This window comes from Gilliamella bombicola, assembly GCF_900094945.1.
In the GTDB taxonomy this organism is placed as follows: domain Bacteria; phylum Pseudomonadota; class Gammaproteobacteria; order Enterobacterales; family Orbaceae; genus Gilliamella; species Gilliamella bombicola.
Genome location: NZ_FMAQ01000011.1, coordinates 1 through 57,671 on the forward strand (window position 1 = coordinate 1; position 57,671 = coordinate 57,671).

At 35.5% G+C, this 57,671-nt stretch carries 57 protein-coding genes (1 of these 57 running past the window's edge); 21 read left to right on the top strand and 36 right to left on the bottom strand.

Going from position 1 to position 57,671, the window contains the following annotated elements; translation table 11 throughout:
* On the top strand, positions 1 to 374 hold a 374-nt coding region (locus GA0061081_RS11105; protein WP_167349337.1), incomplete at its 5' end, for a hypothetical protein.
* A 187-nt stretch (positions 375 to 561) separates the two neighbouring features.
* Here GA0061081_RS11105 and rluB read toward each other — a convergent pair.
* The 3 genes from rluB to rnm all read right to left on the bottom strand — a co-directional run bounded on the left by rluB (position 562) and on the right by rnm (position 3,240).
* Positions 562 to 1,563 carry a 23S rRNA pseudouridine(2605) synthase RluB gene (gene rluB, locus GA0061081_RS08530; protein ID WP_091349771.1) on the bottom strand — a complete coding sequence of 334 codons (1,002 nt, stop codon included), beginning with the start codon at positions 1,561 to 1,563 and terminating at the stop codon, positions 562 to 564.
* 81 nt (positions 1,564 to 1,644) lie between these two features.
* On the bottom strand, positions 1,645 to 2,265 hold the full coding sequence (locus tag GA0061081_RS08535) for an L-threonylcarbamoyladenylate synthase (protein WP_091349774.1): 621 nt from the start codon (positions 2,263 to 2,265) through the stop codon (positions 1,645 to 1,647).
* Between the two features lie 90 nt (positions 2,266 to 2,355).
* Positions 2,356 to 3,240: an RNase RNM gene (rnm, locus tag GA0061081_RS08540; protein WP_091349778.1), complete on the bottom strand. Its 885-nt coding sequence runs from the start codon at positions 3,238 to 3,240 to the stop codon at positions 2,356 to 2,358.
* 19 nt (positions 3,241 to 3,259) lie between these two features.
* Here rnm and rraB point away from each other — a divergent pair, with 19 nt between their 5' ends.
* Positions 3,260 to 3,655 (top strand): ribonuclease E inhibitor RraB, encoded by a 396-nt coding sequence (gene rraB / locus GA0061081_RS08545; RefSeq protein ID WP_091349781.1) that lies wholly within the window; start codon positions 3,260 to 3,262, stop codon positions 3,653 to 3,655.
* A 216-nt stretch (positions 3,656 to 3,871) separates the two neighbouring features.
* Here the strand turns inward: rraB and kdsA are convergent, their stop codons facing one another.
* Genes kdsA through prfA form a run of 3 tightly spaced genes read right to left on the bottom strand, consistent with a single transcriptional unit; the run spans position 3,872 to position 6,661 of the window.
* Positions 3,872 to 4,726, bottom strand: coding sequence for a 3-deoxy-8-phosphooctulonate synthase (gene kdsA, locus GA0061081_RS08550; protein WP_091349785.1), 855 nt, complete (start codon positions 4,724 to 4,726; stop codon positions 3,872 to 3,874).
* 16 nt (positions 4,727 to 4,742) lie between these two features.
* Complete coding sequence (gene prmC / locus GA0061081_RS08555) at positions 4,743 to 5,579, bottom strand: peptide chain release factor N(5)-glutamine methyltransferase (protein WP_091349787.1); 837 nt, start codon at positions 5,577 to 5,579, stop codon at positions 4,743 to 4,745.
* A complete protein-coding gene (prfA, locus tag GA0061081_RS08560) occupies positions 5,576 to 6,661 on the bottom strand; it encodes a peptide chain release factor 1 (RefSeq protein ID WP_091349790.1) in 1,086 nt (361 codons plus the stop codon). Before prfA ends, prmC begins: the two co-directional genes overlap by 4 nt.
* A 308-nt stretch (positions 6,662 to 6,969) precedes the next feature.
* Here prfA and manA point away from each other — a divergent pair, with 308 nt between their 5' ends.
* Both manA and GA0061081_RS08570 read left to right on the top strand, forming a co-directional pair.
* Positions 6,970 to 8,157, top strand: a complete 1,188-nt coding sequence (gene manA / locus GA0061081_RS08565) for a mannose-6-phosphate isomerase, class I (RefSeq protein ID WP_091349793.1) — start codon at positions 6,970 to 6,972, stop codon at positions 8,155 to 8,157.
* Between the two features lie 91 nt (positions 8,158 to 8,248).
* A complete protein-coding gene (locus tag GA0061081_RS08570; RefSeq protein ID WP_202983818.1) occupies positions 8,249 to 8,995 on the top strand; it encodes a GntR family transcriptional regulator in 747 nt (248 codons plus the stop codon).
* Positions 8,996 to 9,089: 94 nt separating this feature from the next.
* Here GA0061081_RS08570 and deoC read toward each other — a convergent pair whose 3' ends face one another.
* Positions 9,090 to 9,800 carry a deoxyribose-phosphate aldolase gene (gene deoC, locus GA0061081_RS08575; protein ID WP_091349796.1) on the bottom strand — a complete coding sequence of 237 codons (711 nt, stop codon included), beginning with the start codon at positions 9,798 to 9,800 and terminating at the stop codon, positions 9,090 to 9,092.
* 185 nt (positions 9,801 to 9,985) lie between these two features.
* Between deoC and GA0061081_RS08580 the strand changes: the two genes are divergently transcribed.
* The 4 genes from GA0061081_RS08580 to GA0061081_RS08595 are packed head-to-tail and all read left to right on the top strand — an operon-like array spanning position 9,986 to position 12,621.
* Positions 9,986 to 10,405 (top strand): PTS sugar transporter subunit IIA, encoded by a 420-nt coding sequence (locus GA0061081_RS08580; protein ID WP_091349799.1) that lies wholly within the window; start codon positions 9,986 to 9,988, stop codon positions 10,403 to 10,405.
* 27 nt (positions 10,406 to 10,432) lie between these two features.
* Complete coding sequence (locus GA0061081_RS08585; RefSeq protein ID WP_091349803.1) at positions 10,433 to 10,924, top strand: PTS sugar transporter subunit IIB; 492 nt, start codon at positions 10,433 to 10,435, stop codon at positions 10,922 to 10,924.
* A 24-nt stretch (positions 10,925 to 10,948) separates the two neighbouring features.
* Positions 10,949 to 11,779, top strand: a complete 831-nt coding sequence (locus tag GA0061081_RS08590; protein WP_091349806.1) for a PTS mannose/fructose/sorbose/N-acetylgalactosamine transporter subunit IIC — start codon at positions 10,949 to 10,951, stop codon at positions 11,777 to 11,779.
* A 14-nt stretch (positions 11,780 to 11,793) separates the two neighbouring features.
* Entirely contained in the window at positions 11,794 to 12,621 is an 828-nt protein-coding gene (locus tag GA0061081_RS08595) for a PTS system mannose/fructose/sorbose family transporter subunit IID (RefSeq protein WP_091349810.1), read from the top strand.
* 113 nt (positions 12,622 to 12,734) lie between these two features.
* Here GA0061081_RS08595 and lpdA read toward each other — a convergent pair whose 3' ends face one another.
* From lpdA to aceE, 3 genes are read right to left on the bottom strand one after another with little or no spacing between them, the layout of a single operon-like run.
* Positions 12,735 to 14,159 carry a dihydrolipoyl dehydrogenase gene (gene lpdA, locus GA0061081_RS08600; protein ID WP_091349814.1) on the bottom strand — a complete coding sequence of 475 codons (1,425 nt, stop codon included), beginning with the start codon at positions 14,157 to 14,159 and terminating at the stop codon, positions 12,735 to 12,737.
* Positions 14,160 to 14,175: 16 nt separating this feature from the next.
* Complete coding sequence (gene aceF, locus GA0061081_RS08605; protein ID WP_091349817.1) at positions 14,176 to 15,762, bottom strand: pyruvate dehydrogenase complex dihydrolipoyllysine-residue acetyltransferase; 1,587 nt, start codon at positions 15,760 to 15,762, stop codon at positions 14,176 to 14,178.
* Positions 15,763 to 15,774: 12 nt separating this feature from the next.
* Positions 15,775 to 18,441 (bottom strand): pyruvate dehydrogenase (acetyl-transferring), homodimeric type, encoded by a 2,667-nt coding sequence (gene aceE, locus GA0061081_RS08610; protein WP_091349820.1) that lies wholly within the window; start codon positions 18,439 to 18,441, stop codon positions 15,775 to 15,777.
* A gap of 366 nt (positions 18,442 to 18,807) precedes the next feature.
* Here aceE and lipB point away from each other — a divergent pair, with 366 nt between their 5' ends.
* Both lipB and lipA read left to right on the top strand, forming a co-directional pair.
* Complete coding sequence (gene lipB / locus GA0061081_RS08615; RefSeq protein ID WP_091349824.1) at positions 18,808 to 19,428, top strand: lipoyl(octanoyl) transferase LipB; 621 nt, start codon at positions 18,808 to 18,810, stop codon at positions 19,426 to 19,428.
* Positions 19,429 to 19,438: 10 nt separating this feature from the next.
* Positions 19,439 to 20,398 (top strand): lipoyl synthase, encoded by a 960-nt coding sequence (lipA, locus tag GA0061081_RS08620; protein ID WP_091349827.1) that lies wholly within the window; start codon positions 19,439 to 19,441, stop codon positions 20,396 to 20,398.
* Positions 20,399 to 20,442: 44 nt separating this feature from the next.
* On the opposite strand, the gene GA0061081_RS08625 is transcribed toward lipA, so the two are convergent.
* Positions 20,443 to 22,215 (bottom strand): DUF3413 domain-containing protein, encoded by a 1,773-nt coding sequence (locus GA0061081_RS08625; protein WP_091349831.1) that lies wholly within the window; start codon positions 22,213 to 22,215, stop codon positions 20,443 to 20,445.
* 189 nt (positions 22,216 to 22,404) lie between these two features.
* Between GA0061081_RS08625 and GA0061081_RS08630 the strand changes: the two genes are divergently transcribed.
* From GA0061081_RS08630 to GA0061081_RS08640, 3 genes are all read left to right on the top strand, one after another.
* On the top strand, positions 22,405 to 24,177 hold the full coding sequence (locus GA0061081_RS08630) for an AAA family ATPase (RefSeq protein WP_091349834.1): 1,773 nt from the start codon (positions 22,405 to 22,407) through the stop codon (positions 24,175 to 24,177).
* A gap of 116 nt (positions 24,178 to 24,293) precedes the next feature.
* On the top strand, positions 24,294 to 24,815 hold the full coding sequence (gene fabA / locus GA0061081_RS08635) for a bifunctional 3-hydroxydecanoyl-ACP dehydratase/trans-2-decenoyl-ACP isomerase (RefSeq protein ID WP_091349837.1): 522 nt from the start codon (positions 24,294 to 24,296) through the stop codon (positions 24,813 to 24,815).
* 198 nt (positions 24,816 to 25,013) lie between these two features.
* Positions 25,014 to 25,496 (top strand): thermonuclease family protein, encoded by a 483-nt coding sequence (locus GA0061081_RS08640; protein WP_091349839.1) that lies wholly within the window; start codon positions 25,014 to 25,016, stop codon positions 25,494 to 25,496.
* 17 nt (positions 25,497 to 25,513) lie between these two features.
* On the opposite strand, the gene GA0061081_RS08645 is transcribed toward GA0061081_RS08640, so the two are convergent.
* From GA0061081_RS08645 to GA0061081_RS08660, 4 genes are all read right to left on the bottom strand, one after another.
* The gene (locus GA0061081_RS08645; protein ID WP_091349842.1) at positions 25,514 to 25,792 is read right to left on the bottom strand and encodes a DUF5339 domain-containing protein; all 279 of its coding nucleotides are present in this window, start codon (positions 25,790 to 25,792) and stop codon (positions 25,514 to 25,516) included.
* Between the two features lie 171 nt (positions 25,793 to 25,963).
* Positions 25,964 to 26,173 carry a transcription antiterminator/RNA stability regulator CspE gene (cspE, locus tag GA0061081_RS08650; protein ID WP_091349846.1) on the bottom strand — a complete coding sequence of 70 codons (210 nt, stop codon included), beginning with the start codon at positions 26,171 to 26,173 and terminating at the stop codon, positions 25,964 to 25,966.
* Between the two features lie 306 nt (positions 26,174 to 26,479).
* On the bottom strand, positions 26,480 to 27,289 hold the full coding sequence (proC, locus tag GA0061081_RS08655) for a pyrroline-5-carboxylate reductase (RefSeq protein ID WP_091349849.1): 810 nt from the start codon (positions 27,287 to 27,289) through the stop codon (positions 26,480 to 26,482).
* Between the two features lie 126 nt (positions 27,290 to 27,415).
* A complete protein-coding gene (locus GA0061081_RS08660) occupies positions 27,416 to 28,357 on the bottom strand; it encodes a type IV pilus twitching motility protein PilT (protein WP_091349853.1) in 942 nt (313 codons plus the stop codon).
* A gap of 36 nt (positions 28,358 to 28,393) precedes the next feature.
* Here GA0061081_RS08660 and GA0061081_RS08665 point away from each other — a divergent pair, with 36 nt between their 5' ends.
* A complete protein-coding gene (locus tag GA0061081_RS08665; RefSeq protein WP_091349857.1) occupies positions 28,394 to 29,095 on the top strand; it encodes a YggS family pyridoxal phosphate-dependent enzyme in 702 nt (233 codons plus the stop codon).
* 36 nt (positions 29,096 to 29,131) lie between these two features.
* Positions 29,132 to 29,689, top strand: coding sequence for a YggT family protein (locus GA0061081_RS08670; protein WP_091349860.1), 558 nt, complete (start codon positions 29,132 to 29,134; stop codon positions 29,687 to 29,689).
* Between the two features lie 259 nt (positions 29,690 to 29,948).
* Here GA0061081_RS08670 and GA0061081_RS08675 read toward each other — a convergent pair whose 3' ends face one another.
* The 4 genes from GA0061081_RS08675 to corA all read right to left on the bottom strand — a co-directional run bounded on the left by GA0061081_RS08675 (position 29,949) and on the right by corA (position 32,724).
* Positions 29,949 to 30,371, bottom strand: coding sequence for a YcgN family cysteine cluster protein (locus GA0061081_RS08675; RefSeq protein ID WP_091349864.1), 423 nt, complete (start codon positions 30,369 to 30,371; stop codon positions 29,949 to 29,951).
* Entirely contained in the window at positions 30,368 to 30,616 is a 249-nt protein-coding gene (locus GA0061081_RS08680; RefSeq protein WP_091349868.1) for a YcgL domain-containing protein, read from the bottom strand. The genes GA0061081_RS08675 and GA0061081_RS08680 overlap by 4 nt, the downstream gene beginning before the upstream one ends.
* 25 nt (positions 30,617 to 30,641) lie before the next feature.
* Entirely contained in the window at positions 30,642 to 31,601 is a 960-nt protein-coding gene (gene glk / locus GA0061081_RS08685) for a glucokinase (protein ID WP_091349871.1), read from the bottom strand.
* 181 nt (positions 31,602 to 31,782) lie between these two features.
* Positions 31,783 to 32,724: a magnesium/cobalt transporter CorA gene (gene corA, locus GA0061081_RS08690; protein ID WP_091349874.1), complete on the bottom strand. Its 942-nt coding sequence runs from the start codon at positions 32,722 to 32,724 to the stop codon at positions 31,783 to 31,785.
* Positions 32,725 to 32,943: 219 nt separating this feature from the next.
* Between corA and GA0061081_RS08695 the strand changes: the two genes are divergently transcribed.
* Together GA0061081_RS08695 and GA0061081_RS08700 are read left to right on the top strand one after the other, a co-directional pair.
* Positions 32,944 to 33,462 (top strand): single-stranded DNA-binding protein, encoded by a 519-nt coding sequence (locus GA0061081_RS08695; RefSeq protein ID WP_091349876.1) that lies wholly within the window; start codon positions 32,944 to 32,946, stop codon positions 33,460 to 33,462.
* Positions 33,463 to 33,573: 111 nt separating this feature from the next.
* The gene (locus tag GA0061081_RS08700) at positions 33,574 to 34,236 is read left to right on the top strand and encodes a MarC family NAAT transporter (protein WP_091349879.1); all 663 of its coding nucleotides are present in this window, start codon (positions 33,574 to 33,576) and stop codon (positions 34,234 to 34,236) included.
* A gap of 21 nt (positions 34,237 to 34,257) precedes the next feature.
* Here GA0061081_RS08700 and GA0061081_RS08705 read toward each other — a convergent pair whose 3' ends face one another.
* The 12 genes from GA0061081_RS08705 to prfC form a co-directional block, all read right to left on the bottom strand.
* Positions 34,258 to 34,950 carry a DUF2461 domain-containing protein gene (locus GA0061081_RS08705; RefSeq protein ID WP_091349883.1) on the bottom strand — a complete coding sequence of 231 codons (693 nt, stop codon included), beginning with the start codon at positions 34,948 to 34,950 and terminating at the stop codon, positions 34,258 to 34,260.
* Between the two features lie 3 nt (positions 34,951 to 34,953).
* The gene (gene kdsB, locus GA0061081_RS08710) at positions 34,954 to 35,718 is read right to left on the bottom strand and encodes a 3-deoxy-manno-octulosonate cytidylyltransferase (protein WP_091349887.1); all 765 of its coding nucleotides are present in this window, start codon (positions 35,716 to 35,718) and stop codon (positions 34,954 to 34,956) included.
* A 17-nt stretch (positions 35,719 to 35,735) separates the two neighbouring features.
* Positions 35,736 to 35,921 carry a Trm112 family protein gene (locus GA0061081_RS08715; protein WP_091349890.1) on the bottom strand — a complete coding sequence of 62 codons (186 nt, stop codon included), beginning with the start codon at positions 35,919 to 35,921 and terminating at the stop codon, positions 35,736 to 35,738.
* Between the two features lie 3 nt (positions 35,922 to 35,924).
* The gene (lpxK, locus tag GA0061081_RS08720; RefSeq protein WP_091349894.1) at positions 35,925 to 36,932 is read right to left on the bottom strand and encodes a tetraacyldisaccharide 4'-kinase; all 1,008 of its coding nucleotides are present in this window, start codon (positions 36,930 to 36,932) and stop codon (positions 35,925 to 35,927) included.
* Between the two features lie 101 nt (positions 36,933 to 37,033).
* Positions 37,034 to 39,343: a DNA internalization-related competence protein ComEC/Rec2 gene (locus GA0061081_RS08725; protein WP_091349898.1), complete on the bottom strand. Its 2,310-nt coding sequence runs from the start codon at positions 39,341 to 39,343 to the stop codon at positions 37,034 to 37,036.
* 296 nt (positions 39,344 to 39,639) lie between these two features.
* Positions 39,640 to 39,930 carry an integration host factor subunit beta gene (gene ihfB, locus GA0061081_RS08730; protein ID WP_091349902.1) on the bottom strand — a complete coding sequence of 97 codons (291 nt, stop codon included), beginning with the start codon at positions 39,928 to 39,930 and terminating at the stop codon, positions 39,640 to 39,642.
* A gap of 98 nt (positions 39,931 to 40,028) precedes the next feature.
* Complete coding sequence (rpsA, locus tag GA0061081_RS08735; RefSeq protein ID WP_091349995.1) at positions 40,029 to 41,711, bottom strand: 30S ribosomal protein S1; 1,683 nt, start codon at positions 41,709 to 41,711, stop codon at positions 40,029 to 40,031.
* Positions 41,712 to 41,827: 116 nt separating this feature from the next.
* Positions 41,828 to 42,508 carry a (d)CMP kinase gene (gene cmk, locus GA0061081_RS08740; protein ID WP_091349905.1) on the bottom strand — a complete coding sequence of 227 codons (681 nt, stop codon included), beginning with the start codon at positions 42,506 to 42,508 and terminating at the stop codon, positions 41,828 to 41,830.
* A gap of 1 nt (position 42,509) precedes the next feature.
* Positions 42,510 to 43,793, bottom strand: a complete 1,284-nt coding sequence (gene aroA, locus GA0061081_RS08745; protein ID WP_091349908.1) for a 3-phosphoshikimate 1-carboxyvinyltransferase — start codon at positions 43,791 to 43,793, stop codon at positions 42,510 to 42,512.
* Positions 43,794 to 43,811: 18 nt separating this feature from the next.
* On the bottom strand, positions 43,812 to 44,684 hold the full coding sequence (locus tag GA0061081_RS08750) for a helix-turn-helix domain-containing protein (protein ID WP_091349911.1): 873 nt from the start codon (positions 44,682 to 44,684) through the stop codon (positions 43,812 to 43,814).
* Between the two features lie 113 nt (positions 44,685 to 44,797).
* Positions 44,798 to 47,629, bottom strand: a complete 2,832-nt coding sequence (gene ptrA / locus GA0061081_RS08755; RefSeq protein WP_167349338.1) for a pitrilysin — start codon at positions 47,627 to 47,629, stop codon at positions 44,798 to 44,800.
* 176 nt (positions 47,630 to 47,805) lie between these two features.
* Positions 47,806 to 49,398, bottom strand: a complete 1,593-nt coding sequence (gene prfC / locus GA0061081_RS08760; protein WP_091349918.1) for a peptide chain release factor 3 — start codon at positions 49,396 to 49,398, stop codon at positions 47,806 to 47,808.
* A gap of 211 nt (positions 49,399 to 49,609) precedes the next feature.
* Here prfC and ilvY point away from each other — a divergent pair, with 211 nt between their 5' ends.
* Both ilvY and GA0061081_RS08770 read left to right on the top strand, forming a co-directional pair.
* Positions 49,610 to 50,512 (top strand): HTH-type transcriptional activator IlvY, encoded by a 903-nt coding sequence (gene ilvY / locus GA0061081_RS08765; protein ID WP_091349921.1) that lies wholly within the window; start codon positions 49,610 to 49,612, stop codon positions 50,510 to 50,512.
* A 106-nt stretch (positions 50,513 to 50,618) separates the two neighbouring features.
* The gene (locus GA0061081_RS08770) at positions 50,619 to 52,859 is read left to right on the top strand and encodes a 3-hydroxybutyrate oligomer hydrolase family protein (RefSeq protein ID WP_167349339.1); all 2,241 of its coding nucleotides are present in this window, start codon (positions 50,619 to 50,621) and stop codon (positions 52,857 to 52,859) included.
* A 22-nt stretch (positions 52,860 to 52,881) separates the two neighbouring features.
* Here GA0061081_RS08770 and GA0061081_RS08775 read toward each other — a convergent pair whose 3' ends face one another.
* The 3 genes from GA0061081_RS08775 to fsa all read right to left on the bottom strand — a co-directional run bounded on the left by GA0061081_RS08775 (position 52,882) and on the right by fsa (position 55,101).
* Positions 52,882 to 53,463 (bottom strand): acyl carrier protein phosphodiesterase, encoded by a 582-nt coding sequence (locus GA0061081_RS08775; RefSeq protein ID WP_091349927.1) that lies wholly within the window; start codon positions 53,461 to 53,463, stop codon positions 52,882 to 52,884.
* A gap of 17 nt (positions 53,464 to 53,480) precedes the next feature.
* Positions 53,481 to 54,287 (bottom strand): siderophore-interacting protein, encoded by an 807-nt coding sequence (locus GA0061081_RS08780; protein ID WP_167349340.1) that lies wholly within the window; start codon positions 54,285 to 54,287, stop codon positions 53,481 to 53,483.
* Between the two features lie 151 nt (positions 54,288 to 54,438).
* Positions 54,439 to 55,101, bottom strand: coding sequence for a fructose-6-phosphate aldolase (gene fsa / locus GA0061081_RS08785; RefSeq protein ID WP_091349931.1), 663 nt, complete (start codon positions 55,099 to 55,101; stop codon positions 54,439 to 54,441).
* A 276-nt stretch (positions 55,102 to 55,377) separates the two neighbouring features.
* Here fsa and GA0061081_RS08790 point away from each other — a divergent pair, with 276 nt between their 5' ends.
* Positions 55,378 to 56,244: a helix-turn-helix transcriptional regulator gene (locus GA0061081_RS08790; RefSeq protein WP_091349934.1), complete on the top strand. Its 867-nt coding sequence runs from the start codon at positions 55,378 to 55,380 to the stop codon at positions 56,242 to 56,244.
* A gap of 17 nt (positions 56,245 to 56,261) precedes the next feature.
* Here GA0061081_RS08790 and GA0061081_RS11010 read toward each other — a convergent pair whose 3' ends face one another.
* Complete coding sequence (locus tag GA0061081_RS11010; protein WP_141683356.1) at positions 56,262 to 56,489, bottom strand: hypothetical protein; 228 nt, start codon at positions 56,487 to 56,489, stop codon at positions 56,262 to 56,264.
* 7 nt (positions 56,490 to 56,496) lie between these two features.
* Between GA0061081_RS11010 and GA0061081_RS08795 the strand changes: the two genes are divergently transcribed.
* Positions 56,497 to 56,751 carry a DUF4865 family protein gene (locus GA0061081_RS08795; protein ID WP_091349935.1) on the top strand — a complete coding sequence of 85 codons (255 nt, stop codon included), beginning with the start codon at positions 56,497 to 56,499 and terminating at the stop codon, positions 56,749 to 56,751.
* A 127-nt stretch (positions 56,752 to 56,878) separates the two neighbouring features.
* Here GA0061081_RS08795 and proP read toward each other — a convergent pair whose 3' ends face one another.
* Positions 56,879 to 57,671, bottom strand: the 3' portion of a protein-coding gene (gene proP, locus GA0061081_RS08800) for a glycine betaine/L-proline transporter ProP (RefSeq protein ID WP_091349938.1). 713 nt of this gene lie beyond the right edge of the window; the window shows 793 of its 1,506 coding nt (coding positions 714–1,506); its start codon lies off the right edge, out of view; the stop codon is at positions 56,879 to 56,881.

Consider the following 57,671-nt stretch of genomic DNA (forward strand, 5'->3'; position numbering starts at 1 on the left):
TAGCTGCATGTAACGCCAAAAGTGGGCATTATCATGTAAGCCACTCAAATGAAATAAGTAATGCGCCGTTTGACAGTGGTACTGGGTATACTAGATATACACGTGAAATAGGTTCATTATTTAGTGAATGGAGTGATGTAGTTCAAAGTGCTTATCCCGGATCTTTTGGGCCAGATCTTGAGAAGCAAAAAGGAGTAGCTATGAGAAGGTATTATGTATGGGATATAAATGAAAAAAAATATTGTGATGTACACGCTCACAATAGTAAATACCATTGCCGTAGTGAACATGAAGAGAAAAATGCCGTATGTGCCTCTACTCCTAAACAAAAAAATATTAGCTACGTTCTTATCCGTCGTCCACGTATGAATTAAAGGTGACAGTTAATTCTGTCACCAAATTCAATAATAAACTAACCGATCACTCTTTTCCTGTTTTGAGTGAATTGTTCCTTTTCCAAAAACAGATCAGAAAACATATTGATTTTATTTAAGTTTTTAATTGGTGTTTTGGCTGTTCTTCCCCCTTAAATAAAGTGTATTATTTAAGGGTATATAGAGTTTATTTTTTTGTTGTCCCTTGACGTGGTGAGCGCGATATTTTTGATAAATTGGTTAATTTAGCTCGTTTGGGTTTGATAATTCGTCTATCTGAAGCAGAATGAGTGGTAAAGCTCTTGACTTCTTGTGGTAGACCGACAAGTTCTCGTAAATAATTTACTGAATTAATGCCTAATTCCATCCATGTTCCACGCGATAATCCTTTAGGTAAAGTGATATTACCGTAGCGGATTCGTAATAATCGGCTAACTTGCACTTCTACCGCTTCCCACATACGACGAACCTCTCGATTACGGCCTTCGGTTATCACAACATTAAACCATTGATTAATTCCATCGCCACCTTGTACTTTTATCGATTTAAATGATGCTGGACCATCCTCTAACTGTACACCTTTACGTAACTGAAATATCTGCTGATCGGTAATTTTACCGAATACACGCACGGCATATTCGCGTTCAATTTCGTGGCGTGGGTGCATTAGGCGATTTGCAAGTTCACCATCTGTGGTAAACAATAATAAACCTGATGTATTGATATCAAGCCGCCCAATATTAATCCAGCGTGCATTTTTTAAACGGGGTAAACGTTCAAAAACAGTTGCTCGTCCTTGAGGATCATTGCGCGAACAAATTTCACCTTCAGGTTTATAATAAGCAAGCACTCGGCAAACTTCTTTTTCTTTGCTTCTAAGTGGAACTAAATGACCATTGATGCGAACTTTAGGACTGGCATTAACGTCAACCCGATCACCTAATATGGCAATCTTACCATCGACACTGATTTTACCAGCTATAATCATCGCTTCAATTTCGCGACGTGAACCATGTCCTAAATTAGCTAATACTTTTTGTAACTTTTCTGTGTTGTCATGTGCCGATGTTTTACGTTTTGCTGTTGATGCAATTGGCTTTTTCGGTTTTTCATTGGCTTTGTTTTCTTTAGCCTTAAGGTTACTGTTTTTTTTGGAAAATTGTGGTAATGCAGATCTGCTATTTTTCATATTATCCTCGCTGTTACCTTCTCAGGTATCATTTTTTCTATTCACTTTATTGTCTGAATGTTGACAATAAAAAACGGTCATTTATTCGAATGGTTTAGTATCTCCACTTCCTTGACGAATAATTTCTGGATAGCTATTAGTTAAATCAATCACAGTAGTGGGTTGTTCACCAATATAGCCTCCATGCACAATCGCATCAAGCTGGTGTCCTATTCTATCTTCTATTTCGTCGGGATCGGATTGCGCTTGGTCATCATTAGGTAAAATTAACGTCGCGGTCATTAATGGTTGCCCTAATAATTCAAGTAGGGCTAAATCAATTTTATTATCTGGTACACGTAATCCAATGGTTTTACGTTTTTCGTTCATTAATCGACGTGGAACCTCTTTACTCGATTGTAAAATAAAGACATATTTGCCCGGTGTATTATTTTTTAATAATCGAAAAGTCGTATTATCAACAAAAGCATAGCAAGATAGCTCAGAAAGATCACGGCACATTAATGTAAAATTGTGATGTTTATCCAACTGACGAATTTGGCAGATGCGATCAACACCATGTTTGTTATCCAGTAAGCACCCTAATGAATAGCCTGAATCGGTCGGAAAAGCGATAACACCGCCATCATTTAATATTTTAACAACTTGATCTAATAATCGGGTTTGAGGATTATCTGGGTGAATATAAAAAATTTGGCTCATAATTTATTCTATATCAATTTTTAGTGTTTAGTTCAATGCCATCAATATTTAGGCAAAACGTCAATATAAAGTCATTTAGTCTTAATTTATTTAGCGTTTCCAATTATGCCAAATTGGCGTAACACTACCTGGCAATGGCATTGTTTTGCCTAAATCCAAATAATTAACTAAATCATGAAAATCCGAACCTTGCGATGCTAACATGTCAAATTCATTGGCTAATTTAGCTAGTTGATGTAAATCATCTTGCGTTTGCCTGCTTTGCGAAACCTCAATTGCATCACCACCACAGTCTTTGAATTCACTCAGTAACAATTTCAATTTAGTTAAGGTTAGATCATAACGACTTGGATGCGCAAGCACCGCTTGCCCTCCTGCCATGTGAATGTTATTAACCGCATCAGCGATACTACACCATGTTGGAGGCACATAAGCATATCCCCCTTTACCTAGGTATTTTTTAAATGCGCGTTTGATGTCCTTAACATAACCTTTAGCAACTAAAAATCTTGCAAAATGAGCTCGCGAAACAATGTCTCCTTTCGCAAATTGTTGCGCTTGTTGATAAGCATTTTCAATACTAACCTTTGCCAATTTTTGGCTTATTGCCAACGCTCGATTAATTCGTCCTTGCTCTTGTGATGATAATAGTGTCAATAATTGAGGATGCTCAATATCAATATTGAGTCCCACAATATGGATTTCGTTATTTTTCCAAGCCGTTGATATTTCAACACCACAAACTAATTTAACAGGCAAATTTTCATTAGCAATTGTTTGTTGAGCTTCAGGTAAGCCTTTAACGGTGTCATGATCGGTAATAGCCAAAATATCGATTTGGCTATCCACCGCTCTTTTGACAAGATCGCTTGGCGTTAAAACACCATCTGATGCCGTAGTATGAGAATGTAAATCAACGATCACTTTTTTCTCGAAAATTATTTTGAAACGTGTAATATACCACACAATTTGCATGACCACTAAAAGGTATATTATGAAAGATCAAATTATTCTTGCTCAGCAAGATACTAACGCTATTATTCAAGAATTGTTAGAAGATGGTAGCGATCCTCATGCGCTTTATATTATTGAACATCATGTTTCATCGCAAGATTTTGATAAACTAGAAAAAATAGCAGTAGAAGCTTATAAGTTAGGCTATGAAGCAACCGATCCTGATGAAGATGTTGATGATGCTGGTAACGTTGTTATCGGTTTTGATATCATTGCCGAAAGTCCGCTTAATGCTGAATTAATCAATGCGCAAATTGCCGAAATCCTCACCCTTACTGTCCAATTTGGCGTCAATTATGATGGTTGGGGCACTTATTTTGAAGATGGAAGCGATGACGATTTTGATGAAGTTGAGCTAATGGAAACACTTCATTAAATATTATTAATTCTCTTTCTGATGCATTATTCTTATCAGGTAAAAAAATAAAAATATTTTATTTTTAACCTAAAGTTATTTCAGTTCTTCTATACAATTAGCATTTTCTAGTTTGCTGATATAACAAATAAAAAAGAGAAATGATTCACATTTCTCTTTTTTATTAATATATTTATTTACCATCAAATCAAATAACTTTTAAGAAAACATTTAAAGTTAATTTTCTGTATCAATCTCATCAAAACTTTTTACTAACTCATCAATAGCTTTCATCTGTTTTAAGAAAGGCTCTAGTTTATTAAGTGGTAACGCGGATGGTCCATCACATTTTGCATGACTCGGATCCGGGTGTGATTCTAAAAATAGTCCAGCAATACCAACAGCCATACCAGAACGAGCCAGTTCAGTTACTTGACCACGACGCCCGCCAGATGCTGCTCCCATTGGATCACGACATTGCAGCGCATGAGTAACATCAAAAATAACTGGTGAGCCTTTGCTTGCTTTTTTCATAATGTTAAAACCAAGCATATCAACCACCAAGTTGTCATAACCAAAACAACTACCGCGATCACAAAGGATAACTTGGTTATTACCAGCTTCTTCAAATTTCTCAACAATGTTACCCATTTGCCCAGGACTGACAAATTGTGGTTTTTTGACATTAATAACTGCACCTGTTTTCGCCATTGCAACAACTAGATCAGTTTGCCTTGCTAAAAAAGCCGGTAATTGAATCACATCAACCACATCAGCAACCGGTTGACATTGCGCTTCAGTATGGACATCAGTAATAATTTTAATGTCAAACTGCTGTTTAAGCTCTTGGAAGATTTTAAGCCCTTCTTCTAAACCTGGTCCACGATAAGAATGTATTGAAGAGCGATTCGCTTTATCAAAAGACGCTTTAAAAATATAAGGAATATTCAGCTTATCAGTGACAGTGACATAATGCTCACAGATTTTCATTGCTAAATCACGAGATTCAAGTACATTCATACCACCAAATAGTACAAAGGGTAGATCATTGGCAACAGTAATGTCACCAACGTTTACTTTTTTTTGCTGCATAATAAAATTTTCCTAGTTAAGGTTTAAACCAGCGACCCAGTGTAACTCTATCATTACCACTATAGTCGGTGAAGGTTTCTACTAATTGAAATCCGTGTTGTTTAAAAATGGTTTGCACTACCTCGCCTTGTTTCCAACCATGTTCTATCAGTAACCAACCATATTGGTTTAAATGCTTAGTTGCACCTTGTACAATAAGTTTGATATCAGCTAAACCATCATCTTCAGAAACGAGTGCGCTTCTAGGTTCATAACGCACATCACCTTGTGATAAGTGAATATCTGTTGGTTCAATGTAAGGAGGATTACTAACAATCATTGAAAACTTGCGGTTTTTTATTGGTTTATACCAATCTCCTTGTAAAAAATAAACATTATTTACTCCAATTTGAGCTGCATTTTGCTGAGCTAAAATTAATGCATCTTTATTCTTTTCAATTGCAGTAAATAAACAGTCTTGACGCTCAGTTGCCATAGCGATAACTATCGCACCGGTCCCCGTACCAAGATCCAATACTTCACAGGGCACTTTAGGTAGATACTCTAAACCTAATTCGACTAATTTTTCGGTATCAGGTCTAGGGATTAACGTAGCGTTAGAAACATTAAACTTTAAAGACCAAAATTCTTTTTCGCCAGTAATATAAGCGATAGGTTCACCGTTTTGCCGGCGTTTTAAACATTCAGATAAAACAATCAACTCATCATCCGTAAGCAATGTTTCGCTAAATGCCATTAAAAAGGTTCGCGTTCTTTGCGTAACAAAACTCAGTAAAATCTCGGCATCACGCTTTGGGCTTTCACTATCTGTTAACGTTTGAGATGCGCACTTAAGCCATTGTAAGTAAGTCATTCATCTTGTTCCGATAAAGCGGCTAGTTGATCTGCTTGATATTCTTGTACAATTGGATCGATTAGCATCTCTAACTTCCCTGCCATCACTTCGTCTAAACGATAAAGCGTTAGGTTAATTCGATGATCAGTAACTCGACCTTGTGGATAGTTATATGTTCTAATTCTATCTGAACGATCACCCGATCCTAATAAATTACGTCTTGTTGAAGCTTCTTCTTGTTGACGTTTGCGCAACTCCGCATCTTGAATACGTGCAGCCAATACCGACATCGCTTTGGCTCTATTTTTATGTTGTGAGCGCTCATCTTGACACTCAACCACAATACCAGTCGGTAGATGGGTAATACGAATGGCAGAATCGGTAGTATTAACATGCTGACCACCGGCACCAGATGAACGATAAGTATCAATTTTTAAATCAGCAGGATTAATTTCGGGCATTTCAGCCTCAGGCACTTCGGGTAAAACAGCAACAGTACAGGCTGAAGTATGAATACGACCTTGCGATTCTGTTTCTGGAACACGTTGAACACGATGCCCACCCGATTCAAACTTCAAATGACCATAAACACCATCGCCACTGACTAACATAATCACTTCTTTATAGCCACCATGCTCACCATCACTTGCGCTCATAATTTCAACTCGCCAATTGCGTGATTCAGCATAGCGTGTATACATTCGGGCTAAGTCACCAGCAAATATAGCTGCTTCATCGCCACCTGTTCCCGCTCTCACTTCGACAAAACAGTTATATTCGTCATTAGGATCTTTAGGAAGTAATAGCACTTGTAATTGCTTTTCTTGCTCTTCAATTCGGCTTAATGCTTCGTTTAATTCCTCTTGCGCCATTTCGCTCATTTCAGGATCGGATAGCATTACTTTAGCTGTCTCAATATCCGCTTGAGTTTGCTTCCAATCGGTAAAACACTTAACAACACCAGTTAACTGTGAATACTCTTTAGACAGTGTACGAAAGCGATTTTGATCGGCGATAACCGAAGCATCAGACAATAATGCTTGAACCTCTTCATAACGCTCTTGCAGCGCTTCTAACTTACTGATAATTGAAGATTTCATAAAAATATATTTTTATAGAGATTAGTTGAATTTGCTAGGCATTATATACTTAATTGCCTTGAAAATACAGTTTCGGATTATCGCCAAAGTCATCTCCGATCATAGTATAAGCAATCAATAATAAAGCAATTGAATAAAATGAAAATAATAGCGCAGTTAAAATAGATATCACTTGGAATAAATTTAATTTAAGCTACTATTTAACAATACATATTGAACTTGAATCAACTTATATTAAGAGTATAGTTAAACTATTGAATAAAAAATAAATTAACCTTGCAAAATAAATGTAGAGGGGGGGAATAAAGATGAAGCAAACGATATGGAAACTTGAAAATAAAATCAAAGACTATGATTGGGGAAGTATCGAAAATATACCAAAATTATTTGGTTTTAAAAATCCATCCCAAAAACCCATAGCAGAAATCTGGATGGGAGATCATCCTTTAGGGTGTTCATTAGCTATTAATAAACATAATCAAAAAATCAGACTTGATGATCTTATTAAAAACCATCCTTTAGAAATATTAGGAACAAGAACCTTTAAGCAATTTGCTGCTTTGCCTTATTTATTTAAAGTGCTTTCCGCAAATAAAGCACTATCCATCCAAGTACATCCAACTAAAATAAATGCACAACAAGGTTTTGCAAGAGAAAACCAACTAGGCATTGCCTTAGATGATCCAAGGCGCAATTATAAAGATCCAAATCATAAGCCAGAACTAATTTATGCCTTAACACCATTTAAAGCTATGCGATCTTTTCGACCGATTCATGAAATTTTAGAGTTATTTTCTAAAATCAATCTTTTTTCTTTGAATAAAGAGATTGATCAATTACAAAAAAATCCGAACAAACAGCAGTTAAGACAGTTTTTTCATGCATTACTAACACTACCACCAGAAAAAAAGCATCAAGGAATTAATCAATTATTAGAAAGTATTGAACCGTTCTGTGATGAGCCTTATTTAACAATTAAAACGCTAGCCAAAGATTATCCAAATGATATTGGGCTCTTTATGCCTTTAATTTTAAACATTATTGAATTGCAGCCCTCACAAGCAATGTTTTTAAGTGCCGAAACACCCCACGCTTACTTAAGTGGCACTGGGCTTGAGGTTATGGCAAATTCTGATAATGTGTTAAGAGCTGGATTAACCAATAAGCACTTAGACATTGATGAGCTATTAAAAAATACTCAATTTAAAAGTCTAACTTTGAATGAATTATTAACCCAACCTATTACCCAACAAAATAAAATTGATTATCCAGTTCCTGTTGATGATTTTAAATTTGAAATAATTAAAAGCGATAATCAACAAAGAGTTGAAAAAGTAAACAGTCCACAAATTCTATTTTGTATTATAGGAAATATCACACTAAAAACAAAATTTGATACTTTAACCCTAACTAAAGGAGAATCCGCTTTTATTGCTTACGAAGCTCAATGCTATCATTATCAAGGAGAGGGAGTATTGGCAAAAGTTTTTAATTAAATTATAACCAATAAAATATAACTAATTAATTTTAATTAATATTAATGTTTTACATAACAAAAACAATATATTAATATGTGTTAAGATATTAATGCATATTGTTGTCATCATGAACCCTAAAAATAAAATTCCACGCCATCTTTTTATCCAACAAGATTTATTGAAAAAAATTCAGTCAGGAGAGTATGCTCAAGGTCAATTAATTCCAAAAGAAACTGAATTGACCAAAATTTATAAAGTTAGTAGACCGACCGTACGTCAAGCAATTCAATATTTGGCCAATGATGGTTACCTAGAACGTAGAAAACGCCGAGGAACCATAGTTAAACAACAGAAAATAAATCAAGAGTTTACTCATATTATTGAAAGCTATGATTCGGAAATGAATAGAAAAGGTCTTCACCCTAGAACACAAGTTCTTACATTCAAAATTGATAAAGCAACTAATGATATAGCAAACCATTTAGAAATCAATGAACAAGATGAAATTTATAAATTAGTCCGTTTACGTTATGCAGAAAATAAACCGATAGTATTAGTCACTACTTATTTACCATTAAAACTTTTACCTGACTTTTTGAATAATGACTTTGAACAAGAAAAGCTATATTCCGTACTGCAAAAGATGAATTTTCCGGTATTGCAAATACGTAGAAAACTAGATGTTGTCAAAGCAGATGAAACAACAAGTGATTTATTAGATATTGAAGAAGGAAACCCTATTTTTTATTTTCATTCAATTGGTTATACACATAACAGAATACCAATTGAATACTCGATTTCTAAATATCGTGGAGATATCAATTCATTTATTTTTGAATTAAATCATTCAGCTTAAATTATTAGAACCACTAATAAGTAAATTAACAATAAAAATACCCACTTATTAGTGGGTATTTTTAGGTTTAAATATCTGTTTAGGTATAAATTAATTAAATTTCAATAAAGTCTTTTTGGCTATTTTTTAATTCTTGTTTTAACTCTTCAATAATGGCAATACCCGCACTTGTACCAATTCGCTCGGCACCCGCTGCAATCATTTTTTTAAATGTTTCAGCATTACGTATTCCGCCAGCTGCTTTTACTTTAACAATATCACCAACATGTTTTTTCATCAATTCAACATCGGCAAGTGTTGCACCTGAAGGTCCAAATCCTGTCGATGTTTTGATAAAGTCAGGTCTAACTTGAACAGCAATTTTACACAGTGTTATTTTTTCTTCTTCTGTTAGATAACAGTTTTCAAAAATGACTTTCGAAATAACATTGTGTTTACGACATATACTGACAATTTGTGTCATTTCATTTTTAATATATTCCAGATTTTTAGCCTTTAATTCAGAGATATTAATCACATAATCGATTTCGGTTGCTCCATTTTCTATCGCATTTTGCGTTTCAAAGCATTTTGACTCAATAGTTGTTTGTCCAAGCGGAAAAGCAATTGCAGCGCCTATGTCCACTTTAGTATCTTTTAATAACTCTGCACATAATTTCGATTGAACCTGATTAATCGCTACCATTTTAAAGTTATAGTCACTTGCTTCTTTACAAAGTTTTTCCATCATGGTGGTAGTTGCATCCGGCTTTAAATTTGTGTGATCAATAAATTTGCTTAACTCTAGTAAAGAATAACTTTTCATAATTCCTCTCCAACTTAAATATGTATTTACATTATATTAAAAACAATAAAAACATTGTCAATGAGGTTTCCTTTAAAATCGTGACATACTTCTCAATTAATGAAAAATACAACTCAATCCATTTGTTTTAGCCAAAAAATATGTAAACATATATTTAAACAATAACCACAAGGAGTACTATCATAATGAAAATAGTTATAACTTCACATGGTGATTTGTGTGAGGGGATTTTGACAAGTTATAAAATGATTGCAGGCGATACATCAAAATTCATTGCAGTCAAGCTTGATGAAAACGGAATTGGTGATTTTTCATTTAGATTAACGAAAGTTCTTGATGAACAGATAAACGATAATAAAACAGTGATCGTCTTAAGTGACATAATGGGAGGTACACCTTACAACGAAACATTACGTTACATGCTTGCTCATCCCGATAAAGTTTTTTTATTTGCTGGATTAAATTTGCCAATGCTAATCCAAGCAGGCACTTCATTAGAAGAATCCAATATACCAAATCTGCTTAATTCAATTTTAGAAGCTGGTCAAACTTCGGTTTTATTGGCTCCATCAACAATAAGCAATAATGAAGACATAGATTTTTAATAAGTTATACGATAGGAGTAAAGATTTATGGCAATTACATTAACCAGAGTAGATGATCGTGTCATTCACGGTCAAATAATGACACGTTGGACAAAAGTCAGACCCGTCGATGGAATACTTGTTGTAGGCGACAATATTGCCTCGGATGAATTACGAAAACGTGTATTAAAAGCAGCTGCAGGCACACTAAAAATTGGAATTTATACAGTTGAACAAGGTGTTGATAAAATAAAACAAGGTATGGAATCAACTAAAAACTTTTTTTTAATCAGTGATTCCCCACAAACATTTGAAAAACTACTTAGAGCTGGAGCTAAACTGAATCCAACATTAAATATAGGATGTATGAATACTCGGGCAGGAGCAAAAGTATTAGGAAGGACCGTCGCTATTGATGAAAATGACTATAAAGCTTTTGAATATATTGAAGCTCAAGGTATTAAGATTGAATTTCAACTTTTACCAGACGATGAGCCTAAAACTTGGTCAATTATGAAAAAGAAATATGACACTTTATAGATCTCATTCATTGAGGAGAATATTATGGAGACAACACTATTTATTCCAGCCTTACTCACAGGAGTATTCTGTTACTTAGGCGCCATAGAATCACCTTGGTTATTTGGTATGTCAGGCGGTTTTTATATTGTAGGTAGGCCGTTAGTTGCAGGGTTATTAGTTGGATTTGCTTTTGGCGATGTACAAGCGGGTGTTTTGTGTGGCTTAGCTGTTCAAGCTGTTTTTATCGCTAACTTATCAACAGGAGGAGCAACTAATAGTGAGATCACTTATGCTGCTTATGGAGGTATTGGTTTAGCTTTAGCAACAACAAAAGAACCCGCTGTAGCAGTAACATTATCAGTATTATTAGGGCAAACTTTTGGTTTAATATTTTACAACACTCGAATGGCACTTTATTCATTCTGGAATAATAAAGCACAACAAGCTGCAGAACATAATAATACTCGAGGTATTATTTTAAATCATTTATTTTACCCCCAAATAACAACATTTTTATTACGAGCAGTCCCTGTTTTCTTAGCTATTTTCTATGGTTCAGGTCTAGTCGATTGGTTATTAAGTAATGTCCCTGAAGTCATCACAAAAATTATTTCTGTTTTAGGTGGTGTCTTACCAGCGCTTGGTATTGCCATGTTAATGAATATCGTTATTAAGTCAAAAATTCAGCTTATATTCTTTTTTGCCGGTTTTGTTTTATTGGCTTTTGCCGGTTTAAGTATGATCGCGTTGGTGTTTATTTCAGCTTTAGTTGCTTATCTATATTATATGGCAATTAATAAACCAGCATCTTCCGCTGTCAAAGAACCTAATAACTCAAATTCAAATATTTTTGAAGATGATGATCTATTTTGATAGGAGAACTAAAAATGGATAAAAAAATGAATAGCCAATCAAAATTAACCAGAAAAGAATTACGTCAAATTTGGTATCGATGGGGATTTACACATTTATCATCTATGAGCTATGAAAAATTACAAGCACATGCTTGGGCATTTTCTTATATCCCATTTGCTGAAAAATATTACAAAAATGATCCAGAAGCAAAACGTCGATTATTAACAAGACATTCGATGTTTTACAATACAGAACCACAAACAGGTCAAATCATAAATGGTATTGTTGCTTCAATGGAAGAAGAGATAGCATTAGGTAATAATGTGCCAGAAGAATTGCCGGTGAATATCAAAGCAACATTAATGGGTCCATTAGCTGGTATAGGCGATTCTTTAATTCAAGGCATTATCGTTCCTATCTTGTTATCAATTGCAATGGGAATGGCAGCGGGAGGAAATGCCATTGGTCCAATCTTTTATATTTTATCTTATGGTATTTTGGGTCCTTTAATTTCTTATATAAGCTTTCATTATGGCTATAAACTTGGTGTAAATGCCATTGATAATATTATTGGCGATAATGTAAAACGAATTACCGATGCTTTTAATATTCTAGGAATTATGGTGGTTGGAGGACTTGCTGCTGGTAATATCGTGCTAAATTCGCAATTGGAAATTCCAATGGGTGATAGCATGCGTTCGTTACAAAGTGTACTTGATGGTATATTCCCGAAAATACTACCTTTGACTATGGTTTTACTTGCTTGGTGGTTAGTGTCTGCAAAACAAATGACAGCCACAAAAGTCATCTTAATTCTGACTGCAATTACTTCGCTCGGTGTAATTATTGGTATATTTTAATCTACACAAAGACCTTAAACTGCTCAGTAATTAAATATAAAAGTCAGAAAAATAAAAATGCCGTTAGTTTGAGCTAACGGCATTTTATTAAGTAAATAAATGACTTGTTGTCACTATTTTTTCTTTGCCTTGGCATTAGGTAAATCGGTGACTGAGCCTTCATAAATTTCAGAAGCTAAGCCGATTGATTCATGTAATGTTGGGTGAGCATGGATAGTTAATGCAATATCTTCTGCATCACAGCCCATTTCAACAGCTAAAGTGATTTCACCTAGTAATTCACCGCCATTCACACCAACAACCGCACCACCTAACAAGCGATTATCTGCTTTATTGAAGATCAGTTTTGTCATCCCTTCTGAACAATCTGAAGCAATAGCACGCCCTGATGCAGCCCATGGGAAGATTGACACTTCATAATCAATGCCTTTTTCTTTCGCTTCTTTTTCAGTTAAGCCCACCCAAGCCACTTCCGGTTCAGTATAGGCAATAGAAGGAATAGTTTTTGGATCGAAGAAGTGTTTTTTACCAGCAATGACTTCTGCTGCCACATGCCCTTCGTGTACGCCTTTGTGCGCAAGCATTGGTTGCCCCACAATATCACCAATAGCATAAATGTGTGGTACGTTGGTACGCATCTGTTTATCCACTTCGATAAAGCCACGATCTGTGACGTTAACGCCAGCTTTTTCTGCACCAATTAACTTACCATTTGGCGTACGGCCAATCGCCACTAATACCGCATCATAAGTATGGGTTTCGGTGCTGCCGTCTTTCTTTTCCATGGTGACGTAAATTGCATCATGTTTGGCTTCAACGGTGGTCACTTTGGTTTCAAGTCGTAAAGTGAATTTCTTTTGGATCTGCTTAGTAAAGACTTTAATCACATCTTTATCAGCAGCTGGGATCACTTGGTCAAACATTTCAACCACATCCACTTCTGAACCTAATGCATGGTATACAGTACCCATTTCAAGACCAATAATTCCACCACCCATTAATAATAATTTTTTAGGAATGGTGGTTAGCGCTAAGGCATCTGTTGAATCCCAAATACGCGGATCATCATGTGGAATAAAAGGTAACTTAATTGGACGAGAACCCGCTGCAATAATGGCATTATCAAAGGTAATTTTAGTGATGCCTTTTGATGAAGTCACATCCATAGTATGGCTACCAGTAAACTGCGCTTCACCTTGAATCACATTGACTTTGCGCATTTTTGCCATGCCAGCAAGCCCATTAGTCAGCTGACTAATGACTTTTTCTTTCCAGCCACGCACTTTGTCTAATTCAAGTCTCGGCGTACCAAAATGGATACCATGTTCAGTTAATGATTTTGCTTCATCCATTACTTTTGCAACATGTAGTAATGCTTTTGATGGAATACAACCTACATTTAAACAGACACCACCAAGTGTTGAATAACGTTCAACAAGGGTAACATCTAGTCCAAGGTCTGCCGCGCGGAACGCAGCGGAATAACCCGCTGGTCCAGCCCCTAAAACCACAACTTGCGTTTTAACATCTTGACTCATAATTTGATCTCCTTAATTACATCACTAAACGACGTAAGTCGGATAAGACGTTAACAATATGGCTTAAGAAGCGCGCACCATCCGCACCATCAATCACTCGGTGATCAAAGGATAATGATAAAGGTAACATTAAGCGTGGTGTAAACTCTTTACCATTCCAAACTGGTTTCATGCTAGAACGAGATACACCTAAAATACCCACTTCTGGCGCATTAACAATTGGTGTAAACGAGGTTGTACCAATACCACCAAGGCTAGAAATAGTGAAACAGCCACCTTGCATATCGCTACCAGTCAATTTACCTTCGCGCGCTTTTTTAGAAATTGCCGCAAGTTCTCGAGAAAGTTCAACAATACCTTTTTTATCAACATCTTTAAACACTGGCACAACAAGACCATTTGGTGTATCAACAGCAACACCAATATTAATGTATTTTTTGATGATTAGCGTTTGAGCATCTTCAGATAATGAGCTATTAAAGCGCGGATACGCTGCTAATGCGCTAGCTACCGCTTTCATGATAAACACTAAAGGTGTGATCTTAAGATCGAGCTTCTTCTTATCAGCTTCTGCATTTTGTTGCTTACGGAATGCTTCTAAATCAGTAATATCAGTTTCATCAAACTCGGTCACATGTGGGATCATGACCCAGTTACGGTGTAAATTTGCACCTGATACTTTTTGAATTTTAGTTAATGGTAGGCTTTCAACTTCACCAAATTTGCTGAAATCAACTTTCGGCCATGGTAATAAACCTGGCAATGCACTACCTGCAGCACCACTTTCAACTTGCTTAACTGCATTTTTAACGTACGCTTGAATGTCTTCACGTAAAATACGGTTTTTAGGACCTGTCGCGGTAACTTTAGCGAGATTTACGCCAAATTCACGCGCTAAACGGCGCACTGATGGTGTTGCGTGTGCATAAGCATCATTTTCAACAAAGTCATTACCTGATGCTACAGGCGCTGATTTTGTGGTAGCAGGTGCAGGTGCTGATGCGGCTTTTTCAGCAACAGGTGCTGAAGCTGCTGGCGCTGTTTGGGTAGCAGGCGCTGCACTAGTTGTGGTTTCAAATTCCATAATTTTGGAACCTGTTTTCACTTTATCACCCACTTTTACTGTGATACTTTTAACTGTGCCAGCAATGCTTGCTGGTACTTCCATTGACGCTTTATCACCTTCAACGGTAATTAACGAGTCATCAACAGATATAGTATCGCCAACTTTTACTAAAAGTTCGGTCACTTCAACTTCATCACCACCGATATCAGGTACATTGACATCAACAGTCTGACTTGTGGCAGCAGCCGTTGGTGCGACTTCAACTTTTGGTGCTTCTGGTGCTTGAGCTGCAGGCGCTGCACCACCTTGTTCATCAAATACCATAATGTCTACACCGGTTTGGACTTTATCGCCAATTTTTACCGAAATAGATTTAACAATACCTGCTTGTGGTGCTGGAATTTCCATTGATGCTTTATCACCTTCAACAGTCATAATTGACTGATCAGCTTCAACTTTGTCACCAACATTAACCAGAATTTCGGTCACTTCGACTTCATCACCGCCAATATCGGGTAATTTAATTTGAATACTCATTATAACAACCTCTTATGCAATTCGTGGATTAAGTTTATCAGCATTGATTTCGAATTTTTTAATCGCTTCTTCAACAACGCTAACTTCGATATCGCCACGTTTAGCAAGTTCACCCAATGCTGCAACTACAACATAAGATGCATCAACTTCAAAGTGATGGCGTAAATTTTCACGGCTATCACTGCGACCAAAGCCGTCAGTACCAAGCACTCGATAACTTTCAGCAGGTACAAATCCACGAATTTGCTCAGCAAAAATTTTCATATAATCAGTTGAAACTACTGCTGGATTGTTATTCATAATTTGTGCAACATAAGGCACTTTTGGTGTTTCACTCGGATGTAGCATATTGTATCGTTCACAGTCTTGTCCATCACGAGCAAGTTCAGTAAATGATGTTACGCTATAAACTTCAGAACTAATACCATAGTTTTTAGCTAAGATGTCAGCCGCATCACGTACATGACGTAAAATCGAACCAGAACCTAATAACTGAACAGTCGGTTTACCTTTTTGACCTTCAACAGTATCAAGTTTATAAATACCACGACGAATGCCTTCTTCTGCACCTTCTGGCATTGCAGGTTGTGCATAGTTTTCATTGAGTGTTGTAATATAGTAGTAAACGTTTTCTTGTTCGCCATACATACGACGTAAACCGTCTTGCATAATAACCGCAACTTCATAAGCATAAGCAGGATCATATGAGATACAGTTAGGTATGGTTAATGATTGAATGTGGCTATGACCATCTTGGTGTTGTAAGCCTTCACCATTTAATGTTGTACGACCAGATGTACCACCGATCATAAATCCGCGTGCTTGCTGATCGCCAGCTGCCCACATTAAATCGCCAATACGTTGGAAACCAAACATAGAATAGTAAATGTAGAATGGAATCATTGGGAAATCATTGGTACTATACGATGTTGCAGCAGCTAACCATGAAGCCGTTGCGCCACATTCATTAATCCCTTCTTGTAAAATTTGACCTTTTTCATCTTCACGATAATAAGCAACTTGCTCTTTATCTTGAGGCGTATATTGCTGTCCATGTGGGTTATAAATCCCAATTTGACGGAATAAGCCTTCCATACCAAAAGTACGCGCTTCATCAGCCAAAATTGGTACTAAGCGTGGTGCTAATTCTTTATCCTTAAGCATAATGTTAAGAGCACGGACAAACGCAATTGTTGTTGAGATTTCTTTTGATTGTGCTTCAAGTAGTGATGAGAATTCACTTAATGCTGGAATAGAAACAGTACCAGAGAATTTGGTTAATCTTGATGGAACATAGCCGTGTAATGCATTACGACGTTCATGAATATATTTGTATTCTGGCGTGTGCTCTTCAAATTTGATATAAGGTAATTTTTCAAGTGCTTCATCTGTTACAGGAATATTGAAGAAATCACGCACATGACGCACTCCATCCATATTCATTTTTTTCACTTGGTGAGCAATATTTTTCGCTTCAGCAGCAGCACCCATACCATAACCTTTAATGGTGTGAGCAAGAATAACAGTTGGGCGATCTTTGGTTTCTTTTGCACGCTGGAATGCAGCAAACATTTTAGCAGGATCTTGACCACCGCGATTTAATCTAAAGATTTCTTCATCAGACATATCTTTAACTAATTCAGCAGTTTCTGGATATTTGCCAAAGAAATGCTCACGTACATATGCACCATCTTTTGATTTTAATGTCTGATAATCGCCATCAAGTGTTTCATTCATTAGACGAATTAATTTACCTGATTTGTCTTTTTGTAGTAATTTATCCCAACGATCACCCCAAAGAACTTTAATCACATTCCAGCCTGCGCCAGCAAATACGCCTTCAAGTTCATTAATAATTTTACCATTACCGGTCACTGGACCATCTAATCGTTGTAAATTACAGTTGATAACAAATACCAAATTATCTAATTTTTCACGCGTTGCAACGGTGATTGCACCTTTTGATTCTGGTTCATCCATTTCACCATCACCTAAGAATGCATAGACTGTCTGTTCAGAAGTATCTTTCAACCCACGATTTTCTAAATATTTTAAAAAACGTGCTTGATAAATGGCACTAACAGGGCCAAGTCCCATTGAGACTGTTGGGAATTGCCAAAATTCAGGTAATAATTTAGGATGAGGGTAAGAAGGTAGTCCTTTACCATGTACTTCTTGGCGGAAATTATCAAGTTGTTCTTCGGTTAAACGACCTTCAATAAATGCGCGTGAATAAATACCTGGTGAAATATGTCCTTGGAAATAGACCAAATCGCCACCATCTTTTTCGTTACGTGCACGGAAAAAATGGTTAAAGCAAACTTCATAAAATGTTGCAGCAGACTGGAATGATGCCATATGACCGCCAAGCTCTAAATCTTTCTTTGACGCTCTTAGTACCATCATAATTGCATTCCAGCGAACAATTGAACGAATGCGGCGTTCTATTTCCCAATCGCCAGGATAAGCAGGTTGTTCTTCTACTGGGATAGTATTGACATAATTACTTGTTGAAGAACCAAAAAGTAGTGGCACACCGCCATCTTTTGCTTTGTTGACTATTTGCTCAATAATATATTGTGCACGTTCTATACCTTCTTCGCGAATAATTGAATCAAGACTCTTGAGCCAATCTTGTGTTTCAATGGGATCGATATCATTCACTTGCATATCCGACATATAAAAACCTCTTTTTTGTTTAAAAAAATGCAGTATTTGCTATCCTTAGCTATAACTAACTATATAAATTACAACTCTGCATTATGGAGTTTCATTTGCATCAGTCTGCCATTTTCATAAAAAAAGTAAAGCAAACCAAAGCTTAGAAAAGCATGTTAATTCCTATCAAATTAATCAACTATTTCAATGATAACATTGAAAACAATGTTAGTGGCTTGATAAAAAGGAAATTTTACTAATAAATAAATACAAAAAAATAGATAGTATGTCTATACCGAAGTCATCTATAAGTTGTCAAATTATAGTAAAATTTGATATATATTGATAAATTTTTTGTTAATGCCACCAATAACAATAAGCAATACTATGAACATTAATAATGTTATCATCCAAGACCTACATATTGTTCCCTATATGCAAACTTATCAGGCTATGCATGACTTTACCCAAAATCGTCATGAACAAACAGTTGATGAAATTTGGTTAGTAGAACATCAACCTGTATTTACCCAAGGTAAAGTGGGCAAAGCGGAACATTTATTAAATCATACAGATATTCCAGTTATTCAAACTGATCGCGGCGGTCAAATTACTTATCATGCTCCCGGTCAACAGATCATGTATATCCTAATTGATTTAAGAAGACGCCATATTGGTATTCGCGATATAGTGAGCTTTTTAGAAAATAGTGTCATCCAAACTTTAGCACACTATGGTATCATAGCTTACACAAAAGCAGACGCTCCAGGTGTGTATATTGATCATAAAAAAATTTGTTCGCTTGGTTTACATATAAATCGAGGTTGCACCCTACATGGACTAGCCTTAAATATTGATATGGATCTTACTCCGTTCAATAACATTAACCCTTGTGGTTATGCTGGATTACAAATGACACAATTAAAAGACTATGTTTTTAATATTGACCGCAACGAAATTAAACAACAATTAACCGACAATTTTATTAATCAACTACCTAAGTATTAAGATACCTAATATGCAAAATAATGAAACAACGATCAGAAGCTCAAAATATCGTGATGCAGATAAAACACGCTTAATCCCAACAATCACATTAGAAGATGCAGCGCCACTTAAAAAACCTGAATGGATGCGAATTAAATTATCTGCTCACTCTGATAATATTGCGCATATCAAAAACACCATGCGTAAACATGGTTTGCATTCAGTTTGTGAAGAAGCCTCTTGCCCCAATTTAGCTGAATGCTTTAACCATGGTACAGCCACTTTTATGATTTTGGGTGATATTTGTACTCGCCGTTGTCCATTTTGTGATGTTGCCCACGGCAGACCATTACCGCCAGATCGCGAAGAACCCATAAAACTAGCTAAAACAATTCAAGAGATGAAGTTACGCTATGTTGTTATTACTTCTGTAGATAGGGATGATTTAAAAGATGGTGGTGCCAGTCATTTTGCCTCTTGTACTCAAGAAATCCGAACCTTAAACCCCAATATAAAAGTTGAGACACTCACTCCCGACTTTCGTGGCTGTATTGATGAAGCAATTGAAGTGTTAAGTGCTAATCCACCTGATGTGTTTAATCATAACTTAGAAAATATCCCACGTTTATATAAAAAGATCCGCCCTGGAGCTAACTATGAAGGATCACTCAAATTACTGGCAGCGTTTAAAGCTCGACACCCTCAGATTCCGACAAAATCTGGATTGATGGTTGGGCTGGGTGAAACAAACGAAGAGTTAATTCAAGTATTAAAAGATTTACGTAGTCATGGTGTAACTATGTTGACGCTAGGTCAATATTTGCAACCAAGCAAATATCATTTACCGGTTGAACGTTATGTGTCACCACAAGAATTTGAAGAATTGAAGCAAACAGCATTAAATATGGGCTTTACTCATGCAGCTTGTGGACCATTTGTACGTTCATCTTATCATGCTGATTTACAGGCAATGGGTAAAGAGGTGAAGTAATCTTCACCCTATTTTTTTATTGTTCGTTCTACTCAAAAACTAAATCAATTATCTACGACCATAAAACGGCGATTTTCAGTGACTATTTGCAAAAAGACCGGCAAGCTGATTTTTTCGCCTTTTTGTAATTTACCATTAAGATCATAAATTTTAGAACGACCAAAGGCATCTAAAACCACTGTTTTATCATCATAAAGTGCAGCGATCATATTTTCATCACCAGCAACTAACCATTGTCTAGGTTTAAAGTTAAATAAATTTTCACATTGGCTATACTGCTGTGGCGGTGTTGTGACATAAAATACGTCTTGCATTAATGTACACATAATATCAGTTTGCGAAGTTGCTTGCGTTATTTGTGCGCTTCCTTTATTTGTCCATGACATAATCAAAGGAACTTTTAATGCTTCGCGATTAAAGTCTTTATCTGTATTACGTAATGCTATTTTTTTCGCTTCATCAATTTTAATATCATTCGTACCTGTAATTATAATAACCGTATTATCATAGGCATTAGATAATCTTAAATAAGCAATTAATGACTCAATATACTGATCTAATTTTTTCGCTTCAGATTGAAGAGTTGATATCGACACTTTTTTATTTTTATCAAACATTGAATATTGGATTATAGAAAATAAAGGTGCATGATTATCAAGACTATTCTGTTCTTCATGCCACTTCATCCAGTTTTCAGTTATTTGTTTATTAGACTCTCTTTTAGATTCTGGTATTGAGAAATTAGATAACAAAGCCGAACGATATAAAGGTTCAGCAAAACCGTCTACTGAAAATAATCCTAGATTATAGCGTTGTTTAGTAACAACTTCGAGCAATACGGATGGCTTATGCCCAACCAAAATACTATTATAGTAATTAGGATCTAATCCATAAAATAATGAAAAATCATTCAAATAAGATTGATTACTTGCACCATAATGATTAGTAAAAGCAATATTATCTTGAGAAAATTCATTTAACCACGGCATATATTTTGTCAATAAATCAACATTCAACCCATCAATAACAATCATTAGTACATTGTTTTTTGGTGGTTGCTGATCATAAACAATTCGTCCCAACGGATATTCAATTGTCATCGCAAAAGGGTTTCCTTCTTGCGTAACACGATCCCGATAACCGTTTTCTTTCATAAAACCATAACGTTCAAGAAAATGGCGGGCAGTCAAAGGATAAGAAAGCGGCAAGCTTGCTCGCTGCATAGTAATGGGTCGATAAAAATTAGCATCAGCCCAGCTATGAATCAAATGCGAGGCAACAAAGCAAACAATAAAAACAATCACTATTGGTTTTGCATAGCGTTTGCGTTTACTTAAGCTACGTAGTTTTTTCCAGCTCCATAATGAAAATAAAATCTCAATCAATAAAATAAATGGAATAGCAATAAATACCGTACTTAAATAAGAAACATTTTGTGCTGAAAATAATTGCCAAATCGACAAATTCAGATGCATTCTGAAACGCGAAAAAACCTCAATATCAATAAGCAATAATGAAAGACCGACTGTTGCAAAAGCCGTTGCAATAATCCTTTGCCATCGAGAAGAATGAATAAAAAAACTTAACGGAAAAAGTAAAATTAGATAAGCGATAAAAGTCAAATAACTAAAATGACCAATTGCACTGATAATGGCATAAAATCGCCCCATAAAAGTACGAGGCCAATCTGCAATAAGTAAATATTGACTACCAAGCAAAATTACAACAAAAATATTAAACAACGTAAACCAATGTCCCCAGCTAACAATTTGTGAGGCACGATCGTCTTTGAAGTAAGTATTTTTGATTTTGAGCATGTTTAGTCGTTGATAATGATGATAGTGAAGTTAAATAAACAATAGGGTTTGGCCTAGTTTACCTGATTTTAAAAAATCTTTCTGTAATTTTTTTATTTGTTAGCACAAAGATTTTGGTAATCTGTTGGCGATACATCGGATACTTGTTATAATTTCAAGATAAAATAAGCTAACAAAAAGACAATAATTTTGGCCATTACACAACTCAACGCACAACAGATCCAACCTGATTTATCTCATATTTCTAAACTCAGAAACACAACTAATACTTCAACGGTATTAGCGTCAGAAAAATCAGAACATTTACTTATGTGGCAACCTCGTGTCGCTTCTGCCTTGTCGCTATTATGTCCTACCAAAAGAGTATGTTATAGCCCACGTTTTATGTTGCTTAAAGCACCTGAAAGCGAACTCTTTTTTGATTTATTCCAGCATGCCATTAAATGTGATTTACCTTCATCCCCACTGGGTTACAGTTATTTTTTTAGCGAAAACAAAATTACACTAACCGAAGCAAAAAGCAAACAAGATAATTTTGCAGCTCAAGATAATTGTTTATTTGCATCTTCTATTGATGCTGAAAAACTTTTTGGTTGTGTTAGACAACCAGAAAATGGTCCAATAAAATTACAAGCAGGACTGGTTCATCGTGCTAATGGTGGCGTTTTAATTTTAGGTCTTCGCTCTCTCCTTAGCCAACCATCGCTATGGACAAAGCTAAAGCAAATGGTAATAAAACAAGAATTTGAGTGGGTTTCAGCTGACGAATCTCACCCTTTACCTTTATCTATTCCGCCTATGCCACTTGATTTACGTGTCATTTTAGTCGGGGATAGATTAAGTTTAGCCGAATTACAAGATTTCGAACCTGAATTTTATTCAACATCTATTTATACTGAATTTGAAAATGAATTACAGATCAAATCACCCGAACAACTTGAACACTGGATTAAGTACTTAAAATTTATTGCCAATAAACAGCAATTACCTGATATTGATACCTCAGCTTTTGCAAAAATTTACAAAGAAGCAACACGCTATACTGGTGATCAATATTACCTAACACTTTCGGTCGACTGGATTAATTCGCTATTAGTCAATGCGACTCATTTTATGCAAAATAGTGTAATTGACGAATCAGCGATCACAACGGCAATAAAACAAAAATTATGGCAAGAAAATTATTTGCACGAGCGACTACACGATGAGATTTTTAGCAATCAGATAATGATTAACACTAAAGATCAAGTCGTTGGTCAAATAAATGGCTTATCAGTCATTGAATACCCAGGACATCCAAAAGCTATAGGTGAACCAACACGTTTAAGTTGCCTTATCCATTTTGGCGATGGTGAGCTAATTGATATTGAACGCAAAACAGAATTAGCCGGTAATATTCATTCAAAAGGCATGATGATAATGCAAGCATTTATTATGTCGGAATTTGCGATTCATCACCAATTACCTTTTTCAACTTCTTTAGTATTTGAACAGTCCTACAGTGAAATTGATGGTGACAGTGCTTCGCTTGCAGGGCTTTGTGCAATCATTAGCGCGTTATCCCAACAACCTATCGATCAGCAATTGGCTATAACTGGTTCAGTCGATCAATTTGGTCATGTTCAAGCAATTGGTGGAGTGAATGAAAAAATTGAAGGATTTTTTGCTGTTTGTCAGCATCAAGGTTTAACAGGTGCACAAGGTGTAATCATACCTGCCACAAATCAGCGCCATTTAAGTTTAAGTGATGAAGTTATTGAAGCTATTGAACAAGATAAGTTTTCAATATGGACAGTTGAACATATTGCCGATGCTCTTTATTTGCTGACAGGTATTCCGTATAAAGATAAAAGTGGTATTAATCTTTACCAATTAATTCATGCACGTATGCAGGCAGTATTATTACAAGACAAAAAACAAGATAGTTGGCTAAGTAAATGGCAAAAATATTGCAAAAAGTGACAATACCCAATAAACTTTAGCCCAAAATTTTATTCATTATGGAATAAAAAAGGACGCTAGGTAACTTTTAATTTTTCAAAGCATGTTTTAATTTACATTAAATAAAAGGTTTTTTTATGACATTTGAACGTAAATCATCGTACGATAAAGCAGATTTAATTAAATCAGGAAATAATGAATTATTTGGCCATGATGGCCCGCCATTACCATCTGATTTAATGTTAATGATGGATCGCGTTATCGAGATGAATGAAAACGGTGGTAATTTTGGTAAAGGTTTTGTCGAGGCCGAACTTGATATTAATCCTGATTTATGGTTTTTTAAATGTCATTTTAAAAACGATCCAGTTATGCCTGGTTGTTTAGGGCTTGACGCTATGTGGCAACTAGTTGGATTCTATTTAGGTTGGATTGGCGGCAAAGGTAAAGGACGGGCTTTAGGTGTTGGTGAGGTTAAATTCACTGGACAAGTGTTACCAAGCAATAAAAAAGTAACCTATAAAATCCATTTTAAACGCGTAATTAATCGTAAATTGATTATGGGTATTGGTGATGGTGAAGTTTTTGTTGATGGGAAACTCATTTATCAAGCATCTGATTTAAAAGTAGGTCTATTTCAAGATACCAACTCATTTTAATTTAACGTTATCCCCCTCCCTCTTGTCAGCTTTACTCTATATGAGTAAGGCTGAATATTATGGTTTTTCTTATCATGTTCAAAACATAAGTAATTCCTAAATAACTAATTAATTTTTAAATAAAAAGAACGTCTCAGTTTACTGAGTTTCAATAATCAATGTATAATACTACAAATTTTTTGTCTTCTCTTATTAATAATGAATCACTTAAAACGTTTATTTGTTTGTATTATTTTATTTTGTTTCTCAAATACATTAGTTTATGCTGATTTCAGCGGTAAAGTTGTTAAAGTGATTGACGGCGATACGGTAGATATTTTAACTGTCAAAAAACAAAAAGTCCGTGTTCGTTTACTTGATATCGATGCCCCAGAAAGCGGGCAAGCTTATGGTAATGCATCCCGTAAATATTTAGCATCCCTTATTGCGGGTAAAAATGTGTTTGTGAAAGAAAACCAAAAAGATGTTTATACAAGAACTTTAGGCACCATTTTCTTAAATAAAATCAATATCAATACCAAAATGGTCGAAAATGGTTATGCTTGGGCGTATCGTTATCACAACGTAGCTAATAATAAAATAATGGTAAAATTAGAAATAAATGCTAAACAAAACAAAAAAGGACTATGGAAAGATAAACATCCAATAGCCCCTTGGGATTTTCGTCATAACAAACGTTAAATTATATTCTAAAAATCTTATTTTTTAAGTAAACTTGCTTCAACTTGTTTAAGTAAATCCAAACCTTGTTTACAAGCTGAGTCTTGATTATCTGCAGACAGTGACGAAATTTGTTGTTTACCCATTTCTAAGTTTTGTTTAATCATATCAGATTGTTGTTTAGTTAAAGAGCCTTCAGGGATGGCTTTGACTAAACCGTCAACTTTATCAAAATAGGTTTTACAAGATTCAGGTAGATCCGCCATAGAAATTGCAGAAAAACCTAATAACGCAACGGATAATAATAACTTTTTCATTTTCTTTCCTTACATCATAAATTTATTAGAAATATTATTAAAGATGATAATTAATGCTAGAAATAGCCAGAATATGGTAAAAAATTTAATGAGGGAAGTCTATATAAGAAAATACCCTATCAGTAAATAGTTACTGATAGGGTAGAAAATCAAAAAATAAAATTTAAATCATTAGATAATGATAACATCTGCTGCTGCAGGGCCACGAGGGCTATCTTGAATTGAAAACTCTACTTGTTGGCCTTCACCTAATGTTTTGAAACCGTCACCAGAAATTGCAGAAAAGTGTACAAATACATCTTTGCTACCATCAGCAGGAGAAATAAAACCAAAACCTTTACTTTCGTTGAACCATTTAACTTGACCAGTTTTCTTAGACATAATAATCTTCCTATAAATAAATTAATCTCAGCCATTAAAGGCTATATTTAAAAACATAAAACCTAGGTTACTTAATTAACACGAAGAAGAAGATACTGAAGAAAACTAATCTCTAAGACAAAGTAAACTACAAACTACATATATCTAAATGTTATAAAATAAATCCGCATGTCATATGCTTAGGTCTATTTACTCATAAAAAAGTAAGTAATGCAAGCAATCTTTTGAAAAAGATTATTAATAATGAGGAAATAAAAAATTTATAACTTTTAATTCAATGAGATAACATTATCAATTTATGCCCTATTACCCCTCTGCCATTTCCTTTGATTTTTTTATAGCTGCCTCTACCGCATTAATAATTGCAGATCTAAATCCTTTTTCTTCAAGCGCATGAACACCTTCAATAGTCGTACCTGCAGGTGAACAGACCATATCTTTTAATTCACCTGGATGTTTACCAGATTCAAGCAGTAGTTTTGCCGATCCCATAACAGCTTGAGCTGCGAATTTGTAAGCTTGAGCTCTTGATAAACCGCCTTTCACAGCACCATCAGCTAATGCCTCAATAAACATAAAAACAAAGGCAGGAGAAGAACCACTCGCACCAACAACTGCATCAATTAAATACTCTGAAACAACTTCTGTTTCACCAATACAATTTAATAATTGTTGAACTATAGACAATTCTTCATCGGTAACCTCAGTATTAGGAGTAATAGAGCACATAGCGGCATTAACAAGTGCTGGCGTATTTGGCATTACTCGAATAATTTTTTGCTCATAACCTACACATTTTGCAATCGTTTTAATGGTAACGCCCGCTGCAATTGAAATAACGATAGTATTCTTCTTTAATTCTTTTTGAATATCATTAAGTACATCAACAATCACATTAGGTTTAACGGCAACAAATACAATATCAGACTCGCGAGCAACCTCTCTTGCAGAATCAAGATTATTAATTGAATAAACCTGATTAAGAACCTGACCTTTTTCTAAATGAGGATCATAAACATACATTTGTGTTCCAGAAACAATATTGCTCGCTAAAATACCTTGTAATATAGCATTGCCCATATTGCCTAAACCAATAAAACCAATTCGCTGTTCCATTTATTATCCCTTCTTTTACAAAAGACTATTTGAAAGATTATAAATGATTTTAAATATAAATCTCAAAATTTTGCATTTAAAAATGCAACGCTAACTTTTATAAACTATAAACAATAGCAAATAGTGTTAACTTTCTGGCATCACTTGCATACCATATTGTTGGCCTGTTTGCATTAGTGAAAAGATTTGTTTGATCTTCCCTTCATTGATTAAATTACTGACAGCTGGTGTATTGATAAGAATTTCAAATAATGCTTTACGACCATTCTCAGTGGGTACTAACTTTTGACTTATAATTGCTCTTAAATTATTTGATAATTGTGTACGAATAAAATTGCGGGAGCTTTCATCAAATACATCAACAATACGATTAATACTTTGAATGGCAGAACACGTATGTAACGTGGCAAAAACTAAGTGTCCCGTTTCTGCAGCTGTCAATGCAGTTTGGATAGACTTTCTATTGCGCAATTCACCAAGCAATATAATGTCAGGATCTTGCCTTAAAAGACTATCAAGCGCATGATCAAAATTCGTAAGTTCTCGCTGCTGAATTAATGAATGTTGATTATGATAAACAAATTCAATAGGATCTTCTAAAGTAAGAATGTGTTTAAATTGAGTTGAGTTAATATGCTCAATTAATGATGCAAGCGTCGTTGATTTGCCACTTCCTGTGGCTCCCGTGACTAAAATAATCCCGCTTTCATGCGTTATTAGCTTTTTAAATACCTCGGGGGCACCTATTTCAACTAATTCCGGAATATGGCTTTTGATGATACGAAATACCGCTGAAATACCACGTTGTTGATAAAATATATTGATCCTAAAACGCCCTATTTCAGCAGATTGGTAAGATAAATCAATTTGCTTTTCTTGTTGTAATTGTATTTTTTGTGATTCAGTGAGTAACGTTAATAGTTCAGCTTCTAAGTCTAAAGGTGATAACTTTTCGTTTGATAAGCATTTTAATTGTCCATTAATGCGAATGCGGGCAACGTCACCACTTGAAAGGTGCAAATCGGATGCCTTTTGCGTTACACTAAGCGACAATAGTGAATTTAACATTACATTTGACCTATTAGTTATTAATTGGGAATTAATATGAATACAGTACGTGACAATTTACTCGCCATTAAAAGCAAAATTCAAAAAATAACCGAAAAATGCGAAAGAGATCCCAATACAATCGAACTTATTGCTGTTAGTAAAACAAAACCCGTGGACTTGATCAAACAAGCAATTGATGCAGGCCAACTTTCTTTTGGTGAAAACTATGTTCAAGAAGGTGTTGAAAAGATCCAGCACTTTAAACAAAACCTTCCCAATACTCCATTAACGTGGCATTTTATTGGTCCATTACAATCAAACAAAAGCAAATTAGTTGCCGAACACTTCGATTGGATGCATACCATTGATCGCTTCAAAATCGCACAACGTTTAAATGACCAGCGCCCTACATCAATGGCTAAATTAAATGTATTAATTCAGGTCAATATTAGCCACGAAGCAAGTAAATCAGGGATTTTACCTGACCAAGTCGCTGATTTGACTAAGCAAATCCTTACATTACCCAATTTAAAGTTACGCGGTTTAATGGCCATTCCTGAAATCGAAAATGATTTTGACAAACAATTACATGTCTTTACCAAAATGCAGGAACTGTTAAATTCTTTACAATCCGACTATCCATTTATGGACACATTATCAATGGGTATGAGTAACGACATGAAAGCGGCGATTGTTGCAGGTAGCACAATGGTTCGCATCGGTACGGCAATTTTTGGAGCAAGGCAGTATTTGTGATATATTGCCTAGATAGTTTATTTTAAGGAGTGTTGAATGGCATCGCTTTATTTTTTAGGAAAAACCGTTTTAACGATATGCTTATACGTTTTAATTTTGCGCTTATGGATGCAACGAGTACGGGTCAATTTCTATAATCCATTTACCCAATTTATTGTCCGAATAACCCAACCAATTATTGCTCCATTACGTAAAGTTATTCCCTCTATTAAACAGATAGATACAGCTACATGGGTTCTTTTATACTTTTTTGCTTTCATAAAAATTACGTTTATTGGCCATTATGGAATCATCAATAATTTTAGCTGGCCCGTTGGATATCTTTTATATGCTATTGCTGCCATCGCTCATGCTTTTGGACATCTACTATTTTGGTTATTACTATTTAGAGCAATTTTAAGCTGGGTAAGCCGAGGACAATCGAATGCTGATGAGTTGCTTGCACAGCTAACAGAACCATTTATAGCACCAATTCGACGCATCGTACCACCTATTGGTATGATCGATATTTCATTTATGATTTTTGTATTTATTTTGATGTTTTTAAATATGTTTGCTATCGATATTGTTGGGGATTTATGGCTTGTACTTTAAATTCAGATAAGAGGAAGCAATAGCTTTTTTAGATTATTAACAAAGAGCTCGCTTTTAGCGAGCTTATTTTGATCTAATAAAAATAAGTAAATAACTACAAACCTTTCCAATACTGGAAGTTACCCATAAAAAGCAGTCAGAAAAGATATTGATTTTATTTAAGTTTTTATTCTGCTTTTTTAAGAGAAATCACATCATTGATATGCTAAATTAAATCATATAAAGGCTAGTGAGCAATCTGAGGACACTATAACCATTTTTAGAGAATATGATCTTCCCAACAAATCACATCTTTTTCATAAACAATTCGATTTTTAACAGAAATTTTTAGCTTGTGCATAAGCTTCTTATTACCTGTAATAAGTGGATGCCAATCGGGCAATCTCCCCGTTTCAGAAAAATAACGGTAAGTACAAGTTATAGGTAACCATTCAATGGTGAGAAGATTATCGCGAGTCAACTTGATACAATCAGGTTCGTAATCGAAGCGGTTATAATAATGCTTACACTGGCAAGTATTCGAATCTAGCAAATTGCAAGCTACGTTAGTATATAAGATTTCGTCGGTATCTTCGTCCATCAATTTATTTAAGCAACACTGACCACAACCATCACAAAGTTGTTCCCATTCCTCATCACTCATCTGTTCTAGGGTTTTGTGCTCCCAAAATGGTTCAATCATACTTTAAAATCATCTTCTTTTAACATTTGTAAGAAAAAACCATCAGTTTTAATTTTTTCTTCTATTTCATCAGAGCTACCAACAACAAAACGGCGTTTTCCATCAAGTAATACTTTCATGGTAAACACTGGAGTACCAAAAAGAGACATTATTTTTTCAGGAATAGCTGAAAAATCGTTTTCCTTATCCATATATAAATAACAATTTTCTTTTTTGGTACTTCGATAAATATAACACCACATCATAAAACAAAACCTTTACTTATTAATATTATGTAAGACAATTCTGCAAATAAACACCAGCGCCAAACAACCCCGGATCTTCATGAGTTATCACATAAACAGGAACTTTTTTGACTAAATACGACATACGACCTTTATTTTCAAAAGCCTGTCTAAACGGTGATGCTTTAAAAAACTCAATAAAGCGAGGTACTATTCCCCCAGCAATATAAACACCACCTAGCGTATTAAGCATTAATGCTAAGTTACCGCCAAAACGCCCCATAAAAGTACAAAAATAGGTTAAAGTTTGCAAGCAAAGTGGACAACTATGTGATAAAGCTTTCTGTACAATAATGTCTGGCGTAATCTCTTCTACTGGTTGATTATTAATTTGTAATAGAGCTTGATAAATATTAACTATACCATTACCTGATAAAAATCGCTCAGTAGAAACACGTCCAAATTTTTTGCGCAGTTGCACTAAAATACGATCCTCATCATCACTTATCATCGGAAGTTCGGTATGTCCACCCTCTCCAGACAAACTAATCCAACGCTCACTGACTTTAATCAAATGTGACACACCAAGCCCTGTACCTGCGCCATAAATAGCAATAGGATAATTTAAATCAGGTTCATCACCACCAATTTTTACAAGATCCTGTTTGGATAATTTAGGAATTGACATTGATACAGCAGTAAAATCATTAATTACTTCAAGCTTAATCAGATTTAATTCTTTAATAAGTTCAGAACGTGAAAATGACAAATTATTATTGGTCATTTTGATCACATCACTATCATCAATCGGACAAGCAATAGCAATACAAGCCATTTCAACGATTATTGATTGAGATGCTAAATAGTTTTTAATTAATGTTAATAACACATCATCTTTTGCAATAAGTACTTTAGTAATTGCAGATAACTTATTAGTCTCTAAATTATAAAGTGCAAATCGTGCATTTGTTCCACCGATATCGGTGACTAGTGCATATTGATTCATGTTATTTCCTTTGTGATAAATTAATTTTTATTTAAATAACAAGCTTTAACCATCAAGAGAAGAAAGCATAATAGCGAATATTATTAAATTCCGTTAATTACCTTACAGATACGACAAAGGTAATTTCCGCTAAACGAGCAAAGTATTAACGGCTAAAGACAATAGGATTAAGTAAATAGATCTATAACCACTTTTTCAGTTTAAAATAAATATAAGGAGCAACACCTGCTAGTAACATTAATAATAATGAAAATGGGTAACCATATTCCCATTTTAATTCGGGCATAAACTCAAAGTTCATACCATAAGCAGACGCAACCACAGTTGGAGGTAAAAACACAACCGAAACAACCGAGAAAATTTTAATAATTCGGCTTTGTTCAATATTAATGAAACTGGTTGCCGCTTGCATCAAAAAGTTCACTTTCTGAAATAATGACTCATTATGAGGAACAAGTGACTCAATATCACGAATAACTTCACGCGCCTGTTCTAGTTGATCTACTGGCATTTTTGCACGACGAACTAAATAGTTAACAGCACGTTGACTATCCATTAAACAAAGCCGTACTTTCCACGCAGTATCTTCAAGCTCTGCCAATGAGGTAATCGCTTCGTCATAATGTTCTTGCGCAGAACGATCCATAATAATTAAACTTAATTCTTCTAATTCACTATAAATATTTTCGATTTGATCTGCTAACTGCTCAACTTTGACTTCAAATAAGTCAAGTAACACTTCATAAGGATTGCCATCACTCATACTTTGATAGCGCGATCTCATACGATACAAACGAAATGCAGGTAAATCACGTTCACGTAGTGTAAATAAACGTCCATTATGCACTGTAAAAGCTACAGTTGAGTTACCTGCACGATCTTCTGCGTCTTCATAAAAGAAAAATGAGTGAACATGTAGCCCTTCGTTATCTTCAAAAAAACGAGCTGACGCTTCGATATCATCTAGCTCAATACTGGTTGCTAAGTTTTGTCCTAAATGTGTTAAAACAAAATCGCGATCGGCTTCTTCTGGTTCAATTAAATCAATCCAGGTCGCATTATTTATATCGCCTTCATTAATTTTTACTAATTGTTTGTTTTTTAGCCCAAACGCATTAATCATAAGGCCTCCTGTAGGGGAATAATCTTTTAGAACATAACATTAACAAATGTTTGGCATTATACCCGTTATAACAATAAATTCCTATGTCTAAGCCAATCTTTCTATATTTTTACAAAATGAGGGCAAAATTCCATTATTAAATTAAATTCGCTGATATTACTGCAGTCTCATGCTACAATATGCGCCTTAAAATACTTATGCAATTTTTAGGAGTTAATAATGGCCAATAGAGGAATAAATAAAGTCATTTTAGTCGGTAATTTAGGTCAAGATCCCGAAGTTCGTTACATGTCTAATGGTAATGCAGTTGCTAATTTTAGTATCGCAACATCAGAATCATGGAAAGATAAACAAACAGGCGAAACCCGAGATCGTACTGAATGGCATCGTGTTGTCGTATTTGGTAAACTCGCTGAGATCGCAGGCGAGTATATAAAAAAAGGTACTCAAGTCTATCTTGAAGGACAACTTCAAACGCGAAAATGGCAAGATCAATCAGGACAAGATCGCTACACGACAGAAGTTGTGATCAATCCAATTGGCGGTATTTTACAAATTTTAGGCTCCCGTAATAGCGGTGAAAGCATGGATGGCAGTTCACAAAACTGGGGGCAAAGTGCTAATAACACTTCATCTGCGCCAGCGTCTCAAGCTCGTCCTACAACACAAAACGCACCGACACAACCTACAACTGCGCCAGAGCCTCCAATGGATTTTGATGACGATATTCCTTTCTAGGATCATCATTCATTTATTATACAATGTTGGGCGTTAACTACGCCCACATATCATTTTCTATCTATTTCAATTATACTTAACTGAATTCTTGTCAAATCAAAAAATAAATCTATGTTGGAACTTTTACAAGCTATCGGCTTTGGTTTAATTTTATTTATTCCATTAACAAATCCATTAACCACAGTAGTACTTTTATTAGGTCTATCGGGTGAGATGACCAATGAAGAACGTAATTACCAATCAAAACTAACTTGTATTTATGTATTTATGATTATGGTAGTATCGTTTTATTGTGGGCAATTGGTGATGAGTACGTTTGGTATATCGATTCCCGGATTACGCATTGCTGGTGGTATGATTGTTGGCATTATTGGCTTTAGAATGTTATTTCCACAACAACCATCACATAAAAGCCTTGAAGCAGATGCAAAAAAGAAAGAGATCTCAAATAATATAGCTTTTGTTCCGCTCGCCATGCCAAGTACCGCTGGGCCAGGAACCATAGCAATGATCATCAGTATGTCCTCAACAGTAAAAAGTGGAGGCTATAACGTTTCAACTTGGGTTGTTTACACTGCCTCAATATTAGTGCCTCTATTGTTATCTATTATTCTTTGGTTTTGTATGCGCAGTGCTGGCAGTATAATGCGTTTTATGGGGAAAAGTGGCATTGAGGCCACTTCAAGAATTATGGGATTTTTATTAGTTTGTGTTGGTACACAATTTATAATCAATGGTGTTAAAGAGCTTATATTAAGCTTTCCTAATATTTAATATAAAAAAAATTTAACAAAACTAAAAGGTTGGTATGTTTTTAATCATTTCCACCCGCATCAAATAATCATAAAGTGGAACTAGCTGCTTAAACCCTTTAGTCAATCTTTGGGGTAAATCACTATTTAACACGTCTTCAATATGATTGCTTGTCACCATAACCGCAAGATTTTTTCGGTTATACCATGTAGCTATTTTTGCATCTTGCTCTTTGATTAGTGGCCGTTTATAACTTTCACCAACAAGCTCAAATGGTTTTTTAACACAATGCGTCATTGCTAAAAATTTCTGAGTATCATTAAGGATTTCTTCTCGGAAGATATCCATCGTTTGTTTTGATGAACAATAATAACCAAGACCATATTGATAGCTACTTGGGCTAATTTCAAAAAAATAAGCAGGTGCTTCTTTCCAATCTCGATTGGGTCTTTTAAAAGTCAGCCATAATCGACTACGATAAAGTGATTTATCATTTGAAAAACGAGTATCTCGATGTATACGGGAAATAGTTTTACCAATAGCAGGGCGAGTTTCAAACCACTCATCAATTTTGAGCATTTCTGGTGTTAGTTGCTCAACCAAAAGTCTAAACGGCTTAACTAAATCGCTATCATAAATAGCACGATGTTGTTCAAACCATGGTTTACTATTATTTATCCAAGCATCTTGCAAAAAATTAAGACCAGCTTGGGTAAAGCCGGTAAAATTAGCCATAGCTCAATCCTTAAATAGTGCCCTTACTTTTTCCAAATCTTCTTGTGTATCAACACCAATTGCTGGCGATTGCTTTGCAACTGCAACATGTATTTTTTCGCCGTACCAAAGCACTCTAAGTTGTTCTAACATCTCAATTTGTTCAAGTGTAGATGGCGCCCAGTTGATATACTGACGAATGAAGCCAGCACGATAAGCATAAATACCAATATGACGAAGATAAAAATCACCAATACTGGATTGTTTTAATAAATCAACCGATTTAGCAAATCGATCGCGTTCCCAAGGAATTGTAGCACGAGAAAAATAAAGTGCATAACCCTCTTTGTCGGTCACAACTTTAACCGCACCGGTATTAAATGCCTCTTCAACAGAAGCAATTGGCACCGCTAATGTTGCCATTCCAGTTTTATATTGCACCAAGTTTTCAGCCACTTGATCAATAATAACGGGTGGAATTAAAGGTTCATCCCCCTGTACATTAACAATGATTTCATCATTAGCAAACTGATAAGCATTAATGACCTCTGCTAACCTTTCAGTACCAGAATTATGCTTGTCACTAGTAAGAATGACTTCACCGCCATACTCCTTGACTACATCAAAAACTTGCTGATGATCTGTTGCAATAATCACCCGATTGGCTGACGATTTTTTTGCTTGCTCCATCACCCGAACAATCATAGGTTTACCATGAATATCCGCTAGAGGTTTAGCTGGCAAACGACTTGAAGCATACCTAGCAGGAATAATAACCGAAAAATTCATAATTAACGCCTTATATTTTATTCTTGAACAGACGATGATTGATTGAGTGGTTTTGCTTCACATTCAAGCAAAATGGGAATGTTATCTTTGATTGCATAAACCAGATTATCTGTTTGGCAAATTAACTGCTGATTGTTGGCATCATATTGTAGTTGCCCATGGCATTTAGGACAAGCAAGTGCGCTTAATAAGATTTCTTTCATGTTTTATTCTCTTTGAGATTTTGTCTTAGCTAATAACAAACAGATCTGATCAACTGCCTCTACGGGTATTACCGCATCAATGGGTAGATACCACCAATTTTTCTGGGCAAATTGCCTACATTTAACGGCGTCTTTTTCAGTCATTAAAAGTGTTTGTTCACTACTTGCGACATTGTTTAACAACGGTAAAGTAAATTTTTGATGGTCAGCAAAAGAAACGGTTTTAACCACATCAATTTGCATGTTGATCAGCATATCGAAAAAACGTTTTGGATTACTAATACCCGCAATAGCATAAATATTTTGCAATGAAGATAATGCTTTTTTTTCTTTAGTTAGTAAATTTACTGCATATAGTGGCGTTAATTGCATGGTGTAGGTTTTATTTGGATACTGCTGAGCCAAATTATTTACGCTATCACCGTTTATAATAATCAGATCAACCGATTTTAATCGTCTTTTTCGCTCTCTCATTGGTCCTGCTGGCATCCACCATCCATTACCAAATAAACGTTTTCCATCAACCACTACTACTTCAATGTCGCGCGATAATGCATAATGTTGTAAACCATCATCGGTCAAAATGACATCTAACTCATACTGCTTTAATAATGCTTGAACAGCTTCAGCTCGGTGGGGTGATACAGCAACAGGCACATTAGTACGTTGAAAAATAAGTACCGGCTCGTCACCAGCTTGTTCGGTTGTGGTTGTATTATCTAAAATAAGCGGATAGCTATCAGCCTTGCCACCATACCCTCGCGAAACAACGCCAACTTGTAATCCTTTTTGTTTTAACGATTCAATTAAACCCACAACCAGTGGTGTTTTGCCATTACCACCAACAGATAAGTTGCCAATAACAATAATAGGTACAGGGGAACGCCAAGATTTAAAAATACCTAATCGATACAAAGAGCGGCGAACAAAAGCAATCAAACCATATAATAAAGAAAATGGTATGAACAACCAAAATAATCGATTTTTACCATACCACATTTTTTCAATCATAACTTTAACATCACTTAATTACATTCAGTAAAATTGTCTTATCTTTTAATGTCGATATAACAATTATTAACATGGTTGCCTATAGCAAACGATAGCCTATTTTACTCATAAATTGGCAAACTACCAAACCAATCATGATACCATCTGGGTTTAATTTCGCCTCGCATGGTTTTTAACTTCCAAGTGTGTTTATCAAAAAATAGGCTTATTTGACCAGTTCTAGCTGTAACATAATAATCTAAGTGTAAATTTTGATACCTTGTTATTACCTTATGGGATGGTAGTTTCCAGGGATTATAACGAGATGTAGACGCTAACGATTTTACCGCTTTAACGTGATTTAAAAAAGTATAACTTGATGAAGTAGTACTACCATGATGCGGAATTTGTAAAATAGTAGAAGCTAACTGATTTCGATATTTTGTGACTAACTGATATTCCTGATTGCGCTCTAAGTCTCCTGTTAATAATACGGAAAAGTGCCCATCAGTTACTTGTATTACACAAGAGTCCTCATTTTGTGCATATTCAACCAGTTTATTAGGCCACAATATATCAAATGTTAGCTCGTTCCAATTAACACGATTACCAGCTAAACATGGATAATCATTATTTAAATCAAAAGAGGAACTCATTAACCATGCCTTAGGGTAAATTTGTTGAAGCAATTTCAAACCTCCAACATGATCATTATGTTGATGACTAATAATAACTCCTTGTACATTCAAATTATGCCATTGCAAAAAAGGTATAATAACCCTTTCCATAGCAGAACTTTTTCCCCAGTTGGCTCCTGTATCGTATAAAATAGCTGACGTTCCATCATGAATAACAATCGCCAATCCGTGACCAACATCAAGCATATCCAATCGCCAACGATAATGCTGATGTTCAAAAAGTGGCGTGACTAATAACATAAAAATGACTAATAAAGTAATTCTAAAACAACGCCACGTTCCAGTACGTATTATAATGACAACTAACCAGCCTAAAAAACTTAACCAATAAAAGTCTGAAGGTATGTTAAGCCACAATAAATTAAGCCAATTCAAACTGAAAAATAACAATTCCAACGATTTATCAGCAACCATCCACCACCATAATGCAATATAAAAACAATCCATCAAAGTAAATGCCAACGCAAATAAAACAGCAGGGAAAGTGCATAATGAAATAATAGGAATCGCAATTAAATTCGTTAAAATAGAAACCGCACTAACACCATGAAAAATAAAAAGTTCAATAGGTAGCAACAACAAGGTCAAACCCAATTGTAAATGCAATAACCTAACTATATACCAACGCTTTTTATGCTTTATTTCTTGAGGTATTGGTAACCATTCAAATAAAAAAATTAAGCTAATTACTGCGTAACAAGATAACCAAAAACTCTCAGATAAAATCATCAATGGATCAAACAACAATAACAACGCAATAATTCGATTAACTTTTTGCCATGCACTAATTTGATGTTTTTTGTAACGTAAATAGATCCAAATTGATAAAGCCAATATAGCACGTAATGTAGGCGGACTGAAACCAGTTAACCATGCGTAAAAAAGTGCGCACAACCAACCAACGATAATCGGCACAAAAAAACAGATAAAACGCTTTGGAATAAAAAACAGAACAGTCTTAACAAAAAAACAACTAAGACCAAAAACCAATAAAATATGCATACCCGATATTGCCATTAGATGGACAACACCTGTTTGCATCATCACAGTACGAAGCGAGTCATCTAATTGAGAACGATCTCCAAAAGCAAGGGCTAAGAGTATGCCTCGATAACTAAATAGATCAATGTAAGGTAGTGCCAAATCAATAATAGATTGTCTTAAATTAGACTTATCATCTAGCAGTTTGGCGTCAATTACTTTAGCTGATAATAAACTTCGGTTTGCTATCGAAAAGCGCTGACTATCAAATCCTCCTTCATTTAAATATCCATGCACAACTTTTGTTTTTAGTGTTAATTGCCAAATTTGCCCCGATTTTGGCATAGATAAATTATCCCAATAAACCGAGATCAGAATATCGTTAGAAAGCGTAACATCTGAAATAGAAAAAACAGAAAATGACATATAATAAGGTTCAATATCTGTTGTAGCTTGTCTAGTATTGATATTTTGGACCTTTGCTTTAACAACTAACGTTTTATCAATATAAGGCAAAATACTTGATAAATATTGCTTAGAATAAGCAGTAGACCACAAAATACCTAAAACAAACACAACAAAAATAGACAAATACCAGCGCAATTTAGCCGGAACAACCAATGCAAAAATAACCAAAATAATGGCAATAAAATACCACTGAAAATCAGACAATAAATGCGGCAAAAACAGTAATGGCAAACAACCTAATGAAAACATGATCGCCAATAAATCAAGAGAACAAAATTGTCGCATCTACGCTCGCCATATTTATTAATAATAAAAAGCTAGCTTATCAATTGATATTATAAAAAAATAACTGAATTTGAATCTTTCGATCTGAGTTCCATTTTAACTATTAATCTTGATAATATTTACTGAAATTACAGGTAAAGGTTCAGAGATTGTTAACGATGATAACTAACGAAACGTTGATTTGTTTTAACTAATGAATTATGGGGCATGAATAAAATGAGAGAAATTTAAGTTTTTAAAATAAAAAAGCCATTGATTTGACTCAAAGGCTTTTAGCTAAGTATAGAATTTAAAGACTATGCTTTTGCTGCATTATTTACTCTTTCACGTAGCTCTTTACCCGGTTTGAAGTGAGGAATATATTTATGTTTAACTTCAACATTACCACCGGTTCTTGGATTTCTTGCTTTACGTGGTGCACGATAGTTTAAACTAAAACTACCAAAGCCTCGAATTTCTACACGATCGTTACTTTCCATAGCTAAAGCGATCTGCTCAATGATATCTCTAACTGAATCATCAACTAGTTGCATAGGAAGATGTGTCCGCCAGTTAACAATTCGTTCTACTAAATCCGATCTGTTCATGATCACTCCTAATTTATTTATGTGGTATGTAACTTCTTCATTTTATACCATAAAAGAAAAAGAGGGCAAGCCCTCTTTACTCTTTACATCGATATTTTTTACTCAGTTTTTGATGCAGCTTTGAATGCTTCAGCCATCGCATTAGTAAATGATGCATCTTCTTGAGTTGCAGTGTTATTTACCGCAGCAAGTGCTTCTTTTTCATCAGCCTCATCTTTAGCACGTACCGATAATGAAATTGCACGAGTTTTACGATCAATATTCACAATCTTAGCTTCAACTTCATCACCCACTTTTAATACAGTTGTCGCATCTTCAATACGTTCACGAGCAATATCTTGTGCTTTTAAGTAACCTTCGATACCTTCAGCGATTTCGATAGTTGCACCTTTAGCATCAACCTCAGTTACAGCACCTTTAACGATCGTACCTTTTTTATAGTTAGATGCAAAGCTACTGAATGGATCGTCTTCTAGTTGTTTAATACCTAAAGAGATACGCTCACGTTCAGCATCAACTTGTAACACAACCGCTTCAATATCATCACCTTTCTTATAAGCTTTAACTGCTTCTTCACCAGGCATATTCCAAGAGATGTCTGAAAGATGAACTAAACCATCAATACCGCCATCTAAACCAATGAAGATACCGAAATCAGTGATTGATTTGATCTTACCGCTAACTTTATCACCTTTATTGTGTGATTCAGCAAACTGTAACCATGGATTTGGTTTACATTGTTTAAGACCAAGAGAAATGCGACGACGTTCTTCATCAATTTCAAGAACAATCACTTCAACTTCATCACCTAAGCTAACCACTTTAGATGGGTGAATATTTTTGTTTGTCCAATCCATTTCAGAAACATGAACTAAACCTTCAACACCTGTTTCAATTTCAACAAAACAACCGTAGTCAGTTAAGTTAGTTACTTTACCTGTTACTTTAGTACCTTCAGGGTAACGTTTAGCAATTGAAACCCATGGATCTTCGCCTAATTGTTTTAAGCCAAGTGATACACGTGAACGGTCTTTGTCAAATTTAAGTACTTTAACAAGTAATTCTTGACCCACTTCAACCACTTCACTTGGATGTTTAACGCGTTTCCAAGCCATATCAGTGATATGAAGTAAACCATCAACGCCACCAAGATCAACAAATGCACCGTAATCAGTAAGATTTTTGATAATACCTTTAACTTCAGAACCTTCTTGTAGATTTTCAAGAAGTTGTTCTCTTTCTGCACTATTTTCTGATTCGATAACTGCACGACGAGAAACAACAACATTATTGCGTTTTTGATCTAATTTAATAACTTTTAATTCAATTTCTCTGTTTTCGATATGAGAAGTATCGCGTAATGGACGAACATCGACAAGCGAACCAGGAAGGAACGCACGAACCCCATTAAGATCAACCGTAAAGCCACCTTTAACTTTACCATTGATAACACCTAAAACTGTTGCAGCGTCATCAACTGCTTTTTCTAAAACTAGCCACGCTTCATGACGTTTAGCTTTTTCGCGAGATAGGATTGTTTCACCAAAACCATCTTCAATTGAGTCAAGTACAACATCAACAACGTCACCGACTTGAACTTCTAATTCGCCTTGGGCATTTTTAAACTGCTCTACTGGAATTGCCGATTCAGATTTTAAACCAGCATCAACTAAAACAACATCTTTGTCGATAGCAACGACAGTACCGCGGATCATATTACCAGAACGAGTGTCTAGTTGATTTAAAGACTCTTCAAAGAGTTGAGCAAAAGATTCAGTCATATTTTTATATCTTAAATTAATATTAACGTCCACATTACATCCTGTCTTATGGGGTTATTTACGATACTCCACTCATCCTTGAAATAGAGCTTGGTTAACACACGCTGTAAACAAACTTACAACGCAATTTTTTTGTTTATATACGTAATAGATTGATTAAAAACATCTTGAATCGAAAGCGATGTAGTATCAATTATTAGTGCATCAACAGCAGGTTTTAGCGGCGCAACAACCCGATTACGATCACGCTCGTCACGCGCAGTTATCTCCTGCAAAATTTCGGCGAATTTAACATGATTTTGCCTATCTTGCAACTGTTTCATTCGCCTTTCTGCACGAGAGTGCGCACTTGCATCAAGAAAAATTTTAACTGGTGCATCACTAAACACCACACTGCCCATATCACGACCATCAGCAATCAAGCCTGGAGCTTTCCTAAAGTCACGTTGGCGCTGTAATAAAGCTGTTCTAACAGAATTAATTGCCGCCACTTTTGATGCAGCCCCACCCGTTTGTTCTGTACGAATTTCGTTAGTGACATCAACATTATCTAATAACACTTTAACATCACAACCATAAGTATCAAACGTTAGCGGCAAATTAAGGGCTAATTGGGCTAATTGACTTTCATCATCCAATGCAATGCCTTGCTTAAGTGCGCTAAGTGCTAGTACACGATAGATAGCGCCAGAATCTAAAAGATGCCATTTAAAATGATTAGCTAACGCTTGGCATAAAGTGCCTTTACCAACACCACTTGGCCCATCAACAGCAACAACGGGAACAAATTTATTCATTTTATTTTTCGCTTAATCGTTTAAATTGTTCAAAATAATCAGGAAAAGTCTTCATTGTGCATTTAGGATCTAATATTGTCACAGACGTATCAGAAAGTGCCACCAATGAAAAACACATAGCGATACGATGATCATTATAAGTTTCAATTTCGGCATAGGTTAATTTAGCTGGTGGCACAATAGTAATATAATCGCGACCTTCATCAACGGTTGCACCGACCTTTTTTAACTCCGTAGCCATTGCATGTAAGCGATCAGTTTCTTTAACTCGCCAATTATAGATATTGCGAATGGTAGTAGGAGTTTTAGCAAACAGTGCTGTTGTAGCAATGGTCATTGCCGCATCAGGGATATGGTTCATATCCATATCAATACCGTGTAATTCACCACATGAACATTCAATATAATCATCAGCCCAAGTTACTTTAGCGCCCATTTTTTCAAGAACATGGGCAAATTGTGTATCACCTTGTAAACTTTTTTTACCAATACCCGTGACTCTCACTGTGCCACCTTTAATTGCAGCCGCTGCTAAAAAATAAGAAGCAGAAGAGGCATCGCCTTCAACTAAATAATCACCAGGAGCTTGATAACACTGATTAGCTTTAATAATAAATTTTTGATAGTTATGATTTGTCACCGAAACACCAAAAATAGCCATCATTTTGATAGTAATATCAATGTAAGGTTTAGAGACTAAATCGCCAATTATGGTTATTTGAGTATCATTTTGTGCTAGTGGCGAAGCCATTAACAAGGCAGTTAAAAACTGGCTAGATACCGAACCATCAACGTCAATATTACCACCGATAAAACCACCTCGAATATGTAGCGGCGGATAACCTTCATTTTCAAGATAATCAATTTTAGCACCACCTTGGCGTAGAGCATCAACTAAATGACCAATCGGACGTTCTTTCATACGAGGTTCACCCGTTAATACAATGTTATTATGACCAAGACATAACGCTGCAGTTAAAGGGCGCATAGCCGTACCGGCATTACCTAAAAAAAGCTCTAATGTATGGTCAGATTGCAACAAACCTCCCACACCTTGAACATCACAAATGGTACGATCATGCGATAGCTGATACTTCACACCTAAGGACGCAAGTGCATCAAGCATATAACGCACATCATCACTATCCAGTAAATTAGTTAAGCGCGTATTACCTTTACTCAATGCTGATAATAATAAAGCACGATTAGAAACACTTTTTGAACCAGGCAAATTAATCGTACCACTAAATTTTTTTATTGGTTGTAATGTTAAGGATAACATAATGACTCTCTTTAATATTCTTTAAAATCTTTCTAGCGTCGTTTTTAATAAATCAATTGCTTGCTTATCTTTAGCACTATTTTTCCATAACTCATCAAATAAATGTCGATATCTTTTAATAGCATCATAAGATGACGTGATCGACGCAATACCAGTAGTTACATTAGGTAACTCACCTAATCGAAACGGACTCATTGCTAATGAAATAGGATTACTATCTTGATAAAAAATCTGAAAAGCAATTGATGGAATTGCTTCTTGTGTAATAGCAATAGTGGGGGCAAAGGATTGTTGTTCTATTAGCTCAATTAAATGATAAACTTCTTTACGTGCTAATAACATTCTTTCTGACTTCTTGCCTGGAGAAATTGTCAAATTTCCCACTAAACCAATATGCAAAAACCGCTCTACATTACGCAAGCTAATTAAATTAATCACCTTTGGTACTGATTGATAAAACTGCTTTTTACGTTCTTTTAAAATCGACAAAATAACTGAATATTTTTGGTGATCAATCAACTCGTTTGATTCATTTAGCATCATAGCTAAATGAGTCAAATAATCAGGTGAAGTTAATAAAAACGAAAAAGGGTCGAAGTGAGAATAGATATGGGTTGATTGTTCTTCTAACTGGCGCATACGCTCAAAAAAACCGTCACCACTCGAATAATACTCGGTATCAATGCCAAGTAAACTCGCAAAAGAAGTATCGAGTAACAAGGCCAATCGTTCTAAAGTTTCAATTTTAACGATTTCGCCTTTTTCTAACCGATAGACTGCTGCTCTTGAAATTTTAAGGCTATCAGCAACATCTTCAGCCTTCAGTGAAGCGGCAATCCTATACGCACGTAAACGTTGACCTATAGCACAATAATCAATCGATCCAGTAATCATAATATACTCAAACTATTGGGATTTTGGCAGTGTATCACAAGGTGATAACAATGCCAATTTTTGGCAAAATGTTTCCGGTGTAGCCTATATTTTCACAACAACTTAAATAACACCTATTTTAATAACTCATTTTGCAATGCTGATACATTTTCAAATTCAGTAAACTCAGAAATTGCCTCTGGTTGTTTAGCATTATCTTCACGCTTACCAAGAACTTGCGACGCAAATACAAAACCTTTTTTATCCATAACTGAACGGCTATAAAAATCAACTAAATCTTGTTGAGTGATTTTTTTCAATTGTTCAATTTTTTTGTGCCGTGAATCAAACATAAAACGCGAATTCCGATAGTCAGCCATATAACGACTAAACTCTTCATCCAATGTTTGCGGAGGCATTTTCAATTCATCAAGTACCGCTTTTTTATATTGCTCAATATCTTCTTTAGATAATGCTTTAAGCTTATTTGATATAACAGGATAAAATTCTTGATAACGCTTAAATAAATAAGCTGGATCGTATTGGTTACTTTGAATGATAAAACTCATTCCAACTGAATCTCCAACTGTAACAGGGCCTGCAAATACAGCGTAGCCGAGTTGCTCGTTAGTACGCAATTGATCAAAAAACCATGGTGATATGATTTTAGACAGCGTATAACTTAGCATACAACTGCTAATCCGATCATAACCGGTTGGAATATAGCTCATCATCAAAGCATTATCAGTGCTTTTCGCATGTTGAGTCATTTTGGCCTCCAATGATTTTTTAATCTGAATATTATCAACAAGAGTAAATTCAACATCACGCACTAGTGTTTTTTGGATGGAATGATAAAGATCTAAAGAATCCTCGTTAGACAAATTACCCAAGCTAAGCATATAAGGTACTGAGTGGGTTAATAAATTATCGCGATAAGTTAACACGTCATTAATAGTCATTGTTTCTGTAATTTGACGTCTTTCATCCCGTTCAAAATATGGTAAATCTGACAATTCATTAACAGGATTAACCGCCAACCAATAACTTTTAGCATGCTCAGATTTATCCAATTCTTGCAAATACCAAGATTTAGCTAACACTAAGCTTTGTTCATCAATCGTCACATTGCGATAACTATTAAGAATTGCTGTCACCATTTTAGGTAAATGCTGACTAAAGCCACTAGCTGAAATCATCAGTCCATTATCATTATTTGTTGATAACGAAATACCCGCAACCCTAGCCTGAAATCGTAATTGTTCTAAATTACGACTTGCAATGTAATCAAGTAAATTAAAAGCGACCTCTGCTTTAGCATCACTAAAAGCCTCGTTATTCCGTAACGAAACCACAATCGCCGCTTTAGGTTCAGTTTTGAAATATTGACTAACAAAATGAAGATGATTACCACGTTTACTAAACCCAGCTGGTTGAGCTTGAGCGCGGTTTTGCTTCACAATTGAAAAATCGTCAGGGATATAAGGATTTAATTCAGGTAAACTAAATGTGAAATTTTTACCTAAAGCCAACCAATTCGCTTTTTGCTCACTAGTAATATTATCGATTTTATAAGGTGCGTCTACAAAATAAGCCGTCTTATTAGTCGTTTGATTTGGTGAAATAATCCAAGCTCTAACGTTATCCGGCGTTAGGCTTTTTAAGCGAGCGGCGATCGCTGTTTTATCAAAATTATTAGCAATAAAATCAGAATTTAATATATTTTTAACGGGGTACAACAACATTTGATCAGATAGCCATTCCACATAAGACATATCACGCTCAACATCCTGATACTTAAATTCTAGTGCTAAAACTTTCTTAAGTTCTTCATAATAAGCATCAGAAATTCCTTGCTTTTGAATTAACTGCAAATAATTAAAAATAGCCCCAATAACTTTATCTTTTTGAGCGAGACCATCGTCGGTTAAGCTCACATTAATACTCAACATACCACTATTACCATAACGGATAGGGTTGATAGACGAACTAATACCTTCAATAAGACCCTGCTTTTGTAACTGATCAGACAACGTGTTGGGGCTACTATTATCAATTAAATAAGTGATATATTCATCGCTTTTATCAGCAAATTTATCTAAATTGTTTTCCATTGGAAATTGTAAAAATAGCAATTTCTTAGGTTGCGCTGGCACCATTGCAATCTGTTTGCTTAACACATTTGGAGTGATCGCTGGCTTATCAACTATTGGAGCATTAATGTTTTTATTAGGGATTTTACCAAAGGTGTTTTCAGCTAATTTTGCTAATTTATTGATTGACTGATTACTATAAATTACCCCCACCATGATATTAGACGAATAATAATTTTTATGAAAAGTCACTAAAGCATCTTGTAATTTACTACTTGGTTTATCACTTAATGTTTCTAAATTGCCACCCGAAAATTGTGCCGATGGGTGATTAGGATTAATAGTTTCGGAATTAACTTGTTCAATACGAAAACCATCGTTCGATCTAGCCATCGTCATTTCGGCATTAACAGCATTGCGTTCTTTATCGGCAAATTTAGGATCTAAATTCGGCTCGGCAATAGCATCGGCTAAATGATCCAGCGCTTTATCAAATGCACTATTTTCAACTTCAAAATAAAAAGCCGTTCTATGTGCCGCAGTGCTGGCATTATAACTTCCTGAATGACGACTTAAAAACTGAGAAAAGCTTGCTGGTTCTGGGTAATTTTTCGATCCCATTAATACCATATGTTCAGCATAGTGCGCCAGTCCTTGCTGATCTTTTGGATCTTGCAGTGACCCAACTGGTAATGCTAACGAACCGAGTGACATAACAGCATTAGGATCAGACACAAGTAACACGCGCATTTTATTTGATAGCTCAATCACTTCATATTGGCGCTTATCGCGCTCACTTTGCTGAACTTTTTCTAACAAAACGGGGCTCACAAGCTTATTTTCAATAGCAAACGATACCGGTGAAGTAGTCATAGTTAATAATCCAATAAAACTACCTATTATTAAATTAACTATTTTTTTATTTTTCAAATCCATAATATTCACTCGCTTGACTTTATCGTCAAAAAACTGCTGTTAAAGAGAAAGAAGCGGATTTATCAAAACACCTAGGCATAATAATAAATTCCGCTATTATGTGATAAATACAATTAATGTTCCCGAGTTTTTCTAAATTCAACATCAGGATATCGTTCTTCGGTCAAATTCAAATTAACCATACTTGGCGCAATATAAGAAAGATTATCTCCCCCATCCAAAGCCAAGTTCTGCTCGCATTTGCGCTTAAACTCTTCTAATTTTTTCACATCAGAACATTCAACCCAACGAGCGGTTGTCACATTAACAGACTCATAAATGGCTTCAACGTTATATTCCGATTTTAAACGCGCAACAACCACATCAAATTGCAGCACCCCAACAGCACCCACAATTAAGTCATTATTGGTTAATGGACGAAACACCTGAACGGCGCCCTCTTCAGACAATTGCACTAATCCTTTTAGTAACTGTTTTTGTTTAAGTGGATCTTTAAGACGAATTCGGCGAAATAGTTCTGGCGCAAAGTTAGGAATACCAGCAAATTTCAAATCTTCGCCTTGAGTAAACGTATCACCAATTTGAATGGTCCCGTGATTATGTAAACCAATAATATCGCCAGCATAGGCTTCCTCAACATGTTCACGATCGCCGGCCATAAATGTCAATGCATCTGAGATATTAATATCTTTAGCCAAACGAACATGACGCAATTTCATGCCTTTTTCATATTTACCCGATACAATGCGCATAAATGCCACACGGTCACGATGTTTAGGATCCATATTTGCTTGAATTTTAAAAACAAAACCACTAAATTTTTCTTCTGATGATTCAACTTCGCGTTTATCACTCTGCCGTGGCTGTGGTGTTGGTGCCCAAGCAGTTAAACCATCAAGCATATGATCAACGCCAAAATTACCCAGTGCTGTACCAAAAAAGACTGGCGTTAAATCACCCGACAAGAAAGCATCTAGATCAAATTCATTGGAAGCTCCTTGCACTAATTCAAGCTCTTCGCGCAGTTGCTGTGCTAAATCATCACCAACAGCTACATCCAAATCAGGATTAGTTAACCCTTTAATAATTCGGACCTCTTGTATGGTATGACCTTGACCTGATTGGTAAAGGTATGTTTCGTCTTTCGCTAAATGATAGACACCTTTAAATAACTTGCCACAACCAATCGGCCAAGTAATTGGTGCGCACATTATATTTAGCTCGTTTTCAACTTCATCAAGCAATTCCATCGGATCGCGAATATCACGATCTAGCTTATTCATGAACGTTAAAATTGGTGTATTACGCAAACGCGTGACTTCCATTAATTTACGGGTACGATCTTCAACCCCTTTTGCCGCATCAATCACCATCAAACAACTATCAACCGCTGTTAACGTACGGTAAGTATCTTCAGAAAAATCCTCGTGCCCTGGGGTGTCTAATAAATTAACTAAGCAATCATTATAAGGAAACTGCATCACAGATGTCGTAATAGAAATACCACGCTGCTTTTCCATTTCCATCCAGTCTGACTTAGCGTGCTGAGCATTCGCGCCACGGCCTTTAACCGTACCGGCTGTTTGGATTGCATGACCAAATAAAAGTACCTTTTCGGTAATGGTGGTTTTACCGGCATCAGGGTGAGAAATAATCGCAAAAGTACGACGCGCATTAACTTCATCTAAATAAGCTTGTTCTGTCATAAAATAAACTATTTTAACCTACAAAAAATAATCGCTCATTTTAGCAGGTATCCGCCTATTTTGCCATTGATGTTACATCATAATACTATTTACCTTATTTGATTATCTATGCATAATATTTCCACTAATCAGTAATGCATGATTTACGGCTTCTTAATAAAAAACCTACTGATCCTGCATTTTAGCGCAATAACCGGAACTAACCATAACTATGAACATTCGTGATTTAAAACTGTATTTACATTTATGCGAAACCTGCCACTTTGGCATAACCGCGAATGCCATGCATGTTAGCCCATCGACCTTATCAAGACAGATCCAACGGCTTGAAGAGCACTTTGGACACCCACTATTTATTCGCGACAATAGGCAAGTACAAATCACTCAAGTCGGCGAAAAAGTCAAACACTTTGCTCAACAGGTCATAAACCTGCACCAACAACTAAAGCACGAGTTAGATCAATCGAACCAACAACTTGTTGGCGAATTGACCCTTTTTTGCTCGGTCACTGCCGCCTATAGCCACCTACCTGAAATACTTGATCGCTTTAGGATCCACTACCCACTTGTGGAAATAAAGCTATCCACGGGAGATGCTGCAGATGCAGTTGAAAAGATACAATCAAATGCAGCCGATTTAGCCATTGCCGGAAAACCAAAACAACTCCCGAACGGCATTGAATTTTTAAAATTTGGTGAAATTGAAATGGTCTTGTTGATCCCTAAACTTAACAGCTCATTTAGCGACAAATTACATCAAAAACAACCAGACTGGCATAATATCCCCTTTATATTGCCAGAACATGGACCAAGCCGTCACCGCATTGATTTATGGTTCAAGCAAAGAAAAATCACCAACCCAAAAATCTACGCAACAGTTGCCGGACACGAAGCCATTGTATCAATGGTTGCTTTAGGCTGTGGCGTAGCCTTATTGCCCAAAGTCGTAATGGACAACAGCCCTGAACGGATAAAAGATCGTATAACCGAATGGTCAACCAACTTAATGGAACCGTTCGATGTCGGCATTTGTGTACAAAAAAAACGATTATCAGAAAAAATCATCGCCGCTTTTTGGGAAATTAGCAATCTAAATTTACCCAATAACGAATAACAAAAATATAGTGTATAATCACGCCTTAAAAGACATAAAACTATAATAATAAATGTATTACCCAACCAGTTAACTATAGCTGGACGTAATTATGATGGAATTAAAAATGAAACAGATAACAATAAAAACATTAGCCTCATTAATACTTCTTTCCGCTTTCGCTATGCCATTGGCCGCGCAAAACAATCCAACAAAAGCGCCTGAAACTGACAAAAGCACAAAAGCAAGTACTTCTAAAAAAAGTACCAATGCAAACAAAAATAAAAATGCTAGTAATAAAGCAAATACTAGTTCAAACACCAATAAAAGTGAGAACACAACCACAATTTTATCTCCAACACCAGAAACCAATACCAATGTAAACAACAATAACAACCCTCAAATTGGTAGTGCTATCACAAAACCAAAGTGGCTAGTTCGTAGTACCTTGGCTTATTATGACGGTGATGAAAATGACCTTGTCACCGCAGGGCTTGGTTTTACGCCATTATCCACAACTATTGTGACACCAGAAGTTGCCATTCCAACCAAACCACACTTTCAAGAACGACGACAAGCCAAACTCAATCGTTATATTGATACAAAAAATGGCGAAGGAACATTATTTGGCTTTAGAAAGCAAGAATTAACTCCTTTATTTGATGGTAAAGTTACAGGTACTGAAATAACTGCCGTACAACGAGAAGACGGTGTCGGCATGTTGTTGCAAATTCCGATTGATTTTAATAAAAATAACCCCTGCATTATTGTCGTTCCGGCTAGCGATTCAGACGGAATATTAAATGCTAAAGATGTACAAATTCGCGGATTATGGGGACTTCGCCACAACTGCGCAGTAGTATATAACGACAAAGGTTTAGGTAATGGCATTTATGACATTGAACACAAAGTTGGCTTTACTGTATGGGGCGATGTAAAAGACAGTAATATCTTATTTTCTACATCAATTAACAATAGAGAGAAATACATCAAAAAATATCCCCACCGTTATGCCATCAAACAACTACACTCAAAACAAAATGCCGAAGCTCGTTGGGGAGAACATGTACTAAAATCCATTGAATTTGCCTTTTATGAACTCAACAGTATGTTTTCACCCAATCAGAAAACAATATACAACAAAGATAACACTCTTGTCTTAGTGTACGGTGCAAGCGATGGTGGCGGAGCAGCACTAAAAGCAGGCGAATTAGATACCCAAAATATAATTGATGGTATTGTGGCAGTCAATCCACAAATTCAACCAAATATAGATAAATCTCAGATTACACTAAAAATAGGCAACACGCCACAACAAAAACTAGCAGCCAAATCGATTGCAAATTATAGTGCTTATGGTGCATTATATATACCTTGTGCGATTCCAGCAATAAAACCCTATAAAGATGATTCTTATGTGCCTTATGCAGATTATTTTCTTTATTCTCAAGAGCGCTGTAATGCGCTAAAAAAAGCAAAATTGCTAACCAAAGGTACTCCTGAAGAAGCGCTAGAAAAACTCCACAAAAATGGCTGGACACCAGACATGGATATTCAGCTACCATACTTCTACTATACCGAATCAATTGGCCTACCTTATCAATATATTAGTGCTTATGGCAAATACGATGTCACCGAAAACATGTGTGGTTTTTCAGTAGCAAGTACTCAGCAAAACCCAATATACTACAGTGGCAAAGTGGCGCCATTAGAAGAAGTTTCATTTGAACAAGTATGGGGAATGGCAAATGGGCATTTACCGCTGTGGAATGGGGATAATGCAACGATTTTGGATCTAGTGGAAAACGAAGATCTTAATACTCCAAGACGCGAATTTTACTCTAGTTCACAAACAAAAGACACGGTTGACTATGGCACTAAAGGTTCAATTTGCGTCTATAAAAAGTCACAAGAGCCCCGCGTTAATCAAGGCATAAAACAAGTTATGGCATCGGGTAATTTGCACGGCATAAAAACCTTTATTGTGCATGGTCGTAATAATGTTAAACAACTACCCGACTACACATCGCGCCCTTATGTCGCGTTAAATAGTTTGGTTGAAGGCCAACAATCACAACTAAGATATATCGAAGTTGAAAACGCAAGCTACTTAGATGGCGTAGCACCATTTGACAACACATTACTACCAATTGATTATTATGGTGAAGATGCTATCGAATGGTTATGGGCTAATTTAACTAACGAAGCGACCCTACCTGTAAGTCAAGTGGTACATACAAAACCCCGTGGGGGCAAAAGCGGTTATGCGCCACAAATAACCGACAAAAATTTAAAACCAATAATGCAATCCCCAAGTCGCAATGATATCATTCAAAAAAATGATGGCAAATTAATATTGCCAAATTAACGACCAATACCCCAAAACAACTTTAGCCAATGCCATCTTTTACCGCTAAACAAATTTTGGGGTATAACACAAAAAACAACGACTCAAGTTGCGCATAGTATTGCTTAATATCAACAATGGTTTCTCTTAACAAATACAATTTTGGTCGTCGATTTGCCATGCCACCAAGTACATCACCAACAAAATCAATAGAAGCATAATTTTCTAGCCACGATCCTTGCCACATTGCATTCATAAAATTCTGATAATCGGCAGGATACGCGCTAATATAAGGTTGGATATGTACTTTTGTTACTTGATTAAATTGAGCCACACTTGGAAGTAACCCATAATTAACCCAATGTTTTGACAAAAAGTGATCCCAAACAATATCTAACGCAATTGGAGCTACGCGCTGATGTGATTTTCTAAACAATAACTTAGCTTGCTTAACTTCAAATAGGCTATCGGTCAAACTATCAATTTTACGATGCAGCATAATGCCATCGGCAATATCGCAGTCATAAGTTAAATAAGGATCACCTTTAACAAAATCTGCCACGGTATTACCAATTAACGAACTGCTCGCTAATGTAGCCAAATGCAAATGTGCCAAAATATTCATAAAAATAGCAACACTTATTATTCGCGATGCTTAAATTCGCCCTCGGCAAAACCTTCGCGCCAATAGCTGGTAATATGAAAAGCATCTGGTGACAAATGGCTATATTTTTCCTTAACCGCCTGGCGAACAAGCCGCGCCAACGAACATTCCATGCCTCCCCAAAACAACAGTTTATCGTGTTCTGATAAATCCGCACTCATTACACCATCAACTAATTGATGGGGATTACTTTCATCTTGCACAAACCAGTTAACTTCAATATTTTCGCCATCAACCAATGGCACGATATCATTTTTGTCATTAACTTGAATAAAGGCAAACGCTTTTTGTTTTTTAGGAAGATGTTCAAGTGTGTAACAAATAGCTGGCACAGAAGAAATATCACCAACTAAAACTAAACAATCATCAGTAAACTGTAATTTACTTGCAGCGCCAATCAAACCAATTTGGTCACCAATTTTAGCATTTTGCGACCAAACAGAAGCCAAACCCGAGTCATGAATGGCAAAATCGACAAAAAACTGATTGGTGATACGATCAAATTCCCGCACACTATAACTACGCACAAGCTGACGTACTTTATCACCGATCACGATTTTATTATTATTATCAAGCTTAGGAAATATAATTTCGCCAGTTAAAGGATCGGGAAAAAGTAATTTTAAATAAGGACAAATCCATAGTGGATTGACATTAATAGGTTTATTGCTACTAAACTGGACACGAATAAAACTCGGTGATATTTTTTCAATACTCAATACTGTTAATAATGCATTAACAATAACTTTTTTATCTATTTTAATTTTTTGTTCTTTTTTATCCATCGTATCAGTCCTTATATTTATTGTAGTTAAGTGCATCATACAATAAAAAATGTTAGAGTAATGCTATTTTTACAATTGAAAAAACAGATAAACTTGTTTCACCTAAAATTGATGAAACAAGCTTCAAACAAGATCAAATTGACAATGAAATTTAAAAAGTTAACGATCCAAAGGTACTACGCCAATCTTGATCAAACTTAGCAATGGCTGCATCAACCGCAGGATCTGAAATAAAAAGCTCAGCAACATCAACAGGCAACGTAATTGCCTTACATCCTGCTAGCATGCAATCTAATGCTTGTCTTGGTGTTTTAAAACTAGCGGCCAACACCATAGATTGTGGACAATGCAAATCTAATAATTTTTGCAATTCGAGCACAGTATCTTTACTATTTCCACCTTGAGCATCAATACGATTGACATAAGGTGCAATATATTTAGCGCCAGCAAGCGCACCTAAAAAACCTTGCCCTGCCCCATAAACTGCTGTCCCCAACGTTGGAATACCTTGTTGAGTTAACTCTTTAATTGCAATCAATCCTTGGGCATTAACAGGAATCTTAGTCACAATTGAAGGTACCGCCTTTCTAAGTTGATAAGCTTCTTTTATCATCTCATCAGCATCACTTGAAAGCACTTGTGCAAAAAGTAGTTTATCTGGACCTAAAACCTCTTGTAATTGAACTAATAACGGAAAAATAGGCTTACCTGACTTTGCCACAATACTTGGATTAGTGGTAACCCCACTAATCGGCAACACCTTAGCTAAACGTTTAATAGCAGCAATATCGGCTGTATCTAAATACAATTCCATAGTTAACTCCTAACTCGTATGAATCATCATCAATTAACGTATAACACCATTTTCATAGCCAATATAGTAAAAAAAAATAACATAATGGCCTAGAAGACGATCTTGCCTTTTACTGGATTTTTGTACGCTAAACAAAAAAATGAGATTTAGATCACATAATCAAAAACTAAAAGTAACTTATTAAATAAAATAGCAATTTAAACTAATTTTCATTTTTTATATTCATCTAAAATCTAAAAAATTGCACATTACTTAACTTATCGTCGATACAATTTTATGACCGAATCTATCAATAACGCATTAGCCAAGCTAGTGAATCATCAACAGACTATTAACCACATCTATTTTGCCAACAACAGCGCTAATCCCCCTTTGTTGGCCTACCAAGTCAACTTTCCCAGAATTGAAATCATATTAGAAGGAAAGCAACAAATGTTATGGGCGGATAAAGATGGTAAAACCATTGAAAAAACTTTATTGACTAATGATCTGTTATATATTTCTGCTCAAAGCTGGAACAAACCCATTTGGACAACCCCTGTTACATCATTAAGTATTTTGTTTGGAAAACAACAAATTGGAATGAGCTTATTGCACTGGGATGGCACTCAATTTATCCCCCATGGACAAGTAAACAAACCTAGGCGGGGTCCAAGAGTGGGAACATTTATCATTCAAGCGCTTACAGAACTAAATTGGCAAAATCAACCACTGGAGCAAAACCAAACAGCATACTTTCTGATTCAAAGCTTGCTCAGCAATACACTAGATTTACTTAATGTTGAGATCGAAACATCATCCAAAACCACCAGCTTATTTGAAGCTATTCGCCAATACATTGATACCCACTTTCGTGAAAATATTACACGCGACTTTTTAGCTAATATGTTTTACATTTCGCCCAATTACTTATCGCATCTATTTCAACGCGAAGGCAAAATAGGGTTAAACGAATATTTAAACCATATTCGCTTAGAATATGCAAAATCATTATTGAAAGATTACGATCTGAATGTAAAAGAAGTTGCTTTAGCATCAGGTTTTAAAGATAGTAACTATTTTTGTCGAGTTTTTAGAAACAAAACGGAGCGCTCTCCAACAGAATATCGTCGCCAGTATCACAGTAAATTATTGCGAAAATAACGTGATTATTATCGGGATTAAATCGAAGCATGTTGATAGCAATAAAATTGGATAAAGTCACGATTATTGTTGATAGTTTTGAACTTATCTTTTATTAAAAAGATTGGCAAAAGTGCTATACTTTGCCCTTTTTCGACAAGATTTAATAATTGACTTAACGAGTCCACCGTAATTAATTTTTCAGGTGGATAACTGCAATCTAACGTTTTAGCTCGCAGTGGACAATGCTCATCATTATTAATCAATATTGGTATGACGACTAAAATTGAATTAAATGATAATTTTGCTCAAAACAGATACATGTTAGAAGAAAATTTCATTATTCCTGCTCAATCACAATTAAATAATTTTGATTTTAGAATTCCTAAATATCAATATTATACAGGCCAAGTAGTAATTTATAATCCTGACAAATGGGCTTACGCTATATTTACTTTTTTTAAAGACAAACCGACTAAAGCCAATCAAAATTTATATCAAGTTTTACATCTTTCATTAGATAACTAATTTTCAAAATAGACGTTGAGTAACGATAAAAGAGGGGGGATGATCTCCCCTCTTTGCTTGGGCATAATATCAGTGATCATAAAATCCTACATTATTAAAATGTCCATAATCAATCGATATCAAAAAATCAATCTAACTTAGGATGCTGATCAACCAAATCCTGTCGCTGTTTTTTTAAAGTATCGATTTGCTGTTCTATATCTTCGACTTTTTGCTCTATTGAATCAAAGTGATCAGATAAAATTTCTTTGGCTTCTGAGCGATCCGATGCTGCTGGTGTTGCACCTCGAAGTGGTTTATTCGCCGTTTCATTCATTTTTAAGCCAGTCACTAACCCAACTACTGCAACCACCATTAAGTAATAAGCAGGCATATACAAATCACCACTTGCCTCAACCAACCACGCAGCGACAGTTGGCGTTGCCCCAGCAATGAGTACAGAGATATTAAAGGAAATAGCTAAAGCACTATAACGAATACTTGTTGGGAAAATAGCTGGTAAAATAGAAGCCATCACACCCGTAAAACAATTAAGTAATACAGCTAAAATCAATAATCCGATAAAAATAAGTCCAATAACATCGCTGTTAATCATCATAAATGCAGGATAAGCAAGGACAAGTAAACCAAAACTACCAACAACAATAAAAGGTCTTCGCCCAATTTTATCACTAATCAAACCAATCATTGGTTGTACAAATAACATACCAATCATAATGGCGATAATAATTAATACACCATGATCTGCCCGATAATGTAAGTTATGCGATAAATAGCTTGGCATATAAGTAAGTAACATATAATAAGTCACATTGGTAATAATCACCAATCCGACGCAAACAAATAAACTTTTCCAATATTTGGTGAATATCTCTTTAAAGGTCATTTGGGGTGGATTAGCAATGTTTGTGCGCTCATTG

Bases quoted from the DNA above. Each gene is read 5' to 3' on its own strand.
- cspE (WP_091349846.1), bottom strand. From the start codon at position 26,173: ATGTCTAAGAAAACTGGTCAAGTTAAATGGTTCAACGAAAGTAAAGGT.
- lipA (WP_091349827.1), top strand. From the start codon at position 19,439: ATGCAAAATAATGAAACAACGATCAGAAGCTCAAAATATCGTGATGCA.
- lpxK (WP_091349894.1), bottom strand. From the start codon at position 36,932: ATGATTGAAAAAATGTGGTATGGTAAAAATCGATTATTTTGGTTGTTC.
- GA0061081_RS08580 (WP_091349799.1), top strand. From the start codon at position 9,986: ATGAAAATAGTTATAACTTCACATGGTGATTTGTGTGAGGGGATTTTG.
- prfA (WP_091349790.1), bottom strand. From the start codon at position 6,661: ATGAAATCTTCAATTATCAGTAAGTTAGAAGCGCTGCAAGAGCGTTAT.
- GA0061081_RS08790 (WP_091349934.1), top strand. From the start codon at position 55,378: ATGACCGAATCTATCAATAACGCATTAGCCAAGCTAGTGAATCATCAA.
- aceE (WP_091349820.1), bottom strand. From the start codon at position 18,441: ATGTCGGATATGCAAGTGAATGATATCGATCCCATTGAAACACAAGAT.
- GA0061081_RS08775 (WP_091349927.1), bottom strand. From the start codon at position 53,463: ATGAATATTTTGGCACATTTGCATTTGGCTACATTAGCGAGCAGTTCG.
- rraB (WP_091349781.1), top strand. From the start codon at position 3,260: ATGAAAGATCAAATTATTCTTGCTCAGCAAGATACTAACGCTATTATT.
- GA0061081_RS08660 (WP_091349853.1), bottom strand. From the start codon at position 28,357: ATGTTAAATTCACTATTGTCGCTTAGTGTAACGCAAAAGGCATCCGAT.
- lipB (WP_091349824.1), top strand. From the start codon at position 18,808: ATGAACATTAATAATGTTATCATCCAAGACCTACATATTGTTCCCTAT.
- GA0061081_RS08640 (WP_091349839.1), top strand. From the start codon at position 25,014: ATGAATCACTTAAAACGTTTATTTGTTTGTATTATTTTATTTTGTTTC.
- GA0061081_RS08725 (WP_091349898.1), bottom strand. From the start codon at position 39,343: ATGCGACAATTTTGTTCTCTTGATTTATTGGCGATCATGTTTTCATTA.
- GA0061081_RS08670 (WP_091349860.1), top strand. From the start codon at position 29,132: ATGGCATCGCTTTATTTTTTAGGAAAAACCGTTTTAACGATATGCTTA.
- deoC (WP_091349796.1), bottom strand. From the start codon at position 9,800: ATGAAAAGTTATTCTTTACTAGAGTTAAGCAAATTTATTGATCACACA.
- GA0061081_RS08780 (WP_167349340.1), bottom strand. From the start codon at position 54,287: ATGGATAAAAAAGAACAAAAAATTAAAATAGATAAAAAAGTTATTGTT.
- fsa (WP_091349931.1), bottom strand. From the start codon at position 55,101: ATGGAATTGTATTTAGATACAGCCGATATTGCTGCTATTAAACGTTTA.
- GA0061081_RS08675 (WP_091349864.1), bottom strand. From the start codon at position 30,371: ATGATTGAACCATTTTGGGAGCACAAAACCCTAGAACAGATGAGTGAT.
- GA0061081_RS08770 (WP_167349339.1), top strand. From the start codon at position 50,619: ATGAAACAGATAACAATAAAAACATTAGCCTCATTAATACTTCTTTCC.
- GA0061081_RS08535 (WP_091349774.1), bottom strand. From the start codon at position 2,265: ATGAGCCAAATTTTTTATATTCACCCAGATAATCCTCAAACCCGATTA.
- glk (WP_091349871.1), bottom strand. From the start codon at position 31,601: ATGAATCAATATGCACTAGTCACCGATATCGGTGGAACAAATGCACGA.
- GA0061081_RS08665 (WP_091349857.1), top strand. From the start codon at position 28,394: ATGAATACAGTACGTGACAATTTACTCGCCATTAAAAGCAAAATTCAA.
- prmC (WP_091349787.1), bottom strand. From the start codon at position 5,579: ATGACTTACTTACAATGGCTTAAGTGCGCATCTCAAACGTTAACAGAT.
- ihfB (WP_091349902.1), bottom strand. From the start codon at position 39,930: ATGAACAGATCGGATTTAGTAGAACGAATTGTTAACTGGCGGACACAT.
- GA0061081_RS08700 (WP_091349879.1), top strand. From the start codon at position 33,574: ATGTTGGAACTTTTACAAGCTATCGGCTTTGGTTTAATTTTATTTATT.
- rnm (WP_091349778.1), bottom strand. From the start codon at position 3,240: ATGCAAATTGTGTGGTATATTACACGTTTCAAAATAATTTTCGAGAAA.
- GA0061081_RS08570 (WP_202983818.1), top strand. From the start codon at position 8,249: ATGCATATTGTTGTCATCATGAACCCTAAAAATAAAATTCCACGCCAT.
- kdsA (WP_091349785.1), bottom strand. From the start codon at position 4,726: ATGCAGCAAAAAAAAGTAAACGTTGGTGACATTACTGTTGCCAATGAT.
- kdsB (WP_091349887.1), bottom strand. From the start codon at position 35,718: ATGAATTTTTCGGTTATTATTCCTGCTAGGTATGCTTCAAGTCGTTTG.
- ilvY (WP_091349921.1), top strand. From the start codon at position 49,610: ATGAACATTCGTGATTTAAAACTGTATTTACATTTATGCGAAACCTGC.
- manA (WP_091349793.1), top strand. From the start codon at position 6,970: ATGAAGCAAACGATATGGAAACTTGAAAATAAAATCAAAGACTATGAT.
- rluB (WP_091349771.1), bottom strand. From the start codon at position 1,563: ATGAAAAATAGCAGATCTGCATTACCACAATTTTCCAAAAAAAACAGT.
- GA0061081_RS08695 (WP_091349876.1), top strand. From the start codon at position 32,944: ATGGCCAATAGAGGAATAAATAAAGTCATTTTAGTCGGTAATTTAGGT.
- fabA (WP_091349837.1), top strand. From the start codon at position 24,294: ATGACATTTGAACGTAAATCATCGTACGATAAAGCAGATTTAATTAAA.
- ptrA (WP_167349338.1), bottom strand. From the start codon at position 47,629: ATGACTACTTCACCGGTATCGTTTGCTATTGAAAATAAGCTTGTGAGC.
- GA0061081_RS08625 (WP_091349831.1), bottom strand. From the start codon at position 22,215: ATGCTCAAAATCAAAAATACTTACTTCAAAGACGATCGTGCCTCACAA.
- corA (WP_091349874.1), bottom strand. From the start codon at position 32,724: ATGATTAATGCGTTTGGGCTAAAAAACAAACAATTAGTAAAAATTAAT.
- GA0061081_RS08595 (WP_091349810.1), top strand. From the start codon at position 11,794: ATGGATAAAAAAATGAATAGCCAATCAAAATTAACCAGAAAAGAATTA.
- GA0061081_RS08750 (WP_091349911.1), bottom strand. From the start codon at position 44,684: ATGATTACTGGATCGATTGATTATTGTGCTATAGGTCAACGTTTACGT.
- GA0061081_RS08680 (WP_091349868.1), bottom strand. From the start codon at position 30,616: ATGATGTGGTGTTATATTTATCGAAGTACCAAAAAAGAAAATTGTTAT.
- proC (WP_091349849.1), bottom strand. From the start codon at position 27,289: ATGGAACAGCGAATTGGTTTTATTGGTTTAGGCAATATGGGCAATGCT.
- GA0061081_RS08715 (WP_091349890.1), bottom strand. From the start codon at position 35,921: ATGAAAGAAATCTTATTAAGCGCACTTGCTTGTCCTAAATGCCATGGG.
- prfC (WP_091349918.1), bottom strand. From the start codon at position 49,398: ATGACAGAACAAGCTTATTTAGATGAAGTTAATGCGCGTCGTACTTTT.
- GA0061081_RS08590 (WP_091349806.1), top strand. From the start codon at position 10,949: ATGGAGACAACACTATTTATTCCAGCCTTACTCACAGGAGTATTCTGT.
- GA0061081_RS08645 (WP_091349842.1), bottom strand. From the start codon at position 25,792: ATGAAAAAGTTATTATTATCCGTTGCGTTATTAGGTTTTTCTGCAATT.
- GA0061081_RS08705 (WP_091349883.1), bottom strand. From the start codon at position 34,950: ATGGCTAATTTTACCGGCTTTACCCAAGCTGGTCTTAATTTTTTGCAA.
- GA0061081_RS08795 (WP_091349935.1), top strand. From the start codon at position 56,497: ATGACGACTAAAATTGAATTAAATGATAATTTTGCTCAAAACAGATAC.
- GA0061081_RS08585 (WP_091349803.1), top strand. From the start codon at position 10,433: ATGGCAATTACATTAACCAGAGTAGATGATCGTGTCATTCACGGTCAA.
- lpdA (WP_091349814.1), bottom strand. From the start codon at position 14,159: ATGAGTCAAGATGTTAAAACGCAAGTTGTGGTTTTAGGGGCTGGACCA.
- aceF (WP_091349817.1), bottom strand. From the start codon at position 15,762: ATGAGTATTCAAATTAAATTACCCGATATTGGCGGTGATGAAGTCGAA.
- cmk (WP_091349905.1), bottom strand. From the start codon at position 42,508: ATGAATAAATTTGTTCCCGTTGTTGCTGTTGATGGGCCAAGTGGTGTT.
- rpsA (WP_091349995.1), bottom strand. From the start codon at position 41,711: ATGACTGAATCTTTTGCTCAACTCTTTGAAGAGTCTTTAAATCAACTA.